Origin of the sequence: Methylobacterium sp. UNCCL125 (assembly GCF_900116795.1) — a bacterium.
GTDB classification, from domain to species: domain Bacteria; phylum Pseudomonadota; class Alphaproteobacteria; order Rhizobiales; family Beijerinckiaceae; genus Methylobacterium; species Methylobacterium fujisawaense.
The window spans coordinates 1-53,547 of record NZ_FPBW01000037.1 but is presented as its reverse complement, the minus strand read 5'-3'; the positions used below and the strand labels follow the sequence as shown (position 1 = coordinate 53,547).

Genomic DNA, 53,547 nt, shown 5'->3' with positions numbered 1-53,547 from the left:
CTTCGCCTACGGCTCCGGCAGCGCCGACCGCTCCTTCGGCGGCTACGCCGGCAACGACAGCTTCCGCACCGGCTGGGCCGTCGGCGGCGGCGTCGAGTACGCGCTCCCCACCGACTCCTTCCTGAACTTCTTCCGCTCCTCGGCCGTGACGCTCAAGGTCGAAGGCCTGTACGTCAACCTCGACCGCAACACCCGCAACCAGGGCGCGTTCGTCATCAACGCCGCCAACAACTTCCCCGTCGTCTACAGCGGCATCGGCCGCCGTTCCGACGAGTTCGCCGTCGTCCGCGCCGGCCTGAACTACAAGTTCGGCTCCTACTAAGACCGCGCCGCGGCGGTCGGATCCCGACCGCCGCGCCAAGCCGAGCTCGCAAGGGGCCGCGTCCGAAAGGACGCGGCCCCTTCGGCGTTCGGAGGCCGTCGCGTCCGCGACAGGACGGACTTTCCACGGCCTTAACCGCGGAGCGCTGTGAACCAGGGCCGGGCGACCTCGGAGCGGGTGGCCCGCCCCGGATGGCTTCGCTGCACGCGTGAAACCTGGACGCCGGCCTCGTCCGAGCGCTTCAGGCGGAATCCGTATCGGACCGCCCGCCGGGCGTGCGGCGCGTCGAGAGCCTGTGCGGCCCGGTCCGCAGCCGATTCTCTATTGGTCAGAGCCGGGGGATCAGCCGATCGCCCAGAAGAGCGGCAGGGCGCCCGCCAGGAACAGCGCGGAGGAGATGAGCACGGCGACGCGCTCGCGATGACGGAGGAGGAGGGCGTGGGGCTGGGCGAACATGCGATGAGGGCGCTGGGTGAGCCGGATCGGCGGTGCGCGGTCATGCTGGCCTCCGAACCTTGACGGATCGGGGGCAGGTCACGTCATCCACAGGCGGTCGTCGTCGGGTGTCGCGGCCGCGCCACAGAGGCCGGCGCGGCGCCCGCGGTCCCGGCGGACCCCGGAACGCGTCGAGGCCGCAGGGCGGCTATCGCCGCCGTGGGACGCCGGCCGATCGGGCGGCCCGATCCGGCCCCGCATCGACCGTCCGGGCTCCGGGCCGTCGTCGATCTGCAGCGTGCCTCAGGCGACGGCCGCGTCCGGGCGGCCCGGTGCCACGAAGCCTTCGCACGCACCGATCTGCTCGGCGAAATGCTCGATCGGCTGCGGCTTGCTGATCAGATAGCCTTGAGCCTCGTCGCACGCCTCCGCGGCCAGGAAGCGCATCTGCGCATCCGTCTCGACGCCCTCGGCCACGACGCTCATCCCCAGGCTGCGGCCGAGCCCCAGGACCGCGCGCACGATCACAGCGGCCTGCGCGCTGACCTCGACATGGCCCACGAACGACCGGTCGATCTTGATCTTGTCGAAGGGGAACGCCTGCAGCGTCGCCAGCGACGAGTAGCCCGTCCCGAAATCATCCATCGCGATGGAGATGCCGAAGGCCTTCAGCCGACGCAGGATGCCGAGCGCCCGCGCCATGTCGTTGATGATCAGGGTCTCGGTGATCTCGAGTTCGAGCCGCGTCGGCGCCAGGCCCGTCTCGGTGAGGATGGCCAGGATGCGCTCGGGCAGATCCGCCTGCTGGAACTGGCGCGGGGACAGGTTCACCGCCACCTTCAGCGGACGGGACCACCGCGCCGCCTCCCGGGAGGCGGCGCGCAGCACCCACTCCCCCAGCAGCAGGATCAGGTCGCTCTCCTCCGCCAGCGGGATGAAGGCATTCGGCGGCACCAGCCCGCGGGTCGGATGCTCCCAGCGCACCAGCGCCTCGAACCCGACGAGCCGGCCGGTGGCGGTGCTCACCTGCGGCTGGTAGTGCAGGATGAGTTCGTCGCCCTCGATCGCCTGGCGCAGATCCCGTTCCAGGTCGCGCCGGGCCGCCTCGGCCTCGTCCATCGTGGGCTCGAACACCCGATGGGTGTTCCCGCCCTCCGCCTTCGCCCGGCAGAGGGCGAGATCGGCGCGCCGGAACAGCGTCTCGCTATCGGGACCGTGGCCGGGCGCCTGCGCGATGCCGACGCTCAGGCCAACCTTCAGCCGCTGCTTGCCGAAGCGGATCGGCGCCTGCACCGCCGCGATGAGGCGCGCCGCCAGGGTCTCGGCGTGGGCGGGATCGCCCGCATCGGCCACCAGCACGGCGAACTCGTCGCCGCCGAGGCGCGCCACCATGTCCTCGGCCCGCAGCACCGCGCGGATGCGATGGGCCACCGCCCGGAGCAGGAAATCCCCGGCCGCGTGGCCGAGGCTGTCGTTGACGGCCTTGAAGCGGTCGAGGTCGAGGCACAGCACCGCGCAGGCGCCGCCGTGGAGATGCAGGTCGGCGAGCCGGATCTCCAGCCGCTCGTAGAACAGCGCGCGGTTGGGCAGGTCGGTGAGGCCGTCGTGGCGCGCCATGTGGGCCACCTGCCCCTCGGCCGCCTTGCGGGCGCTGATGTCGATCTGCGTGCCGATGAAGCGCAGGGCACGGCCATCCGCGGCGCGGGCCACGACCTTGCCGCGGGTCATCATCCAGGCCCAAGTGCCGTCCTTGCGCCGCATGCGGTGCTCGCACGCGAAGGTCGGCGCCCGCCCGCTCAGATGCTCGATCAGGGCCCGCTCGGCCGCGCCCGCATCCTCCGGGTGGAGCAGGGCCCGCCACGTCTGGGCGTGGCTCGCCAGCTCGCCGGGCTCGTAGCCCAGCACCCCCCACCAGCGATCCGAGGACCACGCCTCCCCGGTCGTGAGATCGCAGTCCCAGAGCCCGTCACTGCCCGCGTCCTGCGCCAGGGCGAGGCGCGTCTCGCTGACCTGCAGCGTCTCCTCGGCCCGCTTGCGCGCGGTGATGTCCGTGAAGGTCCGCACCGCCCCGCCATCGGGCAGCGGCACGGTGCGGATCTCCAGCACGGTGCCGTTCGGGCGCTCGCGCTCGTAGGTATGGGCGCGGCGCTCCAGCCCGCGCGCGGCCACCCAGCGCCGCAGGGTCTCGCACGCCGCGCCGAACTCCCCCTGCGCGATCTGATATTGCCGGACGGCCTCGAAGGTCGGGCGGGTCCGCATCAGCGCCGGCGGCAAATCGAGCAGCGTAAGGGCGCGGGCATTGCAGACCTGAACGACGCCGGCGGCGTCGATCATCATGAGACCCTGGTCCATCGTGTCGAGGACGGTGTCCAGAAGCTTCGCCTTCTCCCGCAGCGCGCCCATCCCACTGTTCATGTTCCGGGGATCCCACTCGTCCGCCTGCGCGAACGTACTGCTGGACGGTGCACGCTCCCACCAAGCGGGACTTTAGCAACGGGGAGCTTTCCGGATTCTTTCCGGAAGACCTGATTTCAATTGCTGCGTGTAATCCCGGAGGCGGATGGAGCACGGTTCCGCGGGCGTCCGGCGCGCCGCATCGGCCCTTGCCGGGCCGCCCGCGGAGCTTTCCGATACGCGGACCGCAGGCGGACCCGGGCTGAAGGTGGTCAGGGATCACGGCCGGATCCTGACCTTCGCGGCCCCCGGGATGTCGGCGGCACCGCAGGCCGGCGCGGCCGGCCGCTCACTCGCCTTCGTCCCGGACGAGGGAGATGCAGGCCCGCACCATCTCTTCGAGCCTGAGTTCCTTCGTGTCACCGATATTGGCGGTCTCTTCCAGACACCGCATGAAATACGCTTCGTCGAGTTTGGGCGACAGCGTGTGGAAGGCCCGGCCCATCCGGCTGGAAAAATCGATCTTGTCGGTCATGCTCGCCCGCGGCCACAGCGAGGCCTTGTCGTCCATGGTCAGGCGGGCGGCATCCGCCGGCAAGGTCCCGCAGGTCAGAGCAATTAAGACGATTATAAGCTTGGTCTGCATTGTAAATCCCCGATCCTGCGGCATAACCCTGCGTGACTCTGCGCAGCGGTGACGGTGGACGGACGCGCTGCTCTTCGAACAGGATGAGAGAAGCCATGCGCGTGGTCCGTCTGTCCGGTCTGGTCTCGGCCGGCCTCCTTCTGAGCCTGCTGACGGCCCAGGCGCAGACCCAGACGCAGGACCCATCGGCCGGCGACCCGCGGCGCAACCAGGCGGCGAAGCTCGCCGGGCTCGCCGGATTCGTGAACCTCGAATGCCCCGGCCTGCGGAGCGATCCCGCGCGCCTCAAGCAGACCGTCGAGGCCCTGGGCGTCGATGCCGCCAGCCTGGAGACCGGCGACCTGCACCTGATCGCGACCCGGTACATCGCGGCCTACCAGAAGGACGTGGCGGCGAATTGCCGGAAGGCCGAGGCGACGTTCGGGCCGCAGGGATCGATCATTCCCGGCCTGATCGTGCCGCGGTAGCCCCGGCCCGCTGTCGGCGGCGCTGTCGGACGCGCTGTCGGCTGCCCGCCTCACACCGGCCGCCCGTCCCGCGACAGGGCGATGCGGAGGAGGTCGGCGAGGCTGCCGGCGCCGAGCTTCTGCTTCATGCCCGAGACGATGGCCGACACGCTTCGGTGGCTCATCGACAGGCTGTCGGCGATCGCCTCGTTGGACTTGCCCGCCCCCAGCAGCGACAGGACCTGAACCTCCCGCGCGGTCAGGCGCGCGAGGGGCGAGTCCAGCAGGCCGGCATTCAGCATGGCGATCTTGGTCGCGACCTCGTGCGGCAGGTAGCTGTGCCCGGCCGAGACGGCCGCCAGCGCCTCGTGGAAGCGCGTCACCGCCGTGTCCTTCAGGACGAAGCCATGCGCCCCGCCCTCGATGGCGCGGGCGACGATCACCGGGTCGTCGTGCATGCTGAAGGCGAGGATCCGGGTCGCCGGCTCCAGGGCCCGCACCCGGCGGATCAGCGACAGGCCGGAAAGGCCCTGGTCGCGGAAGCCGAGGTCGGTCACCACCAGCCCGGGACGGTGGCGGTGGAACGTGCGGTATCCCGACACCACGTCGGCGGCCTCGTGGACCGCCCGGACGCCGGCATCCTCCGCGAGGTGGCGGAAGCCGCGCCGCACCACCGGGTGGTCGTCGACGATCAGCACCGCGTCGAGGATGGCCGCACCGTCCCCCCCAGCCGGCCAATCGGCCGAGGCCCGGGCGGCGCTCACGGCGTGCCCTCGAGGACCGGATGCGGGGCGGCGAGGCGCGCCAGCGCGGCTGCATGGTCGGCCCCCTGCATCCGCGCGTTGTAGTAGTGCTGGCACATCTCGCCGTAGAGGCTCTTGCGGCGCCCGCGTTCGGCCGCGATCCCGCCGAGCCCGTCGAGGATCGCGCCGTAGCCCTCGCCGATGCCGGCCTCGGCCAGCATCTGGCCGAGCTGGACGGTGCGGTTGGCGATCATGCGCGGATCCTCGATGAAGCCGTCGCGGGCCCGGGCCAGCGCCGCCGCCATCGCGCGCACACGGGGCTCGTCGGCCGGCAGGGCCTTGCCGGCCTCCCGGCCCGCGAGCCAGCGGGCCGGGTCGGTCCCGTCGGTCGGGGCGAGCCAGGCCGGCAGGGTGCCCTCGGCGGTGGTGGCGACCACCGCGCCCGCGGCGTCGCCGCGCTCGTCCGAGTCCCGGTTGCAGGCGCCGAGCGCCAGCAGGACCAGGCCGGACGCGATCCGGATGCGGCAGGCCCGTCTCATCGCGCGGGCTCCCCCGGCGCCAGGACCGTGCGCGGGCCCTCCGCCACCTTGATGCGCGCCGTCTCGCGCCACGTGGCGAGATCGATCACCGAGACATCGTCCGAGAACCAGTTCGCCACATAGGCCCGCGGACCGACCACCGCGATGCCCTCGGGATAGGGCCCCACCGCCACGGTGGCGACGATCTCGAGCCGGGCCGCATCGATCACCGTCACGGCGGCGGCATGCTGGTTGGTGACCAGGATCCGGCTGCCGTCGCCGGTGACCGCGACGCCGTAGGGCATACGGCCGGCCGGAACCGTGGCACGGGCCCGCAACGTCGCCGTGTCGATCACCGTGAGGTCGCCGCTGCGCACGTTGGCGACGTAGAGGCTGGCCTCGTCCGGCGCGAGCGCCAGGGCGAAGGGCGCCTCGCCGGTCGGGACGACGGCCACGCGGGTCATCGTCCCCGTGTCGATCACGCTGACCTGACGGCTCTCGCGGTCGGCGACGTAGAGCCGCCCGCGCCGGTCGAGGACGAGATGGGCCGGTTCGTGCCCCACCGCCGCGGTGCCCTCGATGGCGCCGGTCGCCGCGGAGATCCGCAGCACGCGGTCGCCCGACCAGTCGCCGACGAACAGGTGCGCGCCGTCGGGGCTCGCCGCGAGGCCGAAGACCTGGCCGGGGACGGGCAGGCGGCGGGGCGGCTTGCCGGGCTCGACGACGGTCACGGCGCGCCCGTCCGGGTGGGTGAGATAGAGGCGGCCGGCCCGGTCGGTGGCCGCCGCCACCGGCGCGGGCCCGAGCGGGATCCGCCCGGCCACGGTCCCGGCCTCGATCCGCGCCAGCTCGGCCCCCTGCTGGCTGACGACCCAGACCGGGTCGGCGGAGGCGGACGCGCCACCGGTCCCGGTGGCGGCCGCGAGCGCGAGCGTCGCGATCAGCCGGAGGTGGCGCATGCGGGGCCTCAATGGGTCGTCCGGCCCTCGACGGCCGCCTTCAGCCCCTTGAGCCCGTCCGCGAAGTAGCGGTTCATCGCCGTGCGCCCGGCCTCGTCGCTGAGGTTCTCCGGCGGCTCGTTGCCGGTGTCGCCCCGGTAGAAGCGGCCGATCCACGACACCTTGGAGCCGGTCCCGTCCGGGGTCACCGTGAGGGTCGCCGAGTAGGAGGAGACCGGGAGCGCCTTCAGGTCCGGGTCGGACATCCGGTACGAGTAGGTCCGGCCGTCGGCCAGCCACTCGTCCAGCCCCTCGACCAGGGTGCCGCCGGCCTTGAGGGTCACCCGGCGGGTCGTGCCCTCGACATTGCCGCCGCTGGCCTCGGCCTTGGCCACGTCGGGGTGCCAGCGCCCGATGCCGCCGAAATCGCCCACCACCTTCCAGACCGCGTCCGGGGGCGCCTGGATGGTGATCGACTGGTCGATCTTCTGCGGCGTCGGCCCGTGGGCCAGCGCCGCGCCGGCGAGGCCGACGACGGCGAGGCCCGCGGCGACGGCCGGGACGAGGGCGAGGGGCATCCGCATGGTCAGGTCCTGATCGGTCCGGTTGGAACGAGGGTTGGAACAGGGTGGGCCGCGCGCCCGCGGCGCGCGCGCTGGACGAGGGCGAGGGGGTTCGCCAGGAGGGACAGGAGCGTCAGCCCCAGGGACGCCGCCAGGAGGGCGGGGCGCGGGTCGAGCCGGCCGGGCAGCGGGCGCGGCGTCGCCGCGGCGCGCAGGGGGGCGGCCAGGCCGCCCGGGCCGTCGAGATGGGCGTAGCCGAGGCCGGTCTCGGCGGCGAGGCGCTTCAGGTAGGGTTCGCGGACCGCGGAGAGGTGCTCGCTGCCATGGGCCGCCTGGGCGCCGAAGGGGGCGTTGCGCGGATTGTAGCCCTCGCGCGATTCCGCGTCGGCCGGGGGCGGCCCGGAGCGGTTCTCCTGCTGGACGTCGCTCTCGCCCAGGAAGCCCGCCGGCCGGCCGCGATCGTCGAAGCGCGGGATCGGCGACAGGCCGTAGCCGCCCGCGCCGACGATCAGCCCGCGCACCGCGCCGGGCTTGCCGTCGAAGGTCGGGCCGCCGGAGGCCGGCAGGGGCGGCGTCTCCTGGCCGTCGGTGAGGAACAGGAGGTCGGCGTCGATCTCCCCCGCCATGGCGATCGACCGGAACAGGCCGGCCGCGATGCGGCTGTCCCCCTCCCAGGCCATGCGCGGATCGAGGGCCGCGATGGCGCCGTCCAGCGGCGCGAAATCGGCGCAGACCTCGACCGGCGTGAACAGCAGGAACGGCCGCCGGTCGGTGAACAGGCCGAGCGCCACCCGCGAGCCGCAGGGGAGGTCGGGCAGCATCGCCCGCAGAGCCGCCTTGACGGTCTCGAGCCGGCTCACGGATCCCGCGGCGGCGGGATAGTCGCGCACCGCCATGCTGCCGGTGATGTCGACCACCGCCAGCACCGACACGCCGGTGCGGGTGAACGGGATCGGCGGAGCGACGAGGGCTGCCAGCGCCAGCACCAGGGCGGCCGCCAGGATGCGGAACCGCCCGTCGCGCAGGTTGCGGGCGACGAAGGGGGGCAGGACGGAGGGCCGAACGGGGGGCAGGACGCGCCGCGGTCTCACGGGCCGCCCCGCGGCTGGCCGGGGATGTCGGTCCAGATCTTCTTCGGTTCGGCGCGCAGCTCGTCCCCGGTCTTGCGGTCGAATTCCGGGTAGTCGCGCACGAGGCGCGAGGCGACGTCGAGATTGTACTTGGCGTCCCAGAATTCGGGCCGGGCCTGGAGGGCGCGGCGGTAATCCTGCCGCGCCAGCGTCACCTGGGGCGCGGCCTTGTCGAGATCGCCGCGGCCGATCAGCACGAAGGCCTGCCGCATCCGCGCGTTGCCGATGACGTACCGCGCCCGGGCCGCCTCCCGCACCGCGCCGGCGCGGTCGAGGGCGTCGAGGAGGGGTTCTGTCTCGCCGAGACGGTCCCGGGCGGCGAGGAAGCCGATCCGCGCCACCAGGAGGGCCGGCCGCGCATCCGGGTCGACCGGCCGGTCGCGGCCCGCCTCCAGGGCGGCGATCCGGTCGTCGTCGCGCGCGGCGCTCCAGCCCGAGACGGCGAACCACAGGGCGGCGGCCGCGAGGACCAGCGGCAGGGCGACCAGCAGGGCCGGCCGGACCCGGCGCCAGGCCGCGGCCACGCCGAGGCGGGGGAGGGCAGCGCGGCGCGGGGCCGGGCCGTCGAGGAGGGCGCCGGAGCTCATGCCGCCCTCCGCGGCGCCGCGCCCGCGGCTTCCGTCGCCGTCTCCGCCTCCGCCTCCGCCGGCGCATTCGCGAGTTCCGCCTCCACGAGGTCCGCCTCCACGAGCTTGGCGAGGACGAGCACGGCGAGGCCCAGCGCGGCGAGCGCGGCGGCGAGCCCGGTCAGGTCCCGGCGCGGGCGCTCCTCGACATAGGGGATCGGGTCCCGCTCCAGGGCCTCGATCTGCCGGATCGCGGCTTCCACCGCCGCGGCGCCCTCGGCCTCGAAGGCGCGGTAGGGCACGCCGAGGCTCTTGAAGAACAGGTCGAGGTGCCGCTCCGGCGCGGCCTGGGGCGTGTCCTCGCCGGCCGGCCGGTCGGCGATGCCGGGCGAGCCCTTGGTGCGCAGGAACAGCCAGTACAGGTTCGGCCGGATCCGCGCGACGGCGGCGCGCAGCTGGTCCTGGATGCGCGGGTCGATCACCGCGGCGCCGTCGGACACGAGCAGGAGCACCCGCGAGGCGCCGACATCGACCCCGAACTGCGACAGGGCCATGCCGAGGCCGCGGCCGATATTGGTGTAGTCGAGGCCGGGCCGGTCGATGGCGGCGATCGCCGCCCGCACGGCGTCGTGGCGGTCGGTCATCGGCATGACCAGCATCGGCGCGGTGGAGAAGGCCGTCACGGCGAACAGGTCGTGCCCCCGCGCGCCGACGAAATCCGCCAGGAGGCGCCGGGAGGCGGCGGCCTTCGATTCCTCGGCGCCGGAGGGCTGCCGGCCCGCGAAGGTCTCGTTCATGCTGCCCGAGCGGTCGATCAGCAGCGACACCTGCGCGCCGATGCCGAGGCGCTCGATCCGTGCGCCCGTCCGGTAGGGGCCCGCCAGGGCCACGACCAGGCCGGCGATGGCCAGGATTCCGGCGAGCGTCAGCGCCCGGCCGAGCCAGGCCGAGAGGGGATCGGCCGGGGCGGCGGCGACCGCCGGCACGGAGGTCCGGCGCAGGGCCGAGCGGGCCAGCGGCAGCAGCGCCAGCGGCAGCAGCCACAGGATCCAGGGTTCGGTCGCGCCAAGGCGGGCGAGGAGATCGGTCACGGCGTCACGCGCTCCGCTCCGCCGCCGCGAGGCGGGTCAGGAGCATCTCGGCCTCGGCGAGGGGCCAGGCCGCGCGCGCGGCGGGCAGGCGGCCGCCGAAGAAGGCGAGGCGCGAGGCCTCGAAGAAGCGCGCGAGCCCCTCCGCCTGCCCCCGAAACGCCCCATGGCGCGCGAGGACGTCCCCGAGATCGTCGGCCAGCACCCGCCGGCCGGCGGTCTGGTCGAGCCCCCGATGCAGGGCCAGCAGCGCCGCCCGGTAGGCCTGATCGGGCTCGGCCCCCGCCCGCTGCCGCCGGAGCACCCGCAGGGCCGTCGCGAAGGGACGGCCGCGCCGTGTCCGGAACGGCCCCCAGGCCCGGTCATGCGCCAGCGCCAGGGCGGCGAGGCCGGCCAGGGCCCCGAGGCCCGCCGCCGCCGCCACATCCGGCCCGGGATCGATCCGGCCGCCGCGACCGTCCGGGCGCAGGTACTCGGCCGGATCCTCGCGCCGCTGCGGCTGCACCTCGCGCAGGGGGGAGACGCCGAGGCTCCAGCCCGGCACCTGGACGGCGGCGGTGGTGAGGCCGGTCGCCGCCTCGCTCGCCAGCGTCAGGGGGAAGCCCGGCACCTCCAGGGTGCGGGCGTCGAGGGCGGCGTAGAAGCTCTGGTAGGTGAGGCGCAGGCGCACCCGCCGGGCGCCGGCCACCGTAACGTCGTCGACCGCGACGGCGCGCAGGTCGAGCCAGTAGGTCACCGGACCGGGCTGGGGCAGGGTCGCGCGCTGCAGCCGGAAATCGGGATCGGCCAGGATCTCCACCTGCGCCTCGACGAGGTCGCCCAGGAAGATTCCGAAGGGCCGCGGGCTGCGCACCTCGACGGAGCGCACCTGCGCGGCCGCCGGGCCGGCCGTCAGGGCGAGGGGCGCGGCGAGGAGGCCGGCCAGCAGGAGGGCGGGAACGCGCGCGCCCATGCTCAGGTCGTCATCAGGTGGCGGGTGAGCGCCTGGGCGTCGAAGCGCCCGGCGAGCTGGAAGACCCGGCGGGCGAAGGGCGCGGCGGCGCGCTCCAGGGCGGCGATCCGGTCCCGCTCCCGGGCGATCCAGGCCCGGCGCAGGCTCGGGCGCAGCAGGACCACGCGGCGGCCGCCGCCCTCCAGATCGTCGAGCTCGACGAGGCCGAAGGCCGGCAGCGCCTCCGCCTCGGCGGGGTCGGCGAGCAGGATCGGCACCGTGTCGTGCGGCGCCAGCGCGGCGAAGACCTGGGCGATCAGGGCCTCGGGCCAGCGGAAGTCGGAGGCGAGGAAGACGAGCTTCGGCCGCCCGGCGAGCCGCCGCGCGGCCTCGAGCATGCCGGCGCAGCCGCGACCCGTGCGGGGCGCGCCCGCGACCCGCTCGGCGGCGGCGACGGCCGCGCCCCGGTGGCGGGTGGCGGGCAGGGTGAGGTCGTCGCGCAGGGTCTCGTCGCAGCCGATCAGGCCGAACCCGTCGCTGATCCGGGTCGCCGAGACGGCCAGCGCCCGGCAGAGATCGCCCGTGAGCCGCGTCCGGTCCGCCGTGCCGCGGAAGCCCATGGAGGCCGAGAGATCGACCAGAACCCAGGTCTCGACCGCGGTCCGCGCCTCGAAGCGGCGGACATGCACCCCCTCGAACGGGTCGCGCAGCGTCGCGCGCAGGTCGATGCGGCGGGCATCCGGCAGTTGCAGGAACGGCACCTGATCGCGGAACGGGCCGGAGCCGCCGGCGTCGCGTCCCCGGTGGAGGCCGGCCCGGCTGCCGCGCGGCCGCCAGCGCGGCAGGTAGACGATATCGGCCGTGCGCGGGTCGCTCACGGCGCCGGCACCGTCTCGAACGCGGCCCGGCACAGGGCGGGCACGATCGCGCCGCGCTGCAATTCGTGGACGGGTTCGAGGAAGACGCGGTGGGCCATCACCTCGGTGAAGACCGCCCGCACATCCTCCGGCACCAGCCAGTCGCGCCCCTCCAGCCACGCCCGCACCCGGGCGGCGCGCACCAGGAAGGCGACGCCGCGCGGCGAGGCGCCTCCCTGGACGAGGGTGGCGGTGTCGAGGCCCGGGAGCCGGATCCCGGCCTCCGCGGGGCGAACCAGGGCGTCCCAGAGGGCCACCACGTAGGCCTCGATCGACGGCTCCGCCCGGACGGCGTGCTGGATCGCGGCGGCGATGCCGCCGATCCGGGCGTGGTCGAGCACGCCCTCCGCGACCGCGCCGACGAGGGCGTCGGTGTCGTGGAAGCGCGGGTCGAAGACCAGGGTCCGGCGCACCGCCGCGTCCCGGGGCGCCTCCAGGCCGATCTCCATCAGGAAGCGGTCGCGGGCCGCGGCCGGGAGCTCGAAGGTCTCCTCGCGCTCGACGCGGTTGCGGTCGGCGAAGACCTGCAGGTTCGGGAACGTGTAGGTGCGGCCGAAGGCCTGGACGCTGCGCTCGGCCATCAACCGGAGCAGCAGGGCGTGGACCTGCGGCCGCGCCCGGTTGATCTCGTTGAAGAAGAACACCGAGAGATCTTCGGCCCGGGCCAGGACCGGACCGGGATCGACCCGCGGCCGGCCGTCGGGGCCGAGATAGGTGTGGTAGATCAGGTCGGTCGGCATCATGTCGACCGTGCCCTCGACGCGCTCGTAGGCGCCGCCCAGCGCCCGGGCCACCGCCCGCAGCAGGGTGGTCTTGCCGACGCCGACATCGCCCTCGAGCATCACGTGGCCGCGGGCGAAGATCGCGATCGTCACGAGGCGGATCGCCCGCTCCTGTCCGACCACCGCCTTGGCGACCTCCGCCTCGAAGCGGGCCGCCGCGGCCCGCCAGTCGGTGAGCATCGTGTCTCCGGGACGGAGGGTGTTCATGAGGCGGTGCCTGCGGTGTCGGGCGGGGCGCCGGTACGGTGGCGCCGGGTGTCGATGCGGCGTGTCGGTGCGGCGCGCGGTACCGAGCGTCGCTGCGGGCCGGCGCCGCGGCGCGGGCCGGCCCCAGGACGCCCGATCGGCCGGCCGGATCGGTCGGCCGCGATCCGTTCGACGCGATCCGTTCGACGCGATCCGTTCGACGCGATCAGTTCGATGAGATCTTGGCGACGTCGTACTCGAACTTGCCGGTCTTCTTGGCGTTCTCGATCCGCTTCTTGTTGCGCTCCTCCATCTGCTTGATGGATTCGGCCTGCTTGCTGACCTCCTTCGGGTCGTGCTTGGGATCGTACTTGGTCCCGGCGACCTTCTCGGGGAAGCCGGGCTTCGGCTGCCAGCAATTGCCCGGCGCCTTGCAGGTCTGCCCGTCATAGGCCAGCGCCGGCACCGCGAAGGCCGCCCCCGCGATCAGCATCGCCGTCGTGATCACTGTGCGCATCGTTGATTCCTCCGTCTCTTCCTTGGCCGGCCGGTCGGGCCGTCGGTTCGCCCCGTCTCCTGCGGGGCGCGACTTGCCGAGAACGGCTAGTCCAGCGGCTTGCACTGGCCGGGCACGTCCTTGGCAAAGGTCTCGCCCTCCTTGAAGGGCTTGTAAGTCTTCTTCTGCGCGTCGGTGAGCCACTCGGCATCCTTCACCGGACCCGTGTAGAGATGGCGGATCCAGGCGATGACCTGCAGCATCTCGTCGGGATTGAGATCCTCGTTGTGCGGTCCCATCATGCCGTTGGCGCCGCCCCAGAGGGTCGCGAACAGGCCGACATCGGTCGTGTTCGCCGGGTAGGTCCAGTAATCGTCGTTGAGGCCGGGCCCGACCTTGCCCTCGCCGAGATGGCCGTGGCAGCCGGAGCACGAGGTCAGGAACAGGCTCTCGCCGTTGCGCAGGCAGGACTTGTCGTCGATGTAGAGATTCTTGCCGGTCTGGAAGAAGGTCTTGACCGCCTGCGTGTCCCGCCCGCCCGGCTTGCCCTCGGCCGTGTCCATCGCCTCGCCGGTGATGGTGTTGCGGAACACGATCCCGGTCTGCGGGCCGGACTGGGGCTGCGCGCGGGCCGCAACGGGCATGGCCACGGCGAGGGTGAGAAGGGCGACGCGTGCCGAACGAACGATGAGCATCTGTTGAGCGGATCCTGATGTCTTGGTCGGTGGCCCGGGCGCGCCGGGCCGGTCTCGGGGGAGTCGGGGTGGGCGGGGCTCAGTTCGAGGCGACGACCGGCACCCCGTCCTGCTTGAGGATCGCCGCGATGGCGGGCCGCGCCTTCTCGATCCCGGCGTCGAGGGCCTTGCGCAGGGCCTCGTCGTCCTTGCGCACGCCCATCGACTGGTCGAAGACCTGCGGGACCTTGCGGCCGTCGCTGCCGACCGTGTCGGCCGGGACCAGCGTCATGCGCAGGGGCGTCGGGGAATCCTTGACGTAGCGGGCGACGTCGGGACCGAAGGCGACGCCGACATCGGCCTTGTCGTTGGCCACCTCGCTGACGATGCGGGCCGGGTCGATCTGGGTGTACTGGTTGCGCGGCGAGCGGAAGTTCACCAGCGAGTAGAGGTAGGCCATGTCCTCCTCGTAGCGGCCGATATCCTTGAGCATCGCCTCGCCGGGGGAGCCGAAGGGCACCACCATGTGGTCGAGGGTCTTGAGCCGCGGGTCGGACCAGGACTTCACGTCGAGATCCTTGTCGGCGCGCGTGATGAAGACGTAGCCGCTCCGGTAGTACGGCTTCGTGGTCAGCACCCGCGGGTCGTCGCTGTCGAGGCCGACGACCACGTCGCAGGTCCGCTTCTCCAGGCCGTCGCGGACGAGGTAGATCGCGGGCTTCGGCAGCCAGACGAAGACGGGCTTCTTCCCCATCGCCTCCGCGACCGCCACGGCGACGCGGTTCTCGAGCCCCGATCCGTCCCGCATCGAGAGCGGCGGCTGCTTCTCGGAGGCGCAGATGCGCAGGGTCGCGGGGTCGGCCGGCGGGGCGGCCGGGGCCTTGCCGGGATCCTGCTGGATGGCCTGGGCCTCGGAGTCCTGGGCCGCCACCGGCCCGGCGGCCAGGGTGGCGAGCGTCAGGACGGCGGCGAAACGGGCCGCCAGGATGCGGGCGCGCGGGCGCGGCATGGACGTTGATCCCTGTTGTCGAAGCGTTTCTTGATGGCGGTCCGGAGGGGCGCGGCCGGGCTGCGGGGCGCCGTGGCGCCCCGCGCGTCCCGGACCCGGCCCGGAGTCCCGCCGGCCGCTTGGCCGGCGGGATGAAGGCGGGCCCTACTTGAATGACCCTATTTGGCGGCGTGCTGCTCGTACTCGCCGACATTCGGGTCGTCGTAGGGGCCCTTGCCGTCCAGCGAGAACACCATCACGCCGCCGCCCATCTGGGTGTAGTTGGCGAGCTTCTTGAAGGCGCCCACCGCGCCGAGGCCGGCGGTCGGGTCGGCGAGGTCGAACACCAGGCCCACGCCCGGCCAGCCGCCGACGCCGTAGTAGATGGCGACGTATTGCGTGCCCTTGTGGGTGTAGGTGATCGGGTAGCCGATGGCGCCCGACGGCAGCTTGAACTTCCAGAGGAGGTCGCCGTTGTCGGAGTCGCGCGCCTTGATGAAGCCGTCCAGCGTCCCGTAGAGGACCAGGTCGCCGGCGGTGGCGGTGGTGCCGCCCCAGACCGCGAAGCGCTCCATCTTCTCCCAGTTGAACTTGCCGGTGATGGCGTTGTAGCTCTTGATCTGGCCGAGGCCCTCGTAGTTCTGCCGGTCACCCTTCGGGCCCGGATACATGTTCAGCGTCGCACCGACGAAGAACTGACCCGCCCGGTAGGGCAGCATGAAGGGCTCCCAATCCATGCAGATGTGGTTGATGCCCATGTAGAAGGCTTGGCGCTTCGGATCGTAGGAATCGTGCCCCTGGTTGTGGTAGCCCATCGCCGAGGGACAGATGTCCTTGGCGAGGTGGTCCATCCGGGTGCCGTATTCCGGATCGCGCACCGGCGTGCCGGTCTTCAGATCCACCGACTTGAACACGTTGACGGTGTCGTCGATCTTGTTGGCCGAGACCAGCGTCCCGTCCGTCCGGTCGAGGGTGTAGACGATGCCGTTGCGGTCCGGGTGGGTGAGGAGCTTCCTCATCTTCCCGTCCTTGTCCTTCTGGTCGGACAGCATCATCACGTTGACGCCGGCATAGTCCCACTCGTCGTGCGGGGTCTTCTGGTAGCCGAACTTCGCCTCGCCGGTGTCGGCGTCGCGGCCGAAGATCGTCATCGTCCACTTGTTGTCGCCGGGACGCATGGTCTCGTTCCACGGCGCCGGGTTGCCGGTGCCGAAGTAGATCAGGTTCGTGCCCGGGTCATAGGCGTACCAGCCCCAGTTGGTGCCGCCGCCGATCTTCCAGGCGTCGCCCTCCCAGGTCGAGGTGCCGAGGCCCTTCTGGCCGTAATGAGCGTTGTGGATGTTGAAGTCCTTGGCGAGCAGCAGGTCCTCGTCCGGGCCGGTCGCGTAGGCGCGCCAGACCTGCGCGCCGGTCTTGACGTCGTAGGCGGTGAGGTAGCCGCGGACGCCGAGTTCGGCACCCGAGGAGCCGATGATCACCTTGTCCTTGACCACGTAGGGGGCGATGGTGAGCGTCGAGCCGACCTTGATGTCGGAATTCTCGACCTTCCACACCGTCTCGCCGGTCTGGGCGTTCAGCGCCGCCACGTTGCCGTCGAGCTGGGTCTTGAGGATCAGCGCCGGGGTCTTGCCGTCGCCCGGCCAGTAGGCGAGGCCGCGGTTGACGAGATCGCAGCAGGCGACCGAACGGGCGGCCGGGTTCTGCTTGGGCTTGTCCTGCCACAGGATCTTGCCCGGGTCGTCGAGGCCGAGGGCGAAGGTGTTGTTCGGGAACGAGGTGTGGATGTACATGACGCCGTCGACGACGAGCGGCGCGCCCTCGTGGCCGTTGAGCAGGCCGGTCGAGAACGTCCAGGCCGGCTTGAGCTGCTTGACGTTGCTCTTGTTGATCTGGGTCAGATCGCTGTAATTGTTCGAGTCGTAGTTCTTACCGGGCATCACCCAGTTCTCGTCGCTCTTCGATTTCTCGACGAGCTTGTCGTTGGCCTGCGCCACGCCCGCCATGGCGACCGGCGCGAGCGCCATGATCGCCAATGCCGAGACGGAATTCCGGAGCCTGATCATCCTGCGTCTCCTCGCCGGACTGCCACGCCGTTTGGCCTCGCAGTCATCGTGGTGTTCATCCGATGGCGACACGTCTTCCGACGACAAATCCGCTTTCAGCATCGCGATATCCCGGCTATTTCCAGTATTCGCTAGGCTTATGAAAGACTTATTATCGTTGTGCGCCACTCGATTATTCGCACGGCTTGTAATGCGTGTCTTTGCAAAACGAAACATTTCTTTTCGGGACAATCTGGCAATACGCCACCGGAGATTTGGTAAGATCAGCGAGGTCTTGACCGATCGCCGACATCCATCCCAGACAAGCGGAAACGATATGCGGGCGTGCGGGCACGGTGCCGTCCGCCGACCCGCTCCGGGAGGACGCGATGGGTCTTGTCACGGGCGGCGCAGGCCGCTTTCTGGCGTTGGCGACCTGTGTCGCGATTCCGGCCACGGCGGCCGGGACCGGCGGCGGACAACGCCTCGCCGCCCTCTACGCACAGGACGGGCGGCGCGAACTGACGGGGGCGGATCTGGAGCGCTTTACCGGGGCGGGCGTCCTGTGGTGCCGCCGCCCGGACGGGATCCCCCAGAAAGCCGCCGCCGCCTGGCTGATCGGGACCCGCTCCCTCGTGCTGATGAACGCGCACAATTTCCGCAATCGCCAACTGGAGGTCACCCGCACCGTTGCCGATTGCTACTTCCAGATCGCCGGCCGCAATTACGGCTTCGCGCCGGACTTTCTGGAACTCGGCATCGAGCCGGAGGCGCGGCGCCTGCACATCACCGACGACTGGGCGCTCCTGCGCCTCGCCGAGCCGGCCGAGGCACGGCCGCAGCCGATCCCGGACGCCCCGCACCTTCCGACCGGCGACCTGACGCTCCCGGTGACGATGGTCTCCCCCGCCGGCCACGAGAACTACCGCGGTCAGAGCAGCCGGGAATCCTGTGCCATCCGGCGGATCGATCCGCCCAGCGAGGGCGACATCCGCCGCGCCCGCCACGACTGCAACGACGGCTACGGAGGGTCGGGCTCGGGCCTGTTCGACGAGGCCGGGCATCTCGTCGCGATGCAGAGCGCGTCGCTCTCGATGAACCAGCGCCACGCCTTCGACATCGAGTTCCACTACGGCTCGGCCCTGCTGATCGAGGGCCGGCTCCGCGAGGCCCTCCGGGCGCAGGCCCGCTAGGGCCGTCGGTCTGACCCGCCCGCCCGGCATCCGCGTCGGCGGCGCGTGCCGGATCCGCCGTCCGGCCGCACGGCTTCCCGGAGGCATTCCGGTAAGCCTCCGGTAAGCAACGCGGCGATTTCCGCACCGCCCGGGCGCGAATGCCTCGACGGCGGTGCCGAGGAGCGCCAAAACTTAACGTTGAGCCTCGAATCTGGTCCCGCGAGGGTGCCGGGATGCCAGCGGTCGGAACGTTCAGGGTCTGCGAGCCGGGAAGGCTGCCGCTCACGGAGGCCGTGGGGGAGGCTGTGGCGGAGGCGATCGCCCTGCCATCGGTGCTCGTCACGATGCTGGGCAGCCTGATCGAGGCTTGGCCCCGGCAGATCTACACACAACCCTTGGTGACAACGCGCTTCCTCGGCCAGCGCACCACCTACGTCTGCGACCCCGGACACATCCGCAGCCTGCTGGTCGATCAGGCCGAGGCGCTGGAGCGGGAGCCGTTCATGCTGCGGGCCCTCGCGCCCGCCCTCGGCTCGGGCGTCCTCACCGCGGACGGTTCCCACTGGCGGGGGCAGCGCAGGACCGCCAGCCCGATGTTCCGCCCGGACCGGGTCCGGAGCTTCGTGCCGGCCATGGCCCGGGCCGCCGCGGCGACGCGGACGCGCTGGCATGGCGCCGATCCGGCCGGGGCGGAGCGGGACGTCCTGCACGAGATGATGCGCACCACCTTCGAGGTGATCGTCGCCACGATGGTGTCGGGCGATCCCCATCTGGAGGTCGAGCCGTTCGGGCGCGCGATGGACGCCTATCTCGGCCAGACCAGCTGGAAGATCGCCCTCGCGATGCTGCGCGCCCCGGCCTGGGTCCCGCATCCCGGGGCCCGGGGGGGCGCGGCCGCGGTGCGCCACCTGCGCGGCGAGGTCGCCCGGACGATCGCGCGCCGCCGGGCGCGCGGCGAGCCCGGCACCGACCTCCTCGGCCTCCTGCTGGAGGCGCGGGATCCGGAGACCGGACAGCCGCTCCCCGAGGCGCGCGTCGTCGACAACCTGCTGACCTTCGTGGCCGCGGGCCACGAGACCACCGCCCTGGCGCTGGCCTGGACCCTCCGGGTCCTGGCGGAACACCCGGAGGTGGAGGCGCGCGTCGTCGCCGAGATGGCGCAAATCGGCGACGATCCCGCCGCCGATCCCGAGGCCGCGGACCGGTTGCCCTACACCCGCCAGGTGCTCCTCGAGGTGATGCGCCTCTATCCGCCGGCGCCGCTGATCGTGCGGCGGACCCGGGCGCCGGTCCGGCTCGGGGACAGGGTCGTGCCGGCCGGGCAATCGGTCCATGTGCCGGTCTACGCCCTGCACCGGCATGCCCTGCTCTGGGACAGGCCGGAGGTGTTCGATCCGGATCGCTTCGCCCCCGAGCGGGCCGCCGCGCGCGACCGCTACGCCTACCTGCCGTTCGGAGCCGGCCCGCGGGTGTGCATCGGCATGAGCCTCGCCCTGACCGAGTGCCTCGTCATCCTGGCGACGCTGCTGCCCGCCTTCCGCTTCAGACCGGTCACCCGGGCGATGCCCGCGACGCAGTTCCGCGTGACGCTGCGGCCCAAGGGCGGCCTGACGATGAGGGTCGAGCCCCGCCATGTCGCGTGAGACGTCCGCCGCGGCGGCCGGCCCGGCCGGCGGGCCCGATCCGGCCCGGCAATCGCGGCGCCGGACGGGATCGCTGCTCGGCCGCCTCCGCGGCCCCGACACGGTCGACGCGCTGCCGAACCGCTACCGGCTGCAGGTGCGCACCGGGCTCCTCGACGAGACGCTGAAGCTCGCCACCTACTCGGCGGTGACGCACCTGATCATCGCGCTGGCCGTCACGTACTTTTTCTGGGGCTCGGCCTCGCACACCTATCTTCTCGGCCTGCTCGCCGTGGTCGCGGCGCTGATCACGGCAACGACCTACACGACCTGGCTCTACTGGCGCGCCTATGCCGGCACCGCGTCCGAACGCAGCGTCCGGTGGGGCTGCCGGATCTCCGCAGGGCTGGCCTTCGCCCTGGGCCTCGCCTGGGCGACCATGCCGGTCGTGCTGTTCACCCCCTGCAGCAGCGAGGAGCGGCTGCTCGTCGTCGCCATCGTGGCGGGCCTGATCTCGGACGCCTACGTGGTCGGGCCGCTCCTGTCGGTCTCGTACCTGTTCGCGGTCCCGGTCATCATCGGCAGCTTCGTCGGGCTCGCCCGGTCCGGGGAGCCGATCGCGCTCAGCATCGGTTTCCTGCTCGCCGTCTACGCGGTGTTCGTGGTGACGAGCGTGCGCCGCATGAGCCGCCTGTCCTGCCAGCGCATCCTGGACCGGGTGCGCGTCGAGGATCAGAGCGAGACGATCGGTCTGCTGCTCAACGCCTTCGAGGCGAATGCCAGCGACTGGCTCTGGGAGACGGACGAGACCGGGCAGTTCCAGCACGTCTCCACCCGGATGGCGGATGTCCTGGCCCGCCCGGTGGAGACGCTCCAGCACGCCCGGTTCCAGGCCCTGCTCGCCGGGCGGAGGGAGGCGCCGATCGAGGCCGATCAGAGCGTCGACCTGCTGGAGCGCCTCCGCGGGGGCACCCCCTTCCACCAGCTCCTGATCGCCATCGACACGCCGGCCGGCCGGCGCTGGCTCCGGCTCAGCGGCAAGCCCTTCCTCGACCAGGGAGGGCGCTTCGCAGGCTTCCGGGGCGTCGGCTCGGACATGACGGAGGCCCGCCGGACGGAAGCGCACATCGCCTTCCTGGCGACGCGGGACCCGATGACGGGCCTGTCGAACCGGGTCATGTTCCACGCGGTCGCGTCGGAGGCCTGCGCGGCAGCGGTCGCGCAGGGGCCGGCCCCGGTGGTCAGCCTGCTCTACCTCGACCTCGACGGCTTCAAGACCGTCAACGACAGCATCGGCCACGCCGCCGGCGATGCCCTGCTGGGGCAGGTCGGCGATCGCCTGCGCGCCCTGCTCCCGGCCGACGCGCAGGCGTTCCGCCTCGGGGGCGACGAGTTCGCGATCCTGCAGCGCGGCCGGGATGCCGCGGCGGCGCAGGCCCTGGCCGAAGCCATCATCGGGGCCCTGCGCGAGCCCTACCTCATCGACGGCGTCCGGGCGGAGATCGGCGTCAGTATCGGGATCGCCTGCGCGCCCGCGGACGCGACCGATCCCGAGGATCTGCTCCGGAAGGCGGATCTCGCGCTCTACAGCGCCAAGGAGGCCGGCAAGGGGCGCTGGCGGGACTTCGACAGCGGCCTGGAAGTGCGCGTGCAGCGCCGGCGCGAACTCGACGAGGCGATGCGTCAAGCCCTCGCCGACGGCGAGATGACGTTGCACTACCAGCCGCTCGTGAGCCTGCAGGACGGCCACGTGGTGGGCTGCGAGGCGCTGCTGCGCTGGACCCGGCCGGGCCTCGGTCCCGTTTCGCCCGCCGAGCTGATCCCGATCGCCGAGGGAACGGGCTTCGTGGTCACGATCGGGCGCTGGGCCCTGCGGCGGGCCTGCACGGAGGCGCTGACCTGGCCGGCAAGCCTGCGCGTCGCCGTCAACATCTCGTCGGTCCATTTCCGCCGGCCCGACTTCTTCGCCGACGTCGCGGCGGTCCTGGCCGAGACCGGCCTGGCGGCGAACCGCCTCGAGATCGAGATCACCGAGTCGATCTTCCTGGCCAACACGCCGCACGTGCTGGACAATCTCCGCTCCCTGCGGGCGCTCGGGGTGCGGATCGCCCTCGACGATTTCGGGACGGGGTATTCCTCCTTGAGCTACCTGACGCAGTTCCCGGTCGACAAGATCAAGATCGACCGCGCCTTCGTCCGCGACCTGAGCAGCCGCCCCGAATGCCTGACGGTGATCGCGGCCATCATGGTCATCGCCCGCGACCTGGGCATCGACGTCACGGTCGAGGGCGTCGAGACCGAGCAGCAGGCCGAACTGCTCCGGCTGCGGCGCTGCGACAGCGCGCAGGGCTTCCTGTACAGCCCGGCCCGGCCGCCCGGGGAGATCCCCGGCCTGATCGAGCGCATACGGATCGCGTGCGCGCCGCGCACGGCCGCTCCGGCGGAGCAGACCGTCCGCGCGGTGGCCTGAAGGAGCGCCGGAATCGGCCCGGCCGCGTCGCGGGCGGGGACGGATCCGTGTTGCCACGCGCCCGGGAACGGCTCTAGCGGGGGGCGACCACGCGGAACCGGGGAACAGGCGCGCCATGCCCAAGGTCGTCATCAGCGAATTCATGGACCCTGCGGCGATCGCCGCCGACCTGTCGGGCTTCGACACCCTGTACGATCCCGGACTCGTCGACCGGCCCGAGGCACTCGCCGCCGCCGTGGCGGGGGCCGACGCCCTGATCGTGCGCAACCGGACGCAGGTCCGCGGCGCGCTGCTCGCGGGTGCCCGACGCCTCCGGATCGTCGGGCGTCTCGGGGTCGGCCTCGACAACATCGACGTTCCGGCCTGCCGGGCGCGGGGGATCACGGTCCAGCCGGCGACGGGCGCCAATGACGGCGCGGTCGCCGAGTACGTCGTCGCCACCGCGCTGCTGCTGCTGCGCGGGGCCTATGGGGCGAGCGAGGCGGTCGCGGCGGGGACGTGGCCGCGCAACGCCCTGATGGGGCGCGAGATCGCCGGCAAGCGCCTCGGGCTCGTGGGCTTCGGATCGATCGCCCGGGAGACCGCCCGCCGCGCCGCTGCCCTCGGCATGGCGATCGCGGCCCATGACCCGTTCCTGGCCGCCGAGGATCCGGCCTGGACGCCCCCATACGGTCCGGTGCGGCGCCGGGATCTGGAGGCGCTGATCGCGGAGAGCGACGTGCTCTCCCTGCACGTCCCGCTCACCGCGGAGACCCGCGGCCTGATCGACGCGACCGCCCTCGCCCGGATGCCCGCGGGCGCCGTGCTGATCAACGCCGCCCGGGGCGGCATCGTCGACGAGGCCGCGGTGGCGGCCGCCCTGCGGTCCGGGCATCTCGGCGGCGCGGCCCTCGACGTGTTCGACCGCGAGCCCCTCGACGCCGCGGCCGGCGCCCCGTTCGCGGGCGTGCCGAACCTGATCCTCACGCCCCACATCGCCGGGGTGACGCAGGAATCGAACGTCCGGGTCTCGGCCGTCATCGCCGCGGCGGTGCGCCGGCATCTCACGCAGGGCTGAACGCGGGGGGATCTGGGCCTTTCGCCCGGCGCAGGCTATCCCATGGATCCGGCGCCGCGCGACCGAGGCTGTCGGGGCAGACCGGGAGGGAGCAGGGGATGACCGATCCGGCACGACGGGCCTTCCTGAAGAGCGCTGCGCTCGGTGCCCTGGCGGCGGGAAGCGGCCTGCGGCCCGCCTGGGCCGGAGAGGACGCGCAGCTGCCCTTCGGCAACGGCGAGCGCCCGCTCGTCGCCTATCCGGGCAAGCGGCCGCTGCTGCAGACCACCGCCCGGCCGCCCCAGCTGGAGACGCCGTTCGCGGTCTTCGACGAGGGCGCGATCACGCCGAACGACGCCTTCTTCGTCCGCTACCACCTCGCCGACATCCCCCTGGAGATCGACCCGGAGGCGTTCCGGCTGACCGTGGGCGGCCATGTGGAGCGACCCGTCGCGCTGTCGCTGTCGGAGCTGAAGGCGCTGCTGGGCCGGACCGAGATCGTGGCGGTCAACCAGTGCTCGGGCAATTCCCGCGGCTTCTTCGAGCCCCGGATGGCCGGCGGCCAGCTCGGCAACGGCGCCATGGGCTGCGCGCGGTGGACGGGGGTGCCGTTGAGAAGCGTGCTGGACCGGGCCGGCGTGAAGGCCGGGGCCGTACAGGTCGCCTTCAACGGGCTCGACCGGCCTGTGCTGCCCGAGACGCCGGACTTCGCCAAGGCGCTCACCCTCGACCAGGCCGGCGACGGCGCGGTGCTGCTCGCCTGGGGCATGAACGGCGAGGACCTGCCCTGGCTCAACGGCTACCCGCTCCGCCTCGTGGTGCCGGGTTATTACGGCACCTACTGGGTCAAGCACCTCGATACCGTCACGGTGCTGGACAAGCCCTTCGAGGGCTTCTTCATGAAGACCGCCTACCGCATCCCCGACAATCCCTGCGCCTGCACCGAGCCCGGCCAGGCGGCCGCCGCCACGGTGCCGATCGGGCGCCTCAACGTGCGGTCGTTCCTCACGAATCTGGCCGACGGCGCGCGCGTGACCGCCGGGCCGGTCTCCCTGCGGGGCATCGCCTTCGACGGCGGCTCCGGCATCCGGACGGTCGCGGTCTCCACCGACGACGGCGCCACCTGGACCGAGGCCGCGCTCGGCCGGGATCTCGGCCCCTACGCGTTCCGGCCCTGGTCGCTCACGGCCGCGCTCACGCCGGGCGCCCACGCGATCCGGGTCCGGGCCACCGCCAACGACGGCAGCAGCCAGCCGATGGCGTCCCGCTGGAACCCGTCCGGCTACATGCGCAACGGCGTCGAGACCACCCGGGTGCAGGTGGCGTGAACGCGAACGGGAGGACGAACGGGATGCGTATGCTTCTGCTCGGCGCGATGATCGGGGGCCTGACGGCCGGCTCGGCCTGGGCCGCGCCACGGACCTACGCGGTTCCGGACCCGACCGCGCAGCTGCGGCCGCCGAAGGCGGACAGCCTGGCTGCGGGCTACGAGGCGGCCCAGGCCAATTGCCAGACCTGCCACTCGGTGGACTACATCGCCACGCAGCCGCCCGGCCGCGGGAAGGCGTTCTGGGATGCCGAGGTGTCCAAGATGATCAAGGCCTACCACGCCCCCATCGAACAGGCCGATGCCGGCGCGATCGCCGCCTATCTGGCCGATACGTACTGAGAGGCCTGGAACGACGCCCCGGCCGGAAACCCGATCCGGGTTGTCAGCGCAGGGCGAGGGCCTGTGCGGCGTGCGTGGCGACGGCCTGAACGGCCGGAAGATCGTACGCGTAGACGCGACCGGCCAGGATCGCCAGGGCCAGCGTCCAGAACACCGCACCGCCGACGCGACGGGCCGTGCGGTCGCCGGCCGCGGTGGCCGGGCAGGCGCGGGCGACGCCGTCGGCGACGGGCTCGCCGAACGGATCGAAGGCCGGCGACTGGTTTTCGGAGGCGCTGCGCATGATGGCGAATGTCGCGCTCGGCCTGTCCCTTCGCAATGGACGCGTCTTTCGTATTTCTCTGTCCGGGGAGATGCTTGTTCTCTATCCGCCATCGGCGGCAAACAGGTTCTTCTCAGACCGCCGTTCCTGCCGCCGGAAGCGGCACATCTTCGTCTCCACAGGGCGCCGGCGCGGCCGGCCCCGGGCCGGCGGGGGTATGATAGGCCATGCGCTCCCGGCGTCCCCGCAGGGGCTCGCGGCTGACCTCGCGCCACGCCTCGACCGGGGCCCCGGCGGCGCGCCGCGCGGCCTCGGAGACCAGGATCGGGACACCGTGGAGCTTGGTCGCCTGTTCCAGGCGGGCGGCGACGTTGACCGCATCGCCCAGCACCGTGAACTCGTAGCGCGCCTCCTCGCCGATGATCCCGCAGAACACCTCGCCGTAATGGACGCCCACGCCGATGCGCACGGTCCCCGTGGGCCCGGCTCTGTCGGTCCAGCGGGCGATCACCGCGACGAGATCCTGGGCGAAGGCGAGGGCACGGGCGGCATCGTCGGACCTGGGCTCGGGCAGGCCGAACACCACCAGGGCACCGTCGCCGATGAACTTGTCGACCACCCCGCCCCGGAGGCGGGCGAGGCGCGTCACCCGCCGCCGGAAGGCGGACAGGAACTCGGAGAGCCGGTGCGGATCCAGGTTCTCGGCCAGGGTGGTCGAGCCGCGCATGTCGACGAACACGATGGCGGCCTGCTGGCGGCGGCCGGCCTTCAGGCTCCCGTCGCCGTCGGCGAGCCGCAGGACCAGCTCCTGCGGCAGGAACCGCGACAGCCGGTTGCGGCGGGTCGCCTCCCGCAGGGCCGAGACGGCGAACAGCACGAATAGGACGGCGAGGGCACCGACCATGATCCAGAGGGCGAGGGCGATCCGGGACACCGTCGCCTGCCGCCGCTCCATCCTGTCCGCCTCGTACGTCTCCATGCGGCGCACGCGGTCGCGGATCGCGTCCATCACCTGCTTGCCGCGTCCGTCCGCCACCGAGGTGTGGGCCGCGGCGCTGTCGCCGCCGCGCATCAGGGCGACGCTGGCACCGAGTTCGTCGAGCTTCTCGCGGATCAGGGCGGCCAGGGTGTCGAGTTCGGCCCTCTGGTCGGCGTCATCCTGGACGAGGTCGCGCAGCCAATCGAGCTGGCGGTCGACGTTCAGCCGGCCCTCGGTGAAGGGCAGCAGGAAGGCCTCGTCGCCGGTGAGCAGGTAGCCGCGCTGGCCGGTCTCGGCGTCCTGCACCGCCGACAGCACCCGGGCGAGGCGCCCGTCCACCGCCACGGTGTGGCGCACGGCGTCGATGCCGCGCTGCTGGTAGACGAAGGCGCCGAGCGCGATGGCGGTCATCACCAGGATCGTGGCGAAGCCCACCGTCATCCAGGTCACGGTGCGCGAGCGCAGGGATCGCTGCACCCGCGCCTCGACGCGGTCCCGGACGGAGGCGACGTCCGGCGCGGCCTCGCTCCGGTCCGGCGCGGGCACGGTGGCGGGACCGGACATGTCAGGCCCCGCCCGCGCCGTGCAGCCGGACGGACCGCCCGATCCGCCCCCCGCCCTCGACCGCCTGCGTCCGGCAATCCGCGATGGTCGCCCGCGCCGTGTCGATGGCGACGGACGCCGCCGACAGGATCCGGGTGTCCGGCTCCCGCTCCCGGGCGTAGCGCACCACGTCCATGGCCAGCGCGTCGACCTCGACGGTGAGCGCCTCGATCGCCGCCGGGTCGCGCAGCGCCCGGGCCTGCCCGGCGATCTCCAGGAGCCGGTCCATGATCTCGTCGATGCGCTCCCGGCGCAGGCTGGCGAGGCGCTTCCGGATCCAGGCGAGCACCGAGACGAGGCCGCCCGCCAGCGCGCCCAGGAGGTAGAGGGTGTCGCCGTAGCGCTCGATGAAGCCGTGCTGGTCGCGCTCGTAATAGTCGATCGCGCCGGGATGGATCGGGATCCGGGCGCTGGTGGCGGCCACGGTCGTGTCGTAGGCCGGGGCCTGGACGTACTCGGCAGCGTCGGTGGCCAGCGCGGCGGCGCTGCGCTTCTCGAAGAGCTGCTGGGTCACGTCGGCCGCCACCACGCGGCTCAGGGAGGCCCGGGCCATCAGCCGGTACGAGGCGCCCACCGTCTTCACGTCGTCGGCCGGCAGCTTCGGGCGGCCGCCGAACAGGCCGCCCGGGACGGTGACCGCCTGGAGCCGCGGGAAGCGCTCGATCACCGCCCCGTCATCCTCAACGGCGACGAACGCCACCTTGCCTCCGCGGGCGACGACCTGCACGGCCGAGACCAGGGCCAGCGCCTTGGGCGCCGAGGGGGCGATGATGCTGACGAAGGCGTCGATCCGCCTCTCGCGGAAGGCGCCGGCCACCGCCTCCTGATCGACCGGGACCAGCAGGACCGTCGAGTCCCGGGCCGGGCCGGCGGCCTCCTCCAGGGTGAGGCCGTAATAGCCGAGGAGGTTCCGCAGCAGCCAGAGGTCGGCGTCCCGGTGCGCCGCGATGCCGAGCCGCTTGCCGGCGAGCTTCGGGAAGCTCGTGATCCCGGCCTGCTCGGGCGAGGCGATGACCATCGCCTGGTCGCGCAGGATCGCCAGGGTCAGCCCGTTTGTCGGCAGCAGCACGTCGGGGCGGACCACCGCGAGGTCGGCCCGGCCGTCCTGCAGGGCGGCGGCGCTCTCGCGCACGTCGTCGAAGGACAGGATCTTCAGGCGGACATTCTCGTGGGCGGCCTCGAGCGCGTCCGCGTAGGCCTTGATCAGGCCGGGCTCGGTGCCGTCGCGGGGCGCGACCGCGATGGTCAGGACCGTCGCCTGGAGCAGGACCCACGCCGCGATCCCGCCCGCGCCCAGGAGGGCGGCGCCCGCCAGGAGAAGCATTTCCCGGCGCAGCAACCAGGCGGGCAGGCTCCACATCGGTCCGGATGCTCAGAACAGCGAGATCAGCACGATGCCGGCCACCATCACGGCGGCGCCGATCAGGCGCGGCGGGCCGGCCTTGACCTGCTTCATGCCGAACCAGCCGAAATGGTCCAGGGCCACCGAGGTCAGGAGGTTGGCGGTGATCAGCAGGCCGTTGAAGGCCCCGGCTCCGACCTTGTCGACGAAGAGCAGCCCGGCGAACACCGCCACCGCCCCGGTGATCCCGGCGAGCGGCATCCACCAGCGAACGCCCGCGATGTCGTCCCGGGTCGGCAGCGGCGACGGCCGCAGCAGGAACATCAGGGCGAACACGAACACCACGGGCACGAACGACACCGTGGCGGCGAGCCAGGGGTTCTCCAGGGCGCCGCGGAGCTGCGCGTTCCAGACCACGCCGATCGCCATCAGGGCGCCGGCCACGAGGATGAACGGGTAGAGCAGCTTGCCCGACATCCCGTGCCCCTCGCCGTGCCCCTCGCCGCCGTTGCTCTTGCCCCCCGAGCGCGCGATGAAGATCACGCCCACGGCCATCAGCAGGCCGCCGAGCCAGGGCATCGGCTTGAAGCCCGCGGCCTGCAGGCCGAACAGGCCGAGCGCGTCCATCGCCAGGGAGGTGAGGATGTTGGCGGTGAGGGTCAGGCCGTTGAACGGCCCGGCGCCGACCTTGTCGATGAAAGCCAGCCCCCCGAACACCGCCACCGCGCCGGCCAGGCCGCCGAGGGGTGCGTACCAGGGCATCTTGCTCAAGCTGTCGAGGCTCGGCAGCGGCGTCGGCATCGTGAAGAACAGGGTCGTGAACACGAAGACGATCGGCAGGAACGACACCGTCGCGGCGAGCCACGGATTGACCATGCGGCCCCGCAGCTGCGCGTTCATGGCGTTGCCGATCGCCTGCAGCGCGCCCGCCACCAGGATGAAGGGATAGAGGAGGGCTGCCGTCACGGGCGCGGACCTTGGGTTTCCGGGAAGGGATCAGACGAGGAGCAGGCCGGCGAGCGCCAGCGCGAGGGCCGGCGGCATCACCAGCAGGCCGAGCTTGAGGAAGGTCCAGGCGCCGACATCCTGGCCCTCGCGGCGGATGGCGGTGAGCCAGAGGATCGTGGCGAGCGAGCCGGTGACCGAGAGGTTCGGCCCGAGATCGACGCCGATCAGGATCGCGCCCGCGACCTTCTCGGGAACGTGGGCGGCCTGCACGGCGGCGCCCGCGATCAGGCCGGCCGGCAGGTTGTTGACGAGGTTGCACAGCACCGCGACCAGGCCGCCCGCCCCCCAGGCGGTGGCCTCCGGAGCGGCGTGGGCGTAGCCCTTGAGGAGGTCCGCCAGCATCGCCAGGACGCCGGTCTTCTCCAGCGCCTCCACCAGCACGAACAGGCCAGCCACCAACGGCAGCACGCTCCACGACACGTCCTTGGCCACCTCGACGAGGCCGCCGCGCTTGAGCAGCAGCACGACGATCGTGGTGGCGAGCCCGGCCACGAAGGTCGGCAGGCCGAGGTCGAGGCCGAGCGCCGAGGCGGCGATCAGCACGCCGCCGGTGGCCACGATGCCGATCCCCGCCACGAGGCCGGTGCGGGACAGCGACACGGCCTCGACGTCGGTGGCGACCTCCTGCCCGCGCAGGGTCTTCGCCTGGGTCAGCCGCAGCACCGCGTAGGTCGTCGCGATGGCCAGCAGCGAGGGCAGGGCGAACAGGCCGAGCCAGCGCACCAGCGGCGGCATGTGCTCGGCGAAGACCACGAGGTTCGCCGGGTTCGAGATCGGCAGCACGAAGCTCGCCGCGTTGGCGATGAAGGCGCAGATGAACAGGTAGGGGAGGGGGTTCTCCACCTTGGCGGCCTTGGTGGCCGCGTAGACGGCGGGCGTCAGCACCACCGCGCAGGCGTCGTTCGACAGGAACACCGTGACCACGGTGCCGACGAGATAGACCAGGGTGAACAGCCGCGTCGCCGAGCCCTTGGCGGCGCGCACGGCGATCGAGGCGAGCCAGTCGAACAGGCCCTCCTTCCGGGCTACCTCCGACATCAGCATCATGCCGACGAGGAACAGGTAGACGTCGGTCCCCTTCAGGACGCCGTCCCAGGCGGTGGCGGGGGCGAGCAGGCCGAGGGCCACGAGGGCGCCAGCGCCGAGCACGGCCCAGATCGCCTCCGGCCACGCGAACGGCCGCAGGATGACGCCGAGGGTGGCGAGCGCGGCGATCGCCCAGGTCGCGATATTGGGGGTCAGCGTCAGCGCGCCCATCGGGTCCGGTGGTCCTCTGGTGGAGTGGATCGTGCGGTGCGGTGTGCAGCGATTCGGGTGAGTCCGGCTACCAGGGCCGGCCGTTGCGGTTCGGGCCGAGCTGGTCGCCCCGAAGCCCCTTCTGCGGCCAGGCGGGGAGCCGGGTGGCGTCGCTGCCGGGGCGATCGGGTGCGGGCGGCGGGACGAAGCTCCGGCCCACGGGCTCGATCACCTCGGTATCGGCCTGCCCCGTGCCGTCCGTGACCGTGACCGCGAGGCGGCGGGCGCCCTCCGGCCAGGGAATGCGGGCATAGACGGTGCGCGGCCCGTCCGGCACCATCGCGTGGGGCCGCCCGTCATCGACGCGCACGCAGCAGCACCAGTCGCCCTGCGGCCTGTCCGACAGCACGAGGGCGCGCACGGAGATCCGGCCGTCCGCCATGGCGAGGGGCGCCGTGGCGAGGCGCCGGTCGGCGGGGCTCGTGATCATCACGAAGGGCAGCGCCCGGTCGAGGGGCTTGAACCGCCAGCTCGTGACCGGCCCGTCGATCGCCGCGACCGCGTAGCCCACCGAGCCGTCCTCGTTCTGGCCGACGGAGCGGGCCGCCGCGTAGAGGGTGCGCCCGTCCGGGGCGAGCTCGTTGTAGTGGGTGTGGCCCATCTCGACGAGGCGCACGCCGTGGTGGCGGATCAGGCCGGCCAGCGCCGCCTTCTCGTCGGGCACGCAGAGATCGTCCGGGTAGGTGTGGGTGAAGACCGCGCAGGGCCGGCCCTCCTCGTCGGCCCGGGCCAGCTCCTCGGCGAGCCAGGCGAGCTGGCAGGGGCCGAGCCGGAAGTCGAGGCCGAACCCCTTCCGGCCGTAGCCGGGGCTGACCATGTCGAGGAACAGGCAGCGCACGCCCGCGAACGTCTCGGCGAAGTAGTAATGCGTGACGGGGGCCGGGTCGTGCGGGCGCGGCAGGTCGTGGCGCCGCGCCGCGTGGCCGCCGCCGCGGGGGCTGCCCGCCACCGCGGCGAACAGCGCGTCGAAATCCGTCATCGTGCCGTGCTGGCGGTCGTGGTCGCCGGCGATCAGGCGCACCGGCAGGTCCGGGTGCCGGTGCAGGGCCTCGCGCAGGACCGCGTATTGCTCCGCCCGCCCGTCCTCGGCGAGATCGCCCGGGAGGTAGGCGAAGTCGAGGAGGCCGTGTCCGTGCAGCCCGTCCACCTCCGCGAGGATCGCCCGCAGGTCGGCGGCATGGGGGTCGGAACTCCGCTCCAGATGGAGATCGCCGACATGCGCGAAGGCGAAGACACCGTGATCTGCGGTCATGGCGCGCCCACGGGGCCGGACACGGCCGCGTGGGCCGCGCGCGCTCTGTCGTTCCCCTGCGCCATCATGCTCCCCGGACAGGCCAGCCCGCCCCGGCCGGGGATCGGCCGCGGTGGTCGCGACCGGCCCGACGTTTCGGACACGGCCGGGTTCCGGATCCGGGATGATGCCCGCGGTGGCGGGAGCCTACATTTTCGTGAGTCAGGGCCATACGCGCCGTCGAGCCGGGAAAGTGTCGCGAAAACAGACACTCGATGTCTTCTCGCGCGACAGATCTGCGGGGATCGCCGTCGGCCGGGGACGCGGACGTCGGGCGCGGTCCCCAGGCTGTGCCGGCGTCGCCTGGGTGCCGCCCAACGGGGCACGGAATCCTCCCGCGCAGGCTCATCCCCCGGATCCAGGGCTATCGGTCGCGGCCTGTTCGCGGACGAACGCGGTCTTGGATGAGCCACGGTTCGTGCTCGATGACCGGTACGGTCCCGATCCGACGGGCACTGGTCCGGTCTCGTCCGAGACGAGGCTCGAGAGGCGCCGTACGGGATGCACGCAGCATCCGCATCCCCCTGACCGGGCCTTCCGGAGATCTTTCATGTCGATAAACGATCATCTTTGGAATTTCGGATCGCGTTGAGCTGATCTAGACTTTCTCAAGAAGCTCATCCGGACAAGATTGTGCCTATCGAATCGATGGATCGCCCGCGCCTGCGCGTCGGATGCCGACCGTTGTCTCGCGGCTCCACATCCGGAATTGCCCGATCATTGCCCCGCCGGAGTCCTGCCCGATGAAGATCCTGCGTCTCCTCGCCGTCGCGGCGCTCTGCCTCGGCGCATCCTCCGCCGGGGCAGAGGCCCTCCGGATCGGCGTCGTGCCCGGGGCCTACGGCGATGCCGTCACGGTGGCGGCCCGGGAGGCCAAGGCGGAGGGCCTCGACGTGAAGGTGGTCGAGTTCAGCGACTGGACGACGCCCAACGTCGCGCTCGATGCCGGCGACATCGACGTGAACTTCTTCCAGCACCGCCCCTTCATGGAGAACGCGGCCAAGCAGAAGGGCTACGCGTTCGACATCGTCGGGCAGGGGATCCTGTCCAATATCGGCCTGTACTCCCTGAAGCATAAGCGCCTCGACGAGATCCCGGTGGGCGGGTCGGTGGCGCTCGCCAACGATCCGGTGAACCAGGGCCGCGGCCTGCTGCTCCTCCAGAAGGCCGGGCTGGTCAGGCTGAAGGACGGTGTCGGCTTCCTCGGCACCCTCGACGACATCGTCGAGAACCCGAAGAAGCTGCGATTCACCGAGGTCGAGGGACCGCAGCTCGCGCGGATCACCGGCGATGTCGATCTCGCGCAGGGCTATCCGCATTTCATCGTGGCGGCCGGAAGCTTCGACCCGACCAGCGGGCTGATCTATTCCGGCATCGAGGACAAGCTGTTCACGGTCAGCTTCGTCACCAAGACGTCCCGCAAGGACGACCCGGCGATCCGGAAGTTCGTGACCCTGTTTCAGAATTCGGACGCCGTGAAGCGGCAGATCCGCAAGTCCTTCGCCGACAGCGACAAGCTCTACCTGCTGGCGTGGCAGAACTGATGGTCGGCCTCGTCTTCGACAGCCTGCACACTCCGGGCACGCCGGTCGCGACCGGACGGCGGAGTCCGGGCGCCGCGGCCACCGCCCCAGGTCCGGCCGCAGGTCCGGCCGCAGCGCCCGGCCGGAGGCCCGGCACGGTACGGTTCGAGGCGGTCTCCAAGACCTATCCGTCCGCCGCCGGACCGGTCCGCGCGCTCGACAGCGTCGACCTCGCCATTCCGGCGGGGGCGATCTTCGGCATCATCGGCCGATCGGGGGCGGGCAAGTCGAGCCTCCTGCGCATGGTCAACCGGCTGGAGGCGCCCACCTCCGGCCGGGTTCTGGTCGACGGCGCCCCCGTCGATGCCCTCGACACCGACGGGCTCGTGGCCCTGCGCCGGCGCGTCGGCATGATCTTCCAGCACTTCAACCTGCTGGCGGCCAAGACCGTCCGGCAGAACGTGGCGCTGCCGCTGACGGTCGCGGGCGTCCCCAGAAGCGCGATCGGCCCGCGGGTCGCGGAGGCGCTGCGCCTCGTCGGCCTGGAGGACAAGGCCGACACCTACCCGTCGCGGCTCTCCGGCGGCCAGAAGCAGCGGGTCGGCATTGCCCGGGCCCTCGTGAGCGATCCGGAGATCCTGCTCTGCGACGAGGCGACCTCCGCCCTCGACCCGGAAACCACGCTGGCGATCCTCGACCTGCTGCGCGACATCAACCGGCGCCTGGGGATCACCATCATCCTGATCACCCACGAGATGCACGTGATCCGCGAGATCTGCAGCGACGTGGTGGTGCTGGAACGGGGCCGGGTGGTCGAGACCGGGCCGGTCTGGCGCGTCTTCGGGGCGCCCGAGCACCCGACCACGCAGGCGCTGCTCGAACCGCTGACCCGCGGCCTGCCGCCGGATCTGGCGGACCGGCTGCAGCCGCTGCCGACACCCGGCGGATCCGCGATCCTGCGGATCACCTGGGCCGGGCAGGGGACGCCGGATCTCTCGGGCCTCGCCGTGGCGGCCGGCACGCCGGTGCGCCTGCTCCAGGCCGGCATCGAGCGGATCCAGGGCCACGCGGTCGGCCGGATGCTGGTCGCCGTCCCGGGCGCGGATCCGGACGTGGAGGCGCGCCTGCGGGCGCTCGGCGGGGCCGTCGAGAGGCTCGGCTACGTCGCCCCGGAAGCGGAGGCGGGGTGAGGCGACGATGGGCCGCCTTCCCCGCGGAATCCGGCAGAGACTCCGCCGCGCAAGCGGTTCCCCCTCGAACCCACCGACCCGGAGCCCCGCATGACCCCGCAGATGATCGACCGCCTCTGGCAGGCCTTCCTCGACACCGGGCTCATGGTCGGGGTCTCGGCCGGGATCGCCGTGCTGGCCGGCCTGCCCCTGGCGCTGTTCCTCGTCATTTCCGGGCCCGGCGGCATCGTCCCGGCACCGGCGGCCAACCGGGTGGTCGGGGCCGTGGTCAACGGCTTCCGGGCCGTGCCGTTCATCGTGCTACTGGTGGCGCTGATCCCGTTCACCCGGCTGGTGGCCGGCACCACCATCGGCGTCTGGGCGGCCATCGTGCCGCTCGCGGTGAGCGCCACCCCGTTCTTCGCCCGGATCGCCGAGGTCTCGCTGCGGGAGGTGGATGCCGGCCTGATCGAGGCCGCCCAGTCCATCGGCTGCCGACGCCGGCACATCCTCGCCCACGTGCTCCTGCCCGAGGCGCTGCCGGGGATCGTCGCGGGCTTCACCATCACGGTGGTGTCGATGATCGGCGCCTCCGCGATGGCCGGGGCGGTGGGCGCGGGCGGCCTCGGCGACGTCGCCATCCGGTACGGCTACCAGCGCTTCGACACCACCGTGATGATGGTGGTGATCGCGATCCTGATCGCCCTCGTGTGCGTGGTCCAGTTCGCGGGCGACACCGCGGTGCGGCGGCTCCGGGCCCGCTGACGGCCCCGCGCCCCGGCACGAGGCGGCCCACACCCGAGGCCGCATCCCTGAGGCTGAACCCATGAGCCTGCACCCATGAGCCTGCACCCATGAGCCTGGACATGGACGAATCCGTCGCCGACGGGGCGGCCGAGCCGATGCCCCCGCCGCCGTCGCCCCCGCACCGGATCGGATCCGACGCCGAGGCGATCGCAGCCGCACAGGCCGTGGCCCGGATCTTCGCGGCGGGCGCGGCCGAGCGCGACCGCGACCGGCGCCTGCCCTGGGGGGAGATCGCGGCGTTCACCGACAGCGGGCTCGGCGGCCTCACGGTGCCGCGGGCCCATGGCGGCGCGGAAGTCTCTTACGCGACGCTGGCCGAGGTGTTCACGATCCTGGCCGCCGCCGACGGCTCGGCGGCGCAGATCCCCCAGAACCAGTTCGGCGTCCTGGCGCTGGTCGCGGTCGCCGCCAGCCCCGCCCAGCAGGCGCGGATCTACCGCGACGTCCTCGCCGGCCACCGGATCGGCAATGCCGGCCCCGCCCGCAACGGCAAGGCGATCACCCGCGTGGAGACGCGGCTGACATCCGGGCCGGCGGGCCCGCGCCTGAGCGGCCACCGCTTCTATTCCACCGGCGCACTCTTCGCCCACTGGATCCCGACCCGCGCGGTCGGCCCCGACGGAGGACTGCTCCTGGTCTTCGTGCGCCGGGACGCCCCCGGCGTGCGGGTCGTGGACGACTGGCAGGGCTTCGGCCAGCGCACCACGGCGAGCGGCAGCGTGATCTTCGAGAACGCCCCCGTCGAGGCGGATCTGACGATCGACCTCGCGCCCCTCGCCGGGCGCCCGGGCCTGTTCGGGCCGATCTCCCAGCTGATCCACGCGGCGATCGATGCCGGCCTCGCCCGGGGCGCAGTCGCCGCCGCCCTCGACTTCCTGCGCACCCGGACGCGGCCCTATCCCTTCACCGCCGAGACCGTCGCGGAGGATCCCCACATCCTCGGCGAGGTCGGACGGCTCACGGTCGACCTCCACGCCGCCGAGGCGGTCCTGGCCCGGGCCGGCCGGACCCTGGACCGGATCGCCGCGGCCCCCGTCACCGCCCAGAGCGCGGCCGAGGCCTCGGTGGCGGTGGCGCAGGCGAAGATCCTCACCACCGAGGTCGCCCTGGAGGCCTCCGAGCGGCTGCTCGAACTCGCCGGCGCCTCGGCGACCCGCGACGGGTACAATCTCGGCCGGTTCTGGCGGGATGCCCGGGTCCATACCCTGCACGACCCCGTGCGCTGGAAGTACCACCTCCTCGGCAACCACGCCCTGAACGGCGTGCTGCCGGCCCGCCACCAGTGGAACTGAGGATCGGGCCATGCCACTCCAGCCCCACGAGACCGCCTTCACGCAGGCGCCCGCACCGCCGCGCCCGGTGCCGGTGATCGCCGACGCCGCGGCGGCGCTGGCCATCGCCGACGCGCTGGCGGCCGCGTTCGCGGAGGCCGCGGTCGCGCGCGATCTCGAGCGGCGCCTGCCCGTCGCCGAGGTCGAGCGCTTCAGCGAATCCGGCCTCTGGGCGATCACGGTGCCGAAGGCCTATGGCGGCCCCGGCCTCGACAGCGCCACGGTCGCGCAGGTGATCGCCCGGATCGCCGCGGCGGACGGGTCCCTCGGCCAGATCCCGCAGAACCATTTCTACGCCCTGGAGGTGCTCCGCAACGGCGGCACCGAGGCCCAGAAGCGCGACCTCTACGGCCGCGTCCTGGCGGGCGAGCGATTCGGCAATGCGCTGGCCGAGATCGGCGCGCGGGACCACACCCGCCGCACCCGGCTCGTGCGCGATCCGGCCGGCTGGTTCGTCGAGGGCCGCAAGTATTACTGCACCGGCTCGCTCTATGCCCACCGCATCCCGACGCTGGTCGAGGCCGAGGAGGCGGGCCGCACGGCCACCTACCTGGTCTTCATCCCCCGGGACGCGCCGGGCGTGACCCTGGTGGACGATTGGGACGGGTTCGGCCAGCGGGTCACCGGCTCGGGCTCGGTCCTGTTCGAGCGGGTCGCCGTGGAGCCCGGCTGGGTGGTGCCGTTCCAGGCCTCGCTGGAGCGGCCCACCGCCATCGGCCCCTTCGCGCAGATCCTGCACGCCGGGATCGATCTCGGCATCGGCGAAGGCGCCTTCGCGGCGACGCTGCCCTTCGTGCGGGACCGCGCCCGGCCCTGGATCGATTCCGGCGTCACCCGGGCGGGCGAGGATCCCCTGACCCTCCACGCGCTGGGCGACGTCCAGGTCCGCCTCGCGGCGGCCGACGCCCTGCTGACGCGGGCCGGCCGCTTCGTGGACGCCGCGCAGGACGCCCCCGATGCGGACAACGTCGCGGCGGCCTCCGTGGCGGTGGCGGAGGCCCGGGCGGCGAGCCACCGGGCCGGGCTGCTGGCGTCCAACAGGCTCCTCGAACTCGGCGGCACCTCCGCCACCGACCGGGCCGAGGCCCTGGACCGCTACTGGCGCAACGTCCGCACCCACACCCTGCACGATCCGGTGCGCTGGAAGTATCACTGGATCGGCGCCTACCACCTCGACGGCCGGCTGCCGCCCCGGCACGGGGCGCTCTGATGGCCGCCCAGAAGAAGCAGATCCTGTTGAACGCCTTCAACATGGCCTGCGTGGGCCACATCAATCACGGGCTCTGGACGCACCCGCGCGACCGCTCGTCGGCCTACAACACGCTGGGCTACTGGACCGACCAGGCGAAGCTCCTGGAGCGCGGCCTGTTCGACGGCCTGTTCATCGCCGACATCATCGGCGTCTACGACGTCTACGGCGACGGCATCGACGTGACCGCCCGGGAGGCCGTGCAGCTCCCGGTCAACGACCCGACCGTGATGATCGCCGCCATGGCGGCGGTGACCGAACATCTCGGCTTCGGGGTGACGATCAACGTCCACCAGGAGGCGCCCTACACCTTCGCCCGGCGCCTCTCGACCCTCGACCACCTGACCGGCGGCCGGATCGGCTGGAACATCGTCACCGGCTACCTCGACAGCGCCCACCGCGCCCAGAGCGGCGGCACGTTGCCGGCACACGACCGGCGCTACGACTATGCCGACGAGTATCTGGAGGTTCTCTACCGGCTCTGGGAGGGCAGCTGGGACGACGCCGCCATGCGCCGCGACCGGGCGGCCCGGGTGTTCAGCGATCCGGCCCATATCCGCAAGGTCGCCCACCGGGGCGAGTTCTTCGCGGTCGACGGCTACCACCTGTCCGAGCCGTCGCCCCAGCGCACGCCGGTCCTCTACCAGGCGGGCGCCTCGGGCCGCGGCCGCGCCTTTGCGGGCCGCCATGCCGAGTGCGTGTTCATCTCGGCCCGCGACACGGCCACCGCCCGCGAGTCCGTCCGCGCCATCCGGGCCGAGGCGGTCGCGGCCGGCCGCAATCCCGACGACGTGAAGGTCTTCGTCGGCCTCGCGGTGATCCCCGGCCGGACCCGGGCGGAGGCCGAGGCCAAGCGGGACGAATACCTGTCCTACGCGAGCCCGGAGGCAGGGCTCGCGCATTTCTCCGCCTCCACGGGGATCGACTTCGCCCGCTACGGCCTCGACGAGGCGATCCCCTACGCGCCGGGCAACGCCATCCAGTCGGCCACGGCGGCGGCGGCCAAGCGCGGGCTGACGAAGCGCGACCTCCTGGCCGAATTGCAGCTCGGCGGCCGCTACCCGGTGCTCACCGGCGACGCGGTCGCCATCGCCGACGAGCTCCAGGCCTGGATCGAGGAGGGCGAGGTCGACGGCTTCAACCTCAGCCGGATCGTCGTGCCGGAGAGCTTTTCCGACTTCATCGACCTCGTGATCCCGGAACTGCAGGATCGCGGCCTCTACAAGACCGCCTATGCCGAGGGTTCGCTGCGAGCGAAGCTCTTCGGCCAAGGGGACCGGCTGCCCGCGCGCCACCCGGCCGAGGCCCACCGCCACCGCGGCGCGCCTCAGCGATCCTGAGCCTCGCCGCTCTCGGAGCCGAACCAGCGGCTGTAGATCTCGTCGTAGCGGCCATCCTCCCTGAGGCCGAGGAGGGCTTGGTTGACGCGCTTGCGCCGGGGGTCGTTCGCCGCGAACAGGATGCCGTAGGCCTGCCGGTTGAAGGCCGGCCCGATCAGGCGCAGCGGCGCGTGGCCGGGCTGCGTCGCGTAGTAGCTCAGGGCCGGGGCATCGTAGACCACCGCGGCGACCGTGCCGGCCTGCAGGGCCGCGCAGGCCTCCTCCAGGCTCGCGAACCCCACCGGCGTGGCGAAGTGGTCCGCCAGATAGGCGACCGACGTGGTGTGGGCGACCGTGCCCACCCGCTTGCCCGGCAGATCCTGCGGGCCGTTGATCGCGCCGCGCAGGCGCTCCACCGTCGCCGTGCTGGTCAGGCCGGCGGTGAACCACGCCACCAGGGCGATGCAGGTGAACAGCCAGACCACCGTGATGGCCCGCGCGAGGGGGCTGCGCGGCATCTCCTCCGCCTGCGCGGCGAGGCTGCTCAGCGCCCACCAGAGGACATGGGCGAAGCCGTGCGCCGGCCGGGCCCGCGCCGCCATGCCGCCGGGATGGCGGCGTTCGAGCCACCAGATCAGCGCCGCCACCGCGAGGATGAGGGCGGCGAGCCCCAGGAGGACCTGCAGGAAGGTGGCGTCGCTCAGGAGCGCCCGGAGGGCCCGGCCGGTGGCCGAGCCGGTCGCGTCCGGCGCCGCCGGGACGGCGATGCGCAGGCCGGTCTCCAGCATCGTGACCGAGAAGTCGAACCGCCGCTCGCGCTCCGCGGTGATCGACACCGCCGCGATGGCGAGGTCCGCGCGCCCGTCCGAGACCGCCCCGAACAGCGCCGGCAGGTCGTCGACGCGGACGAAGGCGGTCCGGACGCCCAGCTCCCGGGCGATGGCGTTCCAGAGATCGATGCTGAACCCGCGCAGCCGGCCCTCCGCCTCCATGACCAGGGGCGGCACCGGATGCGTCGCGACCCGCCACGTCTCGGGATCGTTCGTGCGGAGCGCGAGGGGCGGCCCCTCCGACACGCCCTCGGATGCCGCCCGAGCCGTGTCCCGGGTCTCGGCGCGCAAAGGGTCCGCGGCGAGCGGCACGGCGGCCGCGAGGCAGAGGCAGAACGCCACGACGCCCGCAGGCGCGACGGCGCGCCGTCGACCGGTGGACGGGCGCGGCATGTCAGAGGCTCTCGATCCAGTTGCGCAGGACGGCCCCGGGCGCGGGGTCGGGGTGGGCGTCCAGGCGCTGGGACGCATCGCTGGGGATGAAGCCGAACCGGCGCTTGAACGCCCGCCGGAAGGTCCGCTCGTCCGAGAAGCCGACCGCGAAGGCGACCTGCGAGATGCGCAGGGGCTTGGACGCATCGTCGCGCACGAGCATCCGCATTGCCGCCATCAGGCGCCGGTCGCGGATATACGCCACGATGCCGTTGGGGGCGAACAGGCGGTACAGGGTCGAGCGCGACAGGCCGAGCCGCGCCGCGACCAGGGCGGGCGTCAGCTTCGGGTTGCCGAGTTCCGCCTCGACGAGGCGGCGGACGCGGATCCGGACGTCCTGGTTCTGGGACGGGCGCCCCTCCTCCTGGCCGCGCAGCCAGCTGGCGCAGAGCTGGGTGATCGCCGTCGAGGCCGCCAGGGCCTCGCGCCGGTCGAGGAGGTCGCCGCAGGCGACGACGTTGGCGACGAAATTGTGGACCAGCCGCCCGAACGGGTCGCCGTCATGGTCGAGGGGGCGGCCGTGCAGGGCGTCCGGGTGGCAGCCCTGCTTCTCCAGAAGCGCGCGGGGGATCACGACGTTGGTGGCGTCGACCGCGCCCGCGACGATGCGCACGGGCTGGGCGAGATCGAAGACGATGCACTGGACCTCGTTCACCGGGCCGGTGCCGTGATCGGTCTCCACGCGGCTCTGCCCCCGGCGGTAGAACTGCAGCAGGATGTGATCCAGGCCCTGCTGGCCGATCATCTCCCGCGTCCGCACGAGGGTGTGCGCCGGCGCCACCACGTCGCCGACCAGCAGGTCGCCGAGATGGTAGCTGCGCATCGCGATCGGGATGGTGAGATCGGTCTCCGGGCGGAAGCTCACGTCGAAGATGGGCGCGAGATGGTCCTGCCAGGCCCGGCCGAGCGCCTCCGGATCACCGGGCGGCTCGAACCGCAGGCAGGCGACCTCGCCGCCTGGGGCGGCGCCGCCGGCTGGTGCCACGTCCGGGTCCCGGTTTCTCTCCTCGGAAGACATACGTGGAGCCTGACACCTGCTGTTAGCGCGACCGATGAAGAACGAGGGCCTGCCCCAAGGTGACGCGTGGCAACGCGGTCGGGTCGTCCCGCACGTTAGCCGCGTCCATCCGGACAGTCCTCCTATCTCCCGCCGCCCCGAGCAGCTGTACACTGTCGTTTGTCGCTGCGGCGTGCGATTCGACGCAGGTGTCGCCCGACCGGGCCGCAGCGGGCCCAGCATCGGAGGATTCTGACCTGCGCGCCGGTGGGATGGTTCCTTCCGTCTCAGAAAGGGGGATCCCCGTTTCAGAATGTTGCGCGTGGCGCAGAGTGTGGCTGCAATGTGATAGTTCGTTAAAGCCGCATTTTCTAACCCCCGCGCAAAGTCTGTGACAGGCATGACGGGGGTCAGTCCGATGGTCCAACAGTATAGCGACGTCGAGCATGCGACCGGATCCTGTGATCCGAGCAGGAGCACGGGCGCCGGAACGCGACGGTGCGGCCCCGTCCGGATGGGATTGCTGGTCGGCAGCTCGCTCGCCACGCTCGCGCTGGCTCTGGGACCTGTGGCGGCGCAGACCGTGCCGGCGCGCTCGCCCTCGACTTTCGGACTGACAGCGGCTGATTTCTCGAACTGGTCGGCTTACCAAGGTGATTGGGGGCTCGCCGCGATCAATGCCGCGACGGCTTACGCGCATGGCTATACGGGGCTCGGCGTCTCGGTGGCAGTTGTCGATAGCGGCATCGACCCCAATCACCCGAAATTTGCTGGGCGGATATCGTCTGCCTCTCGGAACTTTTGGCTCACCGATCCCCCTGGAGCGATCCGCAGCACTCTTCTCGTCGACCTCAACAGTCATGGGACGCACGTTTCAGGAACGATCGGGGCATCTGCAGCCGGCGGCGAGATGATGGGCGTCGCTTTTGAAAGCACGCTGCTCTCACTGAATGCGATTATGGGCCCGGCCGAGGCCAATTTTATCAAGCAGAGATTGGGCCTCAACGAAATCTCGACCGATGCCAATGCCGCGGTTGATTTCGCGGCAGCCAATGGGGCGCGAGTTCTCAATGGCAGCTATGGCCCCTCCTTGCCGACCAAGCTCATTCTCGATGATAACGGCAATGTAATATCTAATCCTTATTACGTTCAGCTGAAAATACAATCATACGAATACGGCGACGCACTGGCGGAGTACAGCGCCCTCAAACGTGCCGCAGACAAAGGTATGCTGCTAGTCTTTGCGGCTGGCAATGAGCGTGAAGATCAGGAAAAAGTCGCCGTCAATCCGACCGGCGTTGCGTTCTATCCTTTCATACGTCCAAGCAACGCAAACATCGGCGTCTATCAGCTCAATGATGGTCAAAATCGGCCGATCGATCAGTCGAAGGTCGATTTTTCAGACTTGTCAGGCTACATCGTTTCAGTCGTCGCAACTGACAAAAACAATCAAATCGGATCTTTCAGCAATCTATGCGGCGTGACAGCAGCTTGGTGTATAGCCGCCCCCGGCGTGGGTATCTACTCGACCGTTCCAGGCGGCGGATACGGGTTAAAAAATGGTACATCGATGGCAGCGCCGCATGTCTCCGGTGCCGCAGCCGTGCTGATGCAGGCGTTCCCGTTCCTGACGGCGCCGCAGATCGCCCAGACGATGTTCACCACCGCCACCCACCTCGGCGATGGACCGGCCAACGCCCCGAACGCCACCTTCGGCTGGGGCCTGCTCAACCTCGGCAAGGCGATCGACGGTCCGGGCCAGTTCACCTCGACCTGGACGGTCAACACCACCTATAACGGCCAAGCCTATTACGGCCGCTTCGCCAACGACATCTCGGGCGTCGGCGGCCTGATCAAGACCGGGCTCGGCACCCTCGAACTCGCCGGCACCAACAGCTATGCCGGCGGCACCGCCGTCTACGGCGGCACCCTCGCCGTCTCTCGCGACGCCAACCTCGGCGCCGCCGGCACCGGCCTGACCCTCGGCGGCGGCACCCTCGAGGTCCTGGCCGACGGATTCGCCACCGCCCGCCCGCTCACCCTCTCCGGCCCCGGCACCCTGCAGATCGACGGCGGCACGTCCACCTTCGCGGGTCCGATCGCCGACGGCAGCCAGCCGGGCGTGCTCGTCAAGACCGGACCCGGCACCGCCATCCTGTCGGCCGCCAACACCGTCACCGGCGGCGCCCTGGTCGGCGCCGGCACCCTGACCCTGACCGCCACCGGCAGCCTCGCCGCACCGGTCCGCATCGGCCCCGCGGCGAGCCTCCTCAATGCCGGCCTGGTCTCCGGCGGCGTCGGCAATCTCGGCGTCCTGGGCAACAGCGGCACCATCACGGGCGGCCTCGCCAATGCTGGGCTGGCCCTCAACACCGGCACGATCACCGGCGGGGTGGCCAACACCGGCAGCCTCGCCAGCAGCGGCGCCCTCGCGGGCGGCCTGACCAACACCGGCACCGTGCTGGCCAGCGCCGGCCGCATCGACGGCGCCATCGCGAACAACGCCGGGCTGCTCGCCGTCTCCGGCAACGTCGCCAGCGACGGCACCCTCGCCAACGCCGCCGGCGCGACCCTCGCCGTCACCGCAGGCGGCCGCTACAGCCTCGCCGGGCCACTCGCCAATGCCGGCATCGTCGTCCTCGCCCAGACCGCCAGCCTCACCGCGCCGGCCGGCTTCGGCAATGCCGGCCTCGTCGCCAGCGACGGCACCCTCACCACCGACCTGACCAATACCGGCCTCGCCCGCCTGTCCGGGCAGCTCAACGGCGCGCTGACCAACACCGGGCTGATCCAGGTCACCGGGCCGCTGGCCGGCCTCACCACCCTGACCAATGCCGGCGCCCTCGACCTCGGCGGCGGCGCCCTCACGGTGGCGAGCCTGTCGGGCCCCGCCTCCGCCGTCCTGGGCAACGGCGCCCTCACGGTCGCCGGCCCGGCCTCCACCACCTATGCCGGCGCCATCCTGGAGACCGCCAGCCCCACCAGCCTGACCCAGGCCGGCACCGGCACGCTCACGCTCACCGGCACCGGCCGCTTCTCCGGCCCGACCACGATCCAGGCCGGCACGCTCGCACTCAACGGCCTCTGGGCCTCGCCCGTGACGGTGGCCGCCGCCGGCACCCTGCGCGGCATCGGCACGATCGCCGCCCCGGTCACGGTGGCCGGCGCCCTGCGGCCGGGCAACTCCCCCGGCACCCTCACGGTGCTCGGCCCGGTGGCCTTCGCCCCCGGCAGCCGTCTCGGCCTCGACATCGACGGACCCGGCACCGGCACGGGTGCCGGCAGCTACGCCCGGCTCCTGGCGCTGGGGGCCACCGGCACGGTGTCGGCGGGGGGCACCCTCGTGCCGGAGCTGCGCGGCCTCACCGGCAACGCCACCAACGCCTTCACCCCGGCCCTCGGCCAGCGCTTCGGCGTCCTCACCGCTCAAGGGGGGCTGTCGGGCTCGTTCACCGGCCTCGCCCAGCCGACGACGGGGCTTCCGGCCGGCACGCGCTTCGACGCCCTCTACGCCGCCACCGGCCTCGACCTCGTGGTCACGCCGGCGGCCTACGGCAACCTCGCCGGGCTGGGCCTCTCCCAGACCGGCAACGCCCAGGCCGTGGGCGCGGCGCTGGACGTCGCCCGCCCGGCCGCCGGCACCCGGCCGGACGCGGCCCGGGCGCGGGTCTACGATCCGCTCTACGCGGCCAGCCCGGCCACCCTGCCGGGCAGCCTGGCCAGCCTGTCGGGCCAGAGCTACGGCGACGCGGTGATGACCGATCTCTCCGCGCGCCGGCTGATCGCCGACGCGATCGACCGGCACCAGCGCGGGCTGGGCGGCGGGACGGCGGCGTTCGGGGCGTGCGATCCGGGCCTGGGCCCGAACCGCACGGCGCTGCAGGTGCGCGGCGCCGCCGGGGTGCCGGACCAGCCGCTGGCGGTGGGCGAGGGCCGGGTCTGGGCGGACGCGCTGTACGGGTTCGGCGACCGGGCCGGCGATCGGGCGGCCTCGGGCGCCGGTTACGGCGCGGGCGGCCTGCTCGTGGGCGTCGACCGGCAGGTCGGGGCGGAGACGCAGGTGGGCGGGGCGTTCAGCTACCTGCGCGAGACCGGCACGTCGCGGGGGGCGGGGCTCGGCCGGTTCACCACGGACAGCTACGGCGGCAGCCTGTACGCGCAGACGCGTCTGGGGCCGGTGGTGCTGCGCGGGACGGCGGGGGTGTCGTACGCGGACGGGCGGATCGACCGGACGGTGGCCCTGGGCACGGCGGTGTCGCAGGCGAGCGGTCTGGCCTCGGGCTGGAACGGCGGGGTGGCGGGCTTTGCCGGGTACGCGCTGGCCGTGGATCTGCCGGTCGAGGTCGTGCCGGAGGTGGGGTTCAGCTACGACCGGCTGACGCGCGGCCGGGTGGCCGAGCGGGGTGGCCTGGTGGGCCAGGGGTTCGGGGGCCAAGGGTTGGGCGGCCAGGGATTCGCGGTGGCCGATCTCGACGCGGCGCGCAACCTCGTGGGCGGCCGCGTGGCGAGCGTGGCCTTCGCGGGCGTGCCGGACCTCCGGCTGGAGGGTCGGGCCTATTGGGCGCACGAGCTGGCCGACACTTACGCGGTGGTCCGCTCCGGCCTGTTCGGGGCGCAGTTTGCCGCCCGCACCAGCGCCCTCGGCCGGGACGGGGCGGTCCTGGGGGTGAGCCTGACCGGGCCGGTGGCGGACGGCGTGCGGTTGACCCTGGGCTACACCGGTGACGTGCGTCCGGGCGCCACCGCCCAGGTCTTCGCCGCAGGCCTCCAGGCCGCATGGTGAGGCACGCCGACCGCACGCAGGCCGGCGCCGTGCTCCGGAGAGAGGCATGCAGGACCGCAGAGAATCGGGCGATCCGTCAATCGAGGCCGAGCCGGCATCGCGCCGGCCCGGCCGGTTGCGGCGGCTGGTCGATCTGCTCGAAGGGATCGAGCTGCTGGTCCAGGCGGTTCGGCTGGTCGGATGGCTCCTGAGAGGATTGTGGCTGGCCGCCGGGGCCCTCGTGCGCGCCTTCGGGGATCGATGAGCCGCACGGCGGGCCCACCATCCCCTGCCGATGCATGGCCGCTCCGTCCGAAGCCCGTCTCGTGTCGTTCGGGACAGTAACGGCGCTCCGATGCAGAGCGGCGCGCAGGCGGAGATGTTTCACGGGAAACACCCGCCCGATTGGCCGAAGCCCCGACAACCGGGTCCGGCGCGGGCGCGGGACCCGGTGCTTCAGCCGAACAGCGCGCGCGTCACGATCTGCGGGTCGAGAGGTTTCTGGCAGAGGGCCACGGCTCCGTGGAGGGACGGCACCGCGACCGGATCGTAGCCGGTCGCGAACAGGAACGGCACACCCCGCGCGTGCAGCGCGTCGGCGACGGGGTAGACGAGCTCGTCCTGCAGGTTGATGTCGAGCACCGCGGCGTCGATCGCGGCCGTGCGGGCGATCAGCGCCAGCGCCTCGCCGACACTGGGCACCGGTCCCAGCACCTCGGCACCGCCCGCCTCGAAGCCGGATTTGAGATCGATGGCGATGAAGTAGTCATCCTCGACCAGCAGGACCCGCCTGCCGGCCAGCGTGCGTGGAGTCGGGGTCATGCGGGGCTGCCTGCGGCTTCTCCGTCGGGAAGGGGAATGTTGATCGCGCAATAGAGCGCGGTGTCGCCGAGTTCGTAGCTGGTGGTCGCCTTGAGGGCATAGGGGAGGGCGTGCTCGATCAGTTCCCGCCCGTATCCGCCCCGCGGCGGCGCGTCCGCCGAATCCGGTCGACGAACGAGACCGTCCTCCACCCATTCCACCAGCAGCCGGCCGCCGCCATCGTCCGCCCGGTAGGTCCGCCACGTCACCGTCAGGCGCCCCTCCTCGCTGGTGAGCGCGCCGTATTTCAGCGCGTTGGTGGCGAGTTCGTGCAGGGCCAGCGCGAAGGTCTGCACCGTCGCCTTGCGCAGCCGCACCATGGGGCCGTGGAGCCGGATGCGCCCCTGCATGGCCGGAGCGTCGAGGGCGGCGAGTTCCGTCTCGATCAGGGCGCGGAGCGTGATCGGCTCCTGATCCGAGCGGGAGAGGAGGCCCTGGACCCGGGAGAGGGCGGACAGTCGGTCGTTGAAGCGCTCCCGGAACGTCTCGCCGGGCCCGGTCTGAGCCATCGTCTGCTGGGCGATGGAGCGCACGACGCCGAGCAGGTTCCGGGTCCGGTGCTGCAGCTCGGCGACCATGACCTGCTGCCGCTCCTGAAACTGGCGCAGATCGTCGATGTCGGTCGAGGTTCCGAGCCACTCGACGATCCGGCCCTGCGCGTCGCGGACCGGGGCGGCCCGGGTCTGGAACCAGCAGAAGCGCTGCTCGGCCGCGTTGCGGAGCCGGTGCTCGAAGGAGAGGTGGCCGCTCACCGGAGCCTCGCGCCAAGCGGTCTCGGCCGCCGCGTAATCGTCCGCATGGACCGCGTCCAGCCAGCCCCAGCCCCGGCTCGTCGCCTCGGTCTGACCCGTATAGGCGTGCCATTGCGGGCTGGACCAGATGCAGGCACCGTCGATCGCGGCGCGCCAGACGAGCTGCGGGATCCCCTGGGCGAGGGTGCGGAACAGCTCCTCGCTCTCCCGCAGGCGGCGCTCGGCCAACACCCGCTCGGTGCTTTCGACCACGATGGCGATGACCCCGGCGGGCCGACCATCCGCGCCGAAGACCGGCGAGTAGTCGAGGTTCATCCAGACCGGCTCGGGCTGGCCGTAGCGGTGCAGGGTCAGTTCCTGGTCCTTGTAGGAGAGCGTCCCGCCGGCCAGTCCGACACGCATCACGTTGTCGTTGAAATCGACGATCTCGGGCCAGCCCTCGCGCACCTTGGAGCCGAGGAGCTTGGGATGGCGCGCCCCCGCGAAGACGGAATAGGCATCGTTGTAGATCATGATGCCGTCTTCGCCCCACAGCAGCACGATCGGCACCGGCGATTGCAGCAGGGTGCTGACCGTGAAGATCAGGCTCTGGGGCCAATCCGCCAGGGGCCCCAGCGGCGTCTGCGTCCAATCATAGGTCCGGACCAGGTCCGCGAGTTCGCTGCAGCCGGCCGAGAAGATGCAGGCCTCGCTCATGCGGTGACCGACTGGAGGCTCCAGCCCGGGCGAGCGCCGCGGGACTGGAGCGGGGATCGTTCCGCGACCGGCCCGGGGGCGGCCCGTCGTGCAGATCACGACCAGGTACTACACAGCCCCGGGGCTTGATAGGGGCGCCCTCATCGTCGAAGCGGCCATCGGTTCCGGGTCTTGCAACCATCTCACGGGTCCGGAAGGCCGGATGTCGCGACATCGCATCGGTCTTCACGCCACCACGCCACAGCGCGCTCCACGAGGGCCACGGCGGATGTCCGCGGCCCTGTCGGATCCGACAGGACGAATGCAGGGACGAACCGCCGGTGACGTGCCCTAGCGGCGGCCCGCCGGCTCCGGAAAGCGCCGGGCGAACCAGTCGCGCAGGAGCTGGCGCTCGTAATACAGGCTGCCGGTGGAGAAACGCGGGTTAGACGTCAGCAGGAAGTTGATATCCGTCACCGTGTCCTCGCCCTGCGCGACGATTCGACCGCCGCGGTGCAGGACATAGGCGAAGCGGATCCGTGGCGGCGTCGCATCCGTCACGACCCGCAGGCCCGTCGGCGTCGCGAAGCCGGGGCGCTCGAAGCCGGCGAGATCGACATCGAGGACGATGATGTCGAGGCGCTCATCCGGGCGGAGCCGCGCCGTGCCGAGATCCCGGAAGATCCGGGTCAGCTCGGCGAGGGTGACCCGGAGCGGCTGCCCGGAGCCGAACCGGTTCTCGGCATCGGTGAACCGGTCCGGATCGGCATAGCGCACATGGACCTGAGCCTGGACGATCGGAGCTTGGACTTGGGCGGCGGCTGGCCCGGCCAGGGACAGCACAGCCGTGACCGCGAACCCGGCCAAGCCGCCGGCGAGACCCCTGCACATGTCGAACTCCTCCCCGAACCGCTTCCCGAACCGCTTCCCGACGGCGCGGCGTGGGCCTGCGGGGTGGGACCACCCGAGCGGAGTCACAGAGCCCACGCTCATCCCCGACGCCCGGCTGCGACCGAATGGCTCTGACCCGTTCATAGTCTCGCCGTGTTCCGGGCGCCTCGTAGCACTCCCGGCCCGAGGGGCGAGCCGGTCATGGGAGTCCGACGCGCATGATGAACTCTGTTCTGGCGCTTCTTACCGTCGTGGCGGTTTTGGTGGTCACGGCGCTGATCAAGCTGCCGCTGCTGCCGTTCCGCCTCCTGGGCCGCCTCCTGCGCAGCCGCCCGGCGACCGCCTGATCGAGCCGCTCAGGTGGCCGTGTCGATGCAGAATTCCATCCCGCGACCCGGCCCCTGATCGGAATAATCGACGAGCGCCAGTCCGCGCTCGGCCAGGGTCGCCTCCACGGTGTCCCGCTCCTTGCGCACCATCTGGCCGACCGCCAGAGGGGTCAGCCGCGGACTCGCGCGCCGCACCTGATCGACCCCGATGCTCGCCGGCAGGCCAGCCCCTTCGGCGATCCGGGCCAGGGCGAGCCCCAGATCCCGCGCCTTGGTCTCCGCGGCGGATTTCGGCTTGTAGGCCATCTGCTTCTCCTTCTCGGCGGCCGCCCGCCTCAGGCGGCCCGCGTGTCGACGTTCACGTCGGGAAAGGCCCGGATCCAGACGCGCCGCCCCTTGGCGTCGTAGACCTCGACCTGCCAGCCCGACCAATCGAACCGCTCCACGACCCGCTCCATCAGAGCGAGGGCGACGCGCTCGGCATGGGCCCGCATCGGCGCCCCGTCGGGCAACCGGCTGCCGCACAGGTCGGTCACCAGCTCGTGGCCGTCCGTACAATGGAAACGGTACAGCCGCGTCGGCCTTGAGGCTCTCTCGATCAATCCACAGGGCTCCACCGCGATCCGAGACAGGACGCGTCGGCGGTTGAAACTGCCGATCCGAAGCGCTCTGTTCATGATCTGTTCTATACAAATTCGAAGCGCGATGCACCCTGGTCCCGAGACGAGACCTGCGGAGATTCGTCTCAGGGAGGCCGAGACGATCGCCTTTGCCGATCGCCTTTGCCGATCACCGGGCGGCGAAGGGCGATGGCGCAGCGCCTCGACCGGCAAGACGGCTGATCGCCTGGGATTATGCCGTGGCCGGACGGAGGCGGACGATCTCCCCGCGGCTGCCCCCGGCCGGTCCGTCGCCGTGACGGACGATTGACGATCCCGGCTCCGTCGGGGGGAACGGGACGCGGCGCCGTCCGGCGACGTCACGCCCGCGGGGGATCAGCGCTTCGCGCCGCCGCGACGGGCCATGGCGCCGGGCTGGCCCAGGCCGATCGCCTTTGCGAGGGCGGAGCGCTGCTCGGCATAGCCCGGGGCGACCATCGGGTAGTCGGCCGGAAGGCCGTAGCGGTCCCGGTAGCTGCGTGGATCGAGGCCGTGGCTGGCCAAGTGGCGCTTCAGCGTCTTGTAGGTCTTGCCGTCGATGAAGCTGACGATCCCGTCCTGCCGGACCGACTTGCGGACCTGGGCCGCGCCCGGCTTCTCGATCTCGGCCTGGGGCGCCGCCCCGGATTCCGGCGTCAGGGTCCCGGCGACGAGCCCGCTGACCGCGCCATGCACCCGCGCGATCAGGGCCGGCAACTCCGAGGCCGGAACCGGATTGTTCGACACGTAGGCCGCAACAAGCTCGGCCGTTATAACGGCCAAGGTGTTGGAGGCTTCATCGAAGGTCTCGTTCATGTGCAGATTTCCAAATAGCGGTTTACGTTCAGATCGTTTGGGCTCAACAAGGGTTTAAACAAGGTAAAAATCGAACGAAGACTCATCGAATAGATTCCGATTTTCTCGTGCCCTACGGCCTCCGAGAGGCGATGGCGCCGCGTCGGTCGCCGGGATCGCGTGACGACCCGTCTCGTGCCACCGAAGATCGTCCGGGATCATGGACACCCGGGTGGCGGCCAGATTCGGCACCCGTGCGGCGCAGCCGCCCGCTTGCCGGAACCGGCAATGGCATCGCGAACAGGCGCGTCGCCGACGCGACGGTCGGCGGTGGCCCGGCGCGACGGCCCCGGACCGTGCCGGCGATCGCCGTCAGGCGCTCCAGGTTGGCATGCCGCGCGGCGGCTCGGGCGGCCGGGTGTCCTGGCCGCCGCGTTCGGGAGCTTCGTCGGGCCCGGGATCCGCAGGGCCGCGAACGCGGGACCGCTGCCGAGAGCCGCAGGATCGGACGCTTTCGCCGGGCCGGCCGAACGTCCGGCGCACGCGTTCCGAACGCTTCGCGGGCGGCCTCGAGATCCTGTGCCTTGCGTTCCTCCCGGCCAGCCCGGCGGACCCTCCCGGAGGATCGCGCGGGCGGTCCGGTCGGAGGTCACCCGGATCCCGCTCAGCGTCGACCCATCGTCCGGGCCAGGGCGCGGCCGAGGCTCATCAACAATCCGTCGGCCGCGAGGCGGAGTTCCGCCGCCGCATCCTCGCCGAGCGCCTGCCTGAGCGCGATGGCCAGATCGGCCGCACGGCTCAAGGGGTCGTCCGGCGCCGCCGCGCTGGTGAAGACGTAGCGGTCGCCGCCTTCCCGGAGTTCCGTGATGTCGATGATGATGCCGCGCGCCCGGATCGGCCGCCCTGCGGAATCCGGGACGGTCCGTCCGCGGCTGATCAGCCAGTGCTCGGCTCCGCCCTGCACGACGCGGTACTCGGCCAGCACCAGATCACCCGACCGCACGGCCCGCTGGACCTGGTCCAGCAGCCACGGATGGTCGTCCGGATGGACGGCGGCCAGCGCGTCGGCGCCGCTGATCTCCGTACCGGCGAGGGCCGGATCGCCGGTGAGCAACCGGGCCGCCCCGGCATCATAGACTATGGTGCCGCGGCGGATGTCCCACTCCCAGGCGCCGACCACACCGGATGCATCGAGGGCGGCCTGCAACCGGTCGAACGGCGTATTGAATCCGTCGGTCGCGTCGATCGGCGTCCTCGAAATCTCACTCATGACGCGAATCCCGGCCGCACAACCGGGATGATCTGGCATAGAAATGTGCCTCTTTGCCAGAATCTCGACGGAGATTTCATCAGCGGGTCCGGTCGATCAGGATCGGCACGCCGGGAGGCCCGTCATGCCGCATCATTTCCGCTGAGCGGTGGGGTTGGGTGTCGACGACGTATCCGGCGCGACGGCCGGATTGACGGGCGTGACCGTCGACCACGTGGCCGCGATCGCCACAATGGCGAGTAGCAGGGCGACGAAGATGCCGATGAGGGTGAGGCGCTTCATGAGGCGGGTCTGGGACTTCCGTGCAGGGCGATGAAGGCGGGGAACGGCCTGAGCGGCCGATCGATCCCGCCGGCCCGCAGGATCCGAACGGCCGGCACCGACCGTCACGGCCCGCTCGGACGGATTCGATCCAAGGCCGCCGCCGCGTGCCGGGCCAGACCCTCGAGCCGGCGAACGGTCCCGTCGTCGGGGATGACGGAGGCGCACCAATAGGCGCTGAGGGCGGCGACCGGCTCGGGGGAGCCGATCGGAACCACCACGAGACTGCGCATCGAGGTCAGTCGGTAGGCCGCGATCGGCACCCGGGGATCGCACTCGATGTCCGGCACGACGATGGTCGCGCCATCGAGCATGGCCCGTCCCGAAACGCAGTAGGTCAACGGAAACCGGCGGCCGCGCCACAACGGCTCGATGGCGTCCTCGGCGGCGTAGTATGAGGCGTCGCCCTCGCGCAGCACCACGGCAATCCCATCGGAGCCGGCGATCTCCCGGGCCGTCTCCCGGAGGATCGTCACGATGTCCTCGAGGAAGCGGGCGGTCGCCAGCCGGCACGAGGCCCGAACCAGACCGGCGTCGGAATCCAGGGGACGTTCAGCCATCTGGGACGCGTCGTGGAAGCAGGCCGATCGATCCATGAAGCGCCCTCCGCGACGTCGCCTCGGGGTCGCCTCGGGCGTCTTCTTCGGTTGAAGCCTCACTGCGCGCGACGGCGCGGACAACAACTTGGATCAAGCGTTTCGCCGAAGCGGTTCGGCGCGATCGGATCGCCCGCGCGTGGCGAGACGCGGAGAGATGAGCGGGCGACGCCCGACATATTGGTCATCGCGGCGGGGCGACGCGGCAGATGTCACGAAATAGTTCCCGATCCTTCGATCACGACGCCGAGATGATGTGCTCCAGCGCACCTTCCGGTCCACCGCCTCCGGACCCCCGCCGACGCTGTTGCAACAATGCACTATCGCGTCCGCACATCCTGACGTCCTGTCCGCCCCGCACACATCCCGCCTAACGGGAGACAGAGGACCAGATGATCAAGAAGCTTCTTCTCGCGAGCGCCGCCACGGCCCTCCTGACCGG

The 53,547-nt window shown here is 72.0% G+C and carries 49 protein-coding genes and 1 pseudogene; 17 read left to right on the top strand and 33 right to left on the bottom strand.

Annotated elements, in window-relative coordinates:
* Positions 1-322 (top strand): annotated as a pseudogene (locus BM396_RS27750) (porin family protein); the annotation flags it as partial.
* Between the two features lie 738 nt (positions 323-1,060).
* On the opposite strand, the gene BM396_RS27745 reads toward BM396_RS27750, so the two are convergent.
* Together BM396_RS27745 and BM396_RS27740 are read right to left on the bottom strand one after the other, a co-directional pair.
* Positions 1,061-3,172 carry a putative bifunctional diguanylate cyclase/phosphodiesterase gene (locus BM396_RS27745; RefSeq protein WP_043386691.1) on the bottom strand — a complete coding sequence of 704 codons (2,112 nt, stop codon included), beginning with the start codon at positions 3,170-3,172 and terminating at the stop codon, positions 1,061-1,063.
* Positions 3,173-3,500: 328 nt separating this feature from the next.
* Positions 3,501-3,797, bottom strand: coding sequence for a hypothetical protein (locus tag BM396_RS27740; RefSeq protein WP_236952738.1), 297 nt, complete (start codon positions 3,795-3,797; stop codon positions 3,501-3,503).
* Between the two features lie 95 nt (positions 3,798-3,892).
* On the opposite strand from BM396_RS27740, the gene BM396_RS27735 reads away from it, so the two are divergent.
* The gene (locus tag BM396_RS27735; protein ID WP_043386687.1) at positions 3,893-4,264 is read left to right on the top strand and encodes a hypothetical protein; all 372 of its coding nucleotides are present in this window, start codon (positions 3,893-3,895) and stop codon (positions 4,262-4,264) included.
* 50 nt (positions 4,265-4,314) lie between these two features.
* Here the strand turns inward: BM396_RS27735 and BM396_RS27730 are convergent, their stop codons facing one another.
* From BM396_RS27730 to BM396_RS27665, 14 genes are all read right to left on the bottom strand, one after another.
* A complete protein-coding gene (locus tag BM396_RS27730) occupies positions 4,315-5,007 on the bottom strand; it encodes a response regulator transcription factor (RefSeq protein WP_078947215.1) in 693 nt (230 codons plus the stop codon).
* Positions 5,004-5,525, bottom strand: a complete 522-nt coding sequence (locus BM396_RS27725; protein WP_043386683.1) for a hypothetical protein — start codon at positions 5,523-5,525, stop codon at positions 5,004-5,006. Before BM396_RS27725 ends, BM396_RS27730 begins: the two co-directional genes overlap by 4 nt.
* A complete protein-coding gene (locus tag BM396_RS27720; RefSeq protein ID WP_043386680.1) occupies positions 5,522-6,463 on the bottom strand; it encodes a YncE family protein in 942 nt (313 codons plus the stop codon). The genes BM396_RS27725 and BM396_RS27720 overlap by 4 nt, the downstream gene beginning before the upstream one ends.
* Before the next feature lie 8 nt (positions 6,464-6,471).
* A complete protein-coding gene (locus BM396_RS27715; RefSeq protein ID WP_043386677.1) occupies positions 6,472-7,026 on the bottom strand; it encodes an SRPBCC family protein in 555 nt (184 codons plus the stop codon).
* A gap of 2 nt (positions 7,027-7,028) precedes the next feature.
* Positions 7,029-8,096 carry a vWA domain-containing protein gene (locus BM396_RS27710; RefSeq protein WP_081948743.1) on the bottom strand — a complete coding sequence of 356 codons (1,068 nt, stop codon included), beginning with the start codon at positions 8,094-8,096 and terminating at the stop codon, positions 7,029-7,031.
* Positions 8,093-8,722 carry a hypothetical protein gene (locus tag BM396_RS27705; RefSeq protein WP_043386674.1) on the bottom strand — a complete coding sequence of 210 codons (630 nt, stop codon included), beginning with the start codon at positions 8,720-8,722 and terminating at the stop codon, positions 8,093-8,095. The genes BM396_RS27710 and BM396_RS27705 overlap by 4 nt, the downstream gene beginning before the upstream one ends.
* Positions 8,719-9,792, bottom strand: a complete 1,074-nt coding sequence (locus BM396_RS27700) for a vWA domain-containing protein (RefSeq protein ID WP_043386671.1) — start codon at positions 9,790-9,792, stop codon at positions 8,719-8,721. The genes BM396_RS27705 and BM396_RS27700 overlap by 4 nt, the downstream gene beginning before the upstream one ends.
* Before the next feature lie 4 nt (positions 9,793-9,796).
* Positions 9,797-10,741, bottom strand: coding sequence for a nonribosomal peptide synthetase MxaA (locus BM396_RS27695; protein ID WP_170867513.1), 945 nt, complete (start codon positions 10,739-10,741; stop codon positions 9,797-9,799).
* A 2-nt stretch (positions 10,742-10,743) separates the two neighbouring features.
* A complete protein-coding gene (locus tag BM396_RS27690) occupies positions 10,744-11,598 on the bottom strand; it encodes a DUF58 domain-containing protein (protein WP_043386697.1) in 855 nt (284 codons plus the stop codon).
* A complete protein-coding gene (locus BM396_RS27685; protein WP_043386668.1) occupies positions 11,595-12,626 on the bottom strand; it encodes an AAA family ATPase in 1,032 nt (343 codons plus the stop codon). Before BM396_RS27685 ends, BM396_RS27690 begins: the two co-directional genes overlap by 4 nt.
* Positions 12,627-12,831: 205 nt before the next feature.
* Positions 12,832-13,122: a methanol dehydrogenase [cytochrome c] subunit gene (locus tag BM396_RS27680; RefSeq protein ID WP_043386662.1), complete on the bottom strand. Its 291-nt coding sequence runs from the start codon at positions 13,120-13,122 to the stop codon at positions 12,832-12,834.
* Positions 13,123-13,208: 86 nt separating this feature from the next.
* Positions 13,209-13,796: a cytochrome c(L), periplasmic gene (moxG, locus tag BM396_RS27675; RefSeq protein ID WP_043386659.1), complete on the bottom strand. Its 588-nt coding sequence runs from the start codon at positions 13,794-13,796 to the stop codon at positions 13,209-13,211.
* A gap of 79 nt (positions 13,797-13,875) precedes the next feature.
* Positions 13,876-14,784 (bottom strand): methanol oxidation system protein MoxJ, encoded by a 909-nt coding sequence (gene moxJ, locus BM396_RS27670; protein WP_043386657.1) that lies wholly within the window; start codon positions 14,782-14,784, stop codon positions 13,876-13,878.
* Between the two features lie 158 nt (positions 14,785-14,942).
* Positions 14,943-16,826: a methanol/ethanol family PQQ-dependent dehydrogenase gene (locus BM396_RS27665; RefSeq protein ID WP_043386654.1), complete on the bottom strand. Its 1,884-nt coding sequence runs from the start codon at positions 16,824-16,826 to the stop codon at positions 14,943-14,945.
* Positions 16,827-17,194: 368 nt separating this feature from the next.
* On the opposite strand from BM396_RS27665, the gene BM396_RS27660 reads away from it, so the two are divergent.
* The 6 genes from BM396_RS27660 to BM396_RS27635 all read left to right on the top strand — a co-directional run bounded on the left by BM396_RS27660 (position 17,195) and on the right by BM396_RS27635 (position 24,777).
* The gene (locus BM396_RS27660) at positions 17,195-17,998 is read left to right on the top strand and encodes a trypsin-like serine peptidase (protein WP_051976220.1); all 804 of its coding nucleotides are present in this window, start codon (positions 17,195-17,197) and stop codon (positions 17,996-17,998) included.
* Between the two features lie 215 nt (positions 17,999-18,213).
* The gene (locus BM396_RS27655) at positions 18,214-19,623 is read left to right on the top strand and encodes a cytochrome P450 (protein ID WP_043386648.1); all 1,410 of its coding nucleotides are present in this window, start codon (positions 18,214-18,216) and stop codon (positions 19,621-19,623) included.
* The gene (locus tag BM396_RS27650) at positions 19,613-22,072 is read left to right on the top strand and encodes a putative bifunctional diguanylate cyclase/phosphodiesterase (RefSeq protein ID WP_043386645.1); all 2,460 of its coding nucleotides are present in this window, start codon (positions 19,613-19,615) and stop codon (positions 22,070-22,072) included. The genes BM396_RS27655 and BM396_RS27650 overlap by 11 nt, the downstream gene beginning before the upstream one ends.
* Positions 22,073-22,187: 115 nt before the next feature.
* A complete protein-coding gene (locus BM396_RS27645; protein WP_043386642.1) occupies positions 22,188-23,129 on the top strand; it encodes an NAD(P)-dependent oxidoreductase in 942 nt (313 codons plus the stop codon).
* A 98-nt stretch (positions 23,130-23,227) separates the two neighbouring features.
* Positions 23,228-24,436, top strand: coding sequence for a SorA family sulfite dehydrogenase catalytic subunit (locus BM396_RS27640; RefSeq protein WP_043386639.1), 1,209 nt, complete (start codon positions 23,228-23,230; stop codon positions 24,434-24,436).
* A gap of 23 nt (positions 24,437-24,459) precedes the next feature.
* Entirely contained in the window at positions 24,460-24,777 is a 318-nt protein-coding gene (locus BM396_RS27635; protein ID WP_043386636.1) for a SorB family sulfite dehydrogenase c-type cytochrome subunit, read from the top strand.
* 43 nt (positions 24,778-24,820) lie between these two features.
* On the opposite strand, the gene BM396_RS27630 is transcribed toward BM396_RS27635, so the two are convergent.
* The 6 genes from BM396_RS27630 to BM396_RS27605 all read right to left on the bottom strand — a co-directional run bounded on the left by BM396_RS27630 (position 24,821) and on the right by BM396_RS27605 (position 31,519).
* The gene (locus BM396_RS27630) at positions 24,821-25,060 is read right to left on the bottom strand and encodes a hypothetical protein (protein ID WP_043386634.1); all 240 of its coding nucleotides are present in this window, start codon (positions 25,058-25,060) and stop codon (positions 24,821-24,823) included.
* A gap of 112 nt (positions 25,061-25,172) precedes the next feature.
* Complete coding sequence (locus BM396_RS27625; RefSeq protein WP_236961944.1) at positions 25,173-26,582, bottom strand: adenylate/guanylate cyclase domain-containing protein; 1,410 nt, start codon at positions 26,580-26,582, stop codon at positions 25,173-25,175.
* Between the two features lies 1 nt (position 26,583).
* Positions 26,584-27,981 carry a TAXI family TRAP transporter solute-binding subunit gene (locus tag BM396_RS27620; RefSeq protein ID WP_043386631.1) on the bottom strand — a complete coding sequence of 466 codons (1,398 nt, stop codon included), beginning with the start codon at positions 27,979-27,981 and terminating at the stop codon, positions 26,584-26,586.
* A 12-nt stretch (positions 27,982-27,993) separates the two neighbouring features.
* Positions 27,994-28,929 carry a DMT family transporter gene (locus tag BM396_RS27615; protein ID WP_043386629.1) on the bottom strand — a complete coding sequence of 312 codons (936 nt, stop codon included), beginning with the start codon at positions 28,927-28,929 and terminating at the stop codon, positions 27,994-27,996.
* 30 nt (positions 28,930-28,959) lie between these two features.
* Positions 28,960-30,228 (bottom strand): arsenic transporter, encoded by a 1,269-nt coding sequence (locus BM396_RS27610; RefSeq protein ID WP_043352329.1) that lies wholly within the window; start codon positions 30,226-30,228, stop codon positions 28,960-28,962.
* Positions 30,229-30,295: 67 nt separating this feature from the next.
* The gene (locus BM396_RS27605) at positions 30,296-31,519 is read right to left on the bottom strand and encodes a metallophosphoesterase family protein (protein WP_043386627.1); all 1,224 of its coding nucleotides are present in this window, start codon (positions 31,517-31,519) and stop codon (positions 30,296-30,298) included.
* 782 nt (positions 31,520-32,301) lie between these two features.
* Between BM396_RS27605 and BM396_RS27600 the strand changes: the two genes are divergently transcribed.
* From BM396_RS27600 to BM396_RS27575, 6 genes are all read left to right on the top strand, one after another.
* Positions 32,302-33,102, top strand: a complete 801-nt coding sequence (locus tag BM396_RS27600; protein ID WP_043352335.1) for a MetQ/NlpA family ABC transporter substrate-binding protein — start codon at positions 32,302-32,304, stop codon at positions 33,100-33,102.
* Positions 33,102-34,271, top strand: a complete 1,170-nt coding sequence (locus tag BM396_RS27595) for a methionine ABC transporter ATP-binding protein (RefSeq protein WP_043386625.1) — start codon at positions 33,102-33,104, stop codon at positions 34,269-34,271. The genes BM396_RS27600 and BM396_RS27595 overlap by 1 nt, the downstream gene beginning before the upstream one ends.
* Positions 34,272-34,361: 90 nt before the next feature.
* Entirely contained in the window at positions 34,362-35,015 is a 654-nt protein-coding gene (locus tag BM396_RS27590) for a methionine ABC transporter permease (protein WP_043352323.1), read from the top strand.
* An 89-nt stretch (positions 35,016-35,104) separates the two neighbouring features.
* Positions 35,105-36,349, top strand: coding sequence for an SfnB family sulfur acquisition oxidoreductase (locus tag BM396_RS27585; RefSeq protein ID WP_043386623.1), 1,245 nt, complete (start codon positions 35,105-35,107; stop codon positions 36,347-36,349).
* A 10-nt stretch (positions 36,350-36,359) separates the two neighbouring features.
* Positions 36,360-37,598 (top strand): SfnB family sulfur acquisition oxidoreductase, encoded by a 1,239-nt coding sequence (locus BM396_RS27580; RefSeq protein ID WP_043386621.1) that lies wholly within the window; start codon positions 36,360-36,362, stop codon positions 37,596-37,598.
* On the top strand, positions 37,598-38,977 hold the full coding sequence (locus BM396_RS27575) for an LLM class flavin-dependent oxidoreductase (protein ID WP_043386618.1): 1,380 nt from the start codon (positions 37,598-37,600) through the stop codon (positions 38,975-38,977). The genes BM396_RS27580 and BM396_RS27575 overlap by 1 nt, the downstream gene beginning before the upstream one ends.
* On the opposite strand, the gene BM396_RS27570 is transcribed toward BM396_RS27575, so the two are convergent.
* Both BM396_RS27570 and BM396_RS27565 read right to left on the bottom strand, forming a co-directional pair.
* A complete protein-coding gene (locus BM396_RS27570; protein ID WP_043386615.1) occupies positions 38,965-40,179 on the bottom strand; it encodes a transporter substrate-binding domain-containing protein in 1,215 nt (404 codons plus the stop codon). The genes BM396_RS27575 and BM396_RS27570 overlap by 13 nt on opposite strands.
* Position 40,180: 1 nt before the next feature.
* Positions 40,181-41,203 carry a helix-turn-helix domain-containing protein gene (locus BM396_RS27565; protein ID WP_236961936.1) on the bottom strand — a complete coding sequence of 341 codons (1,023 nt, stop codon included), beginning with the start codon at positions 41,201-41,203 and terminating at the stop codon, positions 40,181-40,183.
* Between the two features lie 412 nt (positions 41,204-41,615).
* Here BM396_RS27565 and BM396_RS27560 point away from each other — a divergent pair, with 412 nt between their 5' ends.
* Positions 41,616-45,998 carry a S8 family serine peptidase gene (locus tag BM396_RS27560; protein WP_043386611.1) on the top strand — a complete coding sequence of 1,461 codons (4,383 nt, stop codon included), beginning with the start codon at positions 41,616-41,618 and terminating at the stop codon, positions 45,996-45,998.
* Positions 45,999-46,044: 46 nt separating this feature from the next.
* On the top strand, positions 46,045-46,242 hold the full coding sequence (locus BM396_RS27555) for a hypothetical protein (protein ID WP_043348020.1): 198 nt from the start codon (positions 46,045-46,047) through the stop codon (positions 46,240-46,242).
* 191 nt (positions 46,243-46,433) lie between these two features.
* Here BM396_RS27555 and BM396_RS27550 read toward each other — a convergent pair whose 3' ends face one another.
* The 3 genes from BM396_RS27550 to BM396_RS27540 all read right to left on the bottom strand — a co-directional run bounded on the left by BM396_RS27550 (position 46,434) and on the right by BM396_RS27540 (position 49,156).
* On the bottom strand, positions 46,434-46,799 hold the full coding sequence (locus tag BM396_RS27550) for a response regulator (protein WP_043386608.1): 366 nt from the start codon (positions 46,797-46,799) through the stop codon (positions 46,434-46,436).
* Positions 46,796-48,286, bottom strand: coding sequence for a sensor histidine kinase (locus tag BM396_RS27545; RefSeq protein ID WP_043386606.1), 1,491 nt, complete (start codon positions 48,284-48,286; stop codon positions 46,796-46,798). Before BM396_RS27545 ends, BM396_RS27550 begins: the two co-directional genes overlap by 4 nt.
* A 330-nt stretch (positions 48,287-48,616) precedes the next feature.
* Positions 48,617-49,156 carry a DUF3016 domain-containing protein gene (locus BM396_RS27540; protein WP_043386604.1) on the bottom strand — a complete coding sequence of 180 codons (540 nt, stop codon included), beginning with the start codon at positions 49,154-49,156 and terminating at the stop codon, positions 48,617-48,619.
* 218 nt (positions 49,157-49,374) lie between these two features.
* On the opposite strand from BM396_RS27540, the gene BM396_RS33740 reads away from it, so the two are divergent.
* Positions 49,375-49,503 (top strand): hypothetical protein, encoded by a 129-nt coding sequence (locus BM396_RS33740; RefSeq protein WP_257787387.1) that lies wholly within the window; start codon positions 49,375-49,377, stop codon positions 49,501-49,503.
* Positions 49,504-49,512: 9 nt separating this feature from the next.
* Here the strand turns inward: BM396_RS33740 and BM396_RS27535 are convergent, their stop codons facing one another.
* The 6 genes from BM396_RS27535 to BM396_RS27510 all read right to left on the bottom strand — a co-directional run bounded on the left by BM396_RS27535 (position 49,513) and on the right by BM396_RS27510 (position 53,069).
* Positions 49,513-49,791 carry a hypothetical protein gene (locus tag BM396_RS27535; protein WP_043348032.1) on the bottom strand — a complete coding sequence of 93 codons (279 nt, stop codon included), beginning with the start codon at positions 49,789-49,791 and terminating at the stop codon, positions 49,513-49,515.
* Positions 49,792-49,820: 29 nt separating this feature from the next.
* Positions 49,821-50,162, bottom strand: a complete 342-nt coding sequence (locus tag BM396_RS27530; protein WP_244538979.1) for a DUF6894 family protein — start codon at positions 50,160-50,162, stop codon at positions 49,821-49,823.
* 318 nt (positions 50,163-50,480) lie between these two features.
* Positions 50,481-50,939 (bottom strand): Ros/MucR family transcriptional regulator, encoded by a 459-nt coding sequence (locus tag BM396_RS27525; RefSeq protein WP_043348035.1) that lies wholly within the window; start codon positions 50,937-50,939, stop codon positions 50,481-50,483.
* A 643-nt stretch (positions 50,940-51,582) separates the two neighbouring features.
* A complete protein-coding gene (locus BM396_RS27515) occupies positions 51,583-52,188 on the bottom strand; it encodes a PAS domain-containing protein (protein ID WP_043386602.1) in 606 nt (201 codons plus the stop codon).
* A gap of 132 nt (positions 52,189-52,320) precedes the next feature.
* Positions 52,321-52,470 (bottom strand): hypothetical protein, encoded by a 150-nt coding sequence (locus tag BM396_RS33005; protein WP_164706361.1) that lies wholly within the window; start codon positions 52,468-52,470, stop codon positions 52,321-52,323.
* A gap of 104 nt (positions 52,471-52,574) precedes the next feature.
* Positions 52,575-53,069 carry a GAF domain-containing protein gene (locus BM396_RS27510; RefSeq protein WP_043386694.1) on the bottom strand — a complete coding sequence of 165 codons (495 nt, stop codon included), beginning with the start codon at positions 53,067-53,069 and terminating at the stop codon, positions 52,575-52,577.
* Positions 53,070-53,547: the final 478 nt, after the last annotated feature.

Bases quoted from the DNA above. Each gene is read 5' to 3' on its own strand.
- BM396_RS33740 (WP_257787387.1), top strand. From the start codon at position 49,375: ATGATGAACTCTGTTCTGGCGCTTCTTACCGTCGTGGCGGTTTTGGTG.
- BM396_RS27695 (WP_170867513.1), bottom strand. From the start codon at position 10,741: ATGGGCGCGCGCGTTCCCGCCCTCCTGCTGGCCGGCCTCCTCGCCGCG.
- BM396_RS27580 (WP_043386621.1), top strand. From the start codon at position 36,360: ATGCCACTCCAGCCCCACGAGACCGCCTTCACGCAGGCGCCCGCACCG.
- BM396_RS27620 (WP_043386631.1), bottom strand. From the start codon at position 27,981: ATGTGGAGCCTGCCCGCCTGGTTGCTGCGCCGGGAAATGCTTCTCCTG.
- BM396_RS27630 (WP_043386634.1), bottom strand. From the start codon at position 25,060: ATGCGCAGCGCCTCCGAAAACCAGTCGCCGGCCTTCGATCCGTTCGGC.
- BM396_RS27515 (WP_043386602.1), bottom strand. From the start codon at position 52,188: ATGAGTGAGATTTCGAGGACGCCGATCGACGCGACCGACGGATTCAAT.
- BM396_RS27540 (WP_043386604.1), bottom strand. From the start codon at position 49,156: ATGTGCAGGGGTCTCGCCGGCGGCTTGGCCGGGTTCGCGGTCACGGCT.
- BM396_RS27650 (WP_043386645.1), top strand. From the start codon at position 19,613: ATGTCGCGTGAGACGTCCGCCGCGGCGGCCGGCCCGGCCGGCGGGCCC.
- BM396_RS27725 (WP_043386683.1), bottom strand. From the start codon at position 5,525: ATGAGACGGGCCTGCCGCATCCGGATCGCGTCCGGCCTGGTCCTGCTG.
- BM396_RS27625 (WP_236961944.1), bottom strand. From the start codon at position 26,582: ATGTCCGGTCCCGCCACCGTGCCCGCGCCGGACCGGAGCGAGGCCGCG.
- BM396_RS27735 (WP_043386687.1), top strand. From the start codon at position 3,893: ATGCGCGTGGTCCGTCTGTCCGGTCTGGTCTCGGCCGGCCTCCTTCTG.
- BM396_RS27545 (WP_043386606.1), bottom strand. From the start codon at position 48,286: ATGAGCGAGGCCTGCATCTTCTCGGCCGGCTGCAGCGAACTCGCGGAC.
- BM396_RS27535 (WP_043348032.1), bottom strand. From the start codon at position 49,791: ATGGCCTACAAGCCGAAATCCGCCGCGGAGACCAAGGCGCGGGATCTG.
- moxG (WP_043386659.1), bottom strand. From the start codon at position 13,796: ATGCTCATCGTTCGTTCGGCACGCGTCGCCCTTCTCACCCTCGCCGTG.
- BM396_RS27570 (WP_043386615.1), bottom strand. From the start codon at position 40,179: ATGCCGCGCCCGTCCACCGGTCGACGGCGCGCCGTCGCGCCTGCGGGC.
- BM396_RS27635 (WP_043386636.1), top strand. From the start codon at position 24,460: ATGCGTATGCTTCTGCTCGGCGCGATGATCGGGGGCCTGACGGCCGGC.
- BM396_RS27555 (WP_043348020.1), top strand. From the start codon at position 46,045: ATGCAGGACCGCAGAGAATCGGGCGATCCGTCAATCGAGGCCGAGCCG.
- BM396_RS27560 (WP_043386611.1), top strand. From the start codon at position 41,616: ATGACGGGGGTCAGTCCGATGGTCCAACAGTATAGCGACGTCGAGCAT.
- BM396_RS27655 (WP_043386648.1), top strand. From the start codon at position 18,214: ATGCCAGCGGTCGGAACGTTCAGGGTCTGCGAGCCGGGAAGGCTGCCG.
- BM396_RS27600 (WP_043352335.1), top strand. From the start codon at position 32,302: ATGAAGATCCTGCGTCTCCTCGCCGTCGCGGCGCTCTGCCTCGGCGCA.
- BM396_RS33005 (WP_164706361.1), bottom strand. From the start codon at position 52,470: ATGAAGCGCCTCACCCTCATCGGCATCTTCGTCGCCCTGCTACTCGCC.
- BM396_RS27590 (WP_043352323.1), top strand. From the start codon at position 34,362: ATGACCCCGCAGATGATCGACCGCCTCTGGCAGGCCTTCCTCGACACC.
- BM396_RS27605 (WP_043386627.1), bottom strand. From the start codon at position 31,519: ATGACCGCAGATCACGGTGTCTTCGCCTTCGCGCATGTCGGCGATCTC.
- BM396_RS27665 (WP_043386654.1), bottom strand. From the start codon at position 16,826: ATGATCAGGCTCCGGAATTCCGTCTCGGCATTGGCGATCATGGCGCTC.
- BM396_RS27575 (WP_043386618.1), top strand. From the start codon at position 37,598: ATGGCCGCCCAGAAGAAGCAGATCCTGTTGAACGCCTTCAACATGGCC.
- BM396_RS27745 (WP_043386691.1), bottom strand. From the start codon at position 3,172: ATGAACAGTGGGATGGGCGCGCTGCGGGAGAAGGCGAAGCTTCTGGAC.
- BM396_RS27680 (WP_043386662.1), bottom strand. From the start codon at position 13,122: ATGCGCACAGTGATCACGACGGCGATGCTGATCGCGGGGGCGGCCTTC.
- BM396_RS27640 (WP_043386639.1), top strand. From the start codon at position 23,228: ATGACCGATCCGGCACGACGGGCCTTCCTGAAGAGCGCTGCGCTCGGT.
- BM396_RS27585 (WP_043386623.1), top strand. From the start codon at position 35,105: ATGAGCCTGGACATGGACGAATCCGTCGCCGACGGGGCGGCCGAGCCG.
- BM396_RS27740 (WP_236952738.1), bottom strand. From the start codon at position 3,797: ATGCAGACCAAGCTTATAATCGTCTTAATTGCTCTGACCTGCGGGACC.
- BM396_RS27660 (WP_051976220.1), top strand. From the start codon at position 17,195: ATGGGTCTTGTCACGGGCGGCGCAGGCCGCTTTCTGGCGTTGGCGACC.
- BM396_RS27525 (WP_043348035.1), bottom strand. From the start codon at position 50,939: ATGAACGAGACCTTCGATGAAGCCTCCAACACCTTGGCCGTTATAACG.
- BM396_RS27705 (WP_043386674.1), bottom strand. From the start codon at position 8,722: ATGAGCTCCGGCGCCCTCCTCGACGGCCCGGCCCCGCGCCGCGCTGCC.
- BM396_RS27720 (WP_043386680.1), bottom strand. From the start codon at position 6,463: ATGCGCCACCTCCGGCTGATCGCGACGCTCGCGCTCGCGGCCGCCACC.
- BM396_RS27610 (WP_043352329.1), bottom strand. From the start codon at position 30,228: ATGGGCGCGCTGACGCTGACCCCCAATATCGCGACCTGGGCGATCGCC.
- BM396_RS27715 (WP_043386677.1), bottom strand. From the start codon at position 7,026: ATGCGGATGCCCCTCGCCCTCGTCCCGGCCGTCGCCGCGGGCCTCGCC.
- BM396_RS27550 (WP_043386608.1), bottom strand. From the start codon at position 46,799: ATGACCCCGACTCCACGCACGCTGGCCGGCAGGCGGGTCCTGCTGGTC.
- BM396_RS27685 (WP_043386668.1), bottom strand. From the start codon at position 12,626: ATGAACACCCTCCGTCCCGGAGACACGATGCTCACCGACTGGCGGGCC.
- BM396_RS27645 (WP_043386642.1), top strand. From the start codon at position 22,188: ATGCCCAAGGTCGTCATCAGCGAATTCATGGACCCTGCGGCGATCGCC.
- BM396_RS27530 (WP_244538979.1), bottom strand. From the start codon at position 50,162: ATGAACAGAGCGCTTCGGATCGGCAGTTTCAACCGCCGACGCGTCCTG.
- BM396_RS27595 (WP_043386625.1), top strand. From the start codon at position 33,102: ATGGTCGGCCTCGTCTTCGACAGCCTGCACACTCCGGGCACGCCGGTC.
- moxJ (WP_043386657.1), bottom strand. From the start codon at position 14,784: ATGCCGCGCCCGCGCGCCCGCATCCTGGCGGCCCGTTTCGCCGCCGTC.
- BM396_RS27510 (WP_043386694.1), bottom strand. From the start codon at position 53,069: ATGGCTGAACGTCCCCTGGATTCCGACGCCGGTCTGGTTCGGGCCTCG.